We start from the raw sequence: 47339 nt of genomic DNA on the forward strand, positions 1-47339 counted from the left end.
AAATGTTATGTAGAAAGCCGGTTTATCATGGTAAACGCCAGACAAAATACTAAATCAAAGTCTAAAAATAAAAAAAAGTACAATCCTAATGATTCCCTGCTTTACCCACTACTTTATGCCCGAGGAACTGGCAAAATGCAATGGCTGACTACCTACGCTTGGTTTCAATGGCGAACTCAGTGGTATCTGGTTAAGTATCGAACACCGGATGCACTATTACGATTTTTCCCGTTTCTAATGAGCTACATGGCACACAAAGCATGGCCGGTTGACTTTGATCCTTTTAAGGATAAAGCACAAGAGTTTTCTCCACGGCAGAAGTTTGTCAATTCAGGTGAACGAAGAAAAAACACAAGCGTTGGAACTACAGCTGGTATTTTGATTGGACCAGGATTGGCAGCTTTGATGACGGGCTTTTTCAATTCAATTTTACCATCAGATATCTATCCATCACGGTGGACGGTCATTCTGATAGAAGCAGGTTTTGCTTTATTAACATACATCATTGTTTTGGGCATTCTGTGGCTCTTTTGGGGTAGACGCATTCGTAAATGGTGGCAACAGTACGTGCCACCCAAAGATGCAATCAATGAGATTACTTCACAGCCATCGATCACGGTGAAAATGCATATTCCAGTAAACGCCGGCGGCTGGTTTATTTTGGGTGATCGAATTTTTCTCTTTCTTGCAGGAGCGTTTGTACCTTGGTTAGTGTTTATTGCGCCATTTACGTTTAACTTCAAACCAGATAGCCTTGCTGATTTGCCGATGAACGGATTGGTCGTTGCGGGTGGAATTGCAATGGCAGTTTTTGCCCTTGCCATCCCCAGTGTTCCTGGTCAAACCTCTTTTAAAGAAATTCGACTTAAAGAATTGAATGGTAAACGACTGTAATCTCCCAACAATTGGAATAAGGAATGGTATTTATGGCAACAAAAGGAAAAACAAGCAAAAATAATGCAAAACAACAGTGGCTCTATCCGTTACGGATGGATCGTGATACGGCCAATTTTGAGTGGGCTTCACAGTATGCATGGTTGCGAGACGAGAAGGACTACTATTTAGTTAAATATCGTACACCTGCTTTTTGGTGTATGATTTTTCCTACGTTGATGAATCTGGTGCCGCACAAAATGTGGAAGGTTGATCGGGGTTTAATTGATAATACTCCTGAATTCAAACCGAGGTTCAAGAAACCAACTAAGGAACAAGAAGCTGCAAGCCGGTCTAGATTACGTCGTGCGGACAGTGCTGGAATTTTCACTTCTATCCTAGGATCGGGAGCCATTGGCGGGGTAATTCTCGGAATAATTTCCCTGTTTGTGCCATCTGATCAATATCCGTCTGGTGTAACGGAAGTTGGTATCGAATTGCTCGAAATTATAGTGTTGTATGCAATATTGATTGGTATTATCTATTTATTATTCCATAAACGGGTTGCTGCACTGTGGTCGGCGCATAAACGACTAAAAGCGGCTTTAAAGTTGATCACTGATGGTCCTAGTATTACGATGCGCATGCATATCTCATGGTTGCCGTCTGGATTGGGAAACCTATGCCAACACACGTTAGTAGCCCTCTTTGAACTAGCAATTCTGTATGTGTATTTAGTAGTACCAATTGTGGATCCATCTGGCGTCCATAACAGTTATGCAAAGACAGTATTCAACGGATTGGTCTCATGGGTATTCACACTGTTGTTTGTGGTTGTCTGTTCATTGAAGATTTTTCCAACTAATGCTCTGCCACAATGGGTAAAGACCCGGGGAAAAATTAACTGGCCGAGAAACCAAGGCGAATCAAAAAATTAATTTAATGTTACTAACGGAAGACTGATTAAGTCTTCTTTTTTAATGTTGTTTTACAATTCAAAACCTAGCCGACATAGTTTTCCGTTGTATAAAGATTGCTTAAGAACGTGCGAATGCACGTTAATTCTGTTTTACTTGAGTTAAAATTACACGCGAATCTATTATGGAAGTGTTGTAATGAAAATTGTAAATCGCTGGTGGCATCAGCGGTGGGCACCCTTATCTGTGCTTATTTTGATGAGCTTAATTATGATTGTTCCACAGCTGTTGACTGGCAGTACTATTGTTGGCAGTGATGGAATATTTCATTTTAATCGTATCTATGACGCTGCCAAACAAATTAGTAACTGGAATTTCAGTTATTTTCAAACAAACTATGGTTTTCAACAGAGTGGGCGAATTGTTAATGCAGTTTATGGCCCGTATTTTGCTTATCTAACAGGTTTTTTACTAGTAATTTTTCGTAGTTGGTACCATTTTCAATTAGTAACCACCTTCGCCGTTTACCTAATTGGTGGCTGGGGGATGTACCGACTGACTCGCATTGCCGGTGCTCACCGTGGTGCTGGATTAATTACCGCGTTAATCTTTATGAATGTCGGTTGGCTACCACGCTGGGGTTTTAATCAGAATATGAATGGAATCGGAGCTGCCTTGATGCCATATGTGATTGCTTGTGGCATTCAAATGGTCCATGATCAAGTTCGACCGATTCACATAGTCCAGCTAACGCTAATTATGTCAGTGTTGATTGAAACTCATGTTCTTAGTACTTTAATGGCCGTTATTTTACTAGTTCCGTTTTGGATAGTGGGTATGTGGCGTAGTGACCATCGGTTATTGATGATCAGGAACACAGCGATCGCAATTGGATTGACCTTACTTTTGACGGCAAATGTGTGGGGTGGCATGTTATCACTTTACGCCAATAATTCGTTGGCGTTACCACATTCATTTCAATTGGCACAAAATACACTGCACATTACTAAATTAATGGATCATCGTGATTCTATAAGTATCTATCTGATTATTATTTTTATTTGGCAGGTAGGCCTGCTTCTCTGGCATCGTCGTCAAGTTACACGTATTAACTGGATGATCAGCGGTCTTGGAATAATTTTTCTATGGCTGACTTCAAGGTTCTTTCCTTGGCAAACGGTAAACCATGCTATTCCAGTACTGTCACAGGTTCTTCAGTTTCCCGTTCGAATCACGATTGTTGCGTACCCGTTATTATTGTGTGGGTTAGCGCTGAGTCTGTCGTTACCAACGAAGTTACCACAAGGTAAAGACTTAATGTTGCCAATTATGATTTTGGCTGTATTAGCAGTTGCTGTACCGAATATTACCAATATTTCTCAACGTAGTGAACAGGTCCAACACCGTAAAGTCCTAAAGAACTTTGGTGGGCTACTATTGTTGGACAATTCTCCTAAAGTATTACGTAAAACACTTAATAGCAAACATCCAGGTGCACTGCTGGAACTGGCCGAAAAGCACAGCTCTGATTATTTGCCGATTAATGGAAAGCAGGGTGAGGGGCAACAAAATCCAGGCTCGATTTATAAACGTCAAATTTTGTTAGGACACCAATTCTTTTCATTTACAGTGCTTAGTCATGGTCGTCTTGAACTTCAATGGCACGCTGATAACAAGGGCTGGCAAATGACGCCTGTCGTGTCTTATCATGATTCGACACTTACCTTGAACGGCAAGAAACTAGCGAAATCAGAATATCGAAGGACGCATATCAACGTGCCAATTGTCTACGCTCATAAGGGAACCAACAAGCTGATTATTAGGTACGCAACACCAACCTGGGTCGGCGTTCTAATTGGGGCTTCACTTGCTAGCTGGTTTGGACTGGGCTGCTATGGACTTTATGAGTTTAGAAAAAGGTGTGGATTGAGGCGAATAGAACTTGAGCATTAATTGAATAATCAAACTAGTTACCTAACCACCATGTGCCAAAAAAACGACTAATTTATTAAGATAATTACGATAATATTAAATGTGTGGCATGACTTACCAAATCATTTTCCTTCAATCTAGAAACATGTTAAAGTACGTCTAATCAAAGGAATGGAGGATGAAATTTGCCAATCGTAATTATTAAACTAATGTGGGCCGTTGGTGCCTTATTCAGCTTTGTATTAAGCCTGGTTGGTTTTGTGCTTCCCATCATTCCAGGCATCCCGTTCGCGGTATTTACATTAATCTGCGTAGAAAAGTTATCACCACGGTTTCATAAGTGGTTATTAAATACTAAGTTAGTTCGTAAATTTAGAGTTAGATTTCCAAAACTGGCAAAAGTTTTGGTATAGAAAAGCTGAGATTGTTCTTGGCTTTTTTTTATGGAGTTTTAATTTGTGCTTTACCTAGAGTGGACTTTAAGGAGTATGATTGTAGAGCTGTGGGTTATGATAGGTTGAAACGTGCCAAAAAGAGCAGGCTCAGCGCATATAAGGGGTAAAATTCAACATTCCTAAAGCTCAGGAATATTAAATTTTACCCCTTATATACATGAGCCTATGCGCTCTTTTTGACACTCTATACATAAAATTCGACCACTTAGCCCAATGAGGTTTATTTGTTGTAGCACTTATGGTTTAATAAACCTTGCGAAAAAAATGTGGAGGAAATTATTTAATGATTATTAAAGCACTTGGGAAGTATAAGTTGCTGGTGACGGCAGCACTGCTGACAATGCTACTTCAAGTTGGAGCGGCCTTGTGGCAACCCAGTTATATGAAAAGTATCCTCAGTGTGATGGCTAATATGACGCTGTCGACCTCTGGAAAAATTGATCGAATCAGTAATTATGGTGTGGCACTGATTGGTGTCGCCATCATCGGATTGATTGGCTCAATTTTGAATACCATTACGGCGGCCAAAATTGCACAGTCCGTTTCGGCAGATTTGCGTGAAAACACATTTCGTAAGATTCAGACATTTGCCTATGCGGATATTGAAAAATTTAAATCCGAAAATTTAGTCGTTCGGATGACAAATGATATTAACCAGATTCAAATGCTTCTAATGATGACATTTCAGGTTTTAATCCGTGTGCCGTTGCTGTTTGTCGGCGCATTTATTTTGTCAATCATCACAATGCCAAAACTATGGTGGATTATTGTGGTGATGGTTGTTTTGATTGTTGTTGTCACCGGATTCGCAATGAAATCAATGGGACCCCATTTTGCAATGTTCCAGCGATTGATGGATCGTATTAATGGTATTACAAAGGATAATCTGCGTGGGTCACGGGTGGTTAAATCGTTCGTGCAAGAAGACAATGAAGCAAAGAAATTTGATAAGCAATCAGATGAACTTTTGCACCATAACCTTGCTGTTGGGTATACATTCTCAACGATGATTCCTGCATTCACAATCATTTCACAATTGGCCATTTTTGTGGCAATTATATTGGTGTCAACGTTCGTGACTAAGTCAGCGTCATATGCTCAGGATCAATTGGGCGGCATCATGTCGTTCATTCAGTACATGATGCAAATCATGTTTGCCATTATTATGGGTGGCATGATGTCGATGTTTGCTTCTCGTGGCTTCGTTTCAATGGGTCGGATTAAGGAAGTTCTTGATACTGAAGTGACCATGTCGTTTGATGATGTTCCTGACGAGGATTTGACTGGATCGGTTGAATTTGATCACGTAACCTTCTCATATCCGAATGACAAGAAACCAACCATTAACGATGTTAGTTTTGAAATTGAGCCAGGCGAAATGGTCGGGATCGTTGGAGCAACTGGTGCAGGTAAATCTACACTGGCTCAGCTCATTCCACGGCTATTTGACCCCACGTCTGGTTACGTTAAGGTTGGTGGTCAGGATTTGAAACATGTGTCGAAAGGGACACTGAAGAAGACAATTTCAATTGTTTTGCAAAAAGCAATTCTATTTTCTGGCACGATTGCCGGTAATTTGAAGCAGGGCAATCCCAATGCTACTACCGAAGATATGAATCGGGCCGCTCAAATTGCTCAAGCATCCGAATTTATTGATCGGCTACCAGAGGGATATGAAGCCCCAGTTGAAGAACGTGGTAATAACTTCTCAGGTGGTCAAAAGCAGCGAATGTCAATTACCCGCGGCGTTATCAAACGTCCTAAGGTGTTGATCTTGGACGATTCGACCTCGGCTCTGGACGCTCGATCGGAAAAACTGGTTCAAGATGCTTTTAATCGTGAACTAAAGGGCACTACAACCATTATCATTGCTCAGAAAATTTCATCGGTTGTTCATGCAGACAAAATTTTAGTGCTTGATCAGGGCCACCTAGTTGCTCAAGGGAAACATCAGGAACTTGTTGAGAATTCTGATGTATACCGGCAAATTTACGATACTCAAAAAGCAAAGGAGGATTAGTCGTGAACGATACAGCTCGTGCTATTAAGTTTTTTTACCTATATTTAAAGAAATACAAGCTGCAGTTTGCAGTGATTGCAGTCTTCATCTTTGCGGCTACCTACCTTCAAGTTGAAGCCCCCGTGGTGATGGGACATGCAATTACGCATTTGACCACCTACGTTGGCGACTTTTTTACGCACCAACACGCTCCTGAGGCAATCAAGGCTTTAAAGAAGATTGCAAATGGTGCAGTTACTGCTCAAGATACGTTGAAGGGGATTGCATCACAGATGAGTACGGCGACTGGCCATACGATTGCTTGGACGTCATTAACCGATACAAATGTACAACAGACGGTTCTCTCACACCTGCCAAAGGGAACAACAATTCACTCACTTCAGCAAATGGCGCAAATGCCAACTGATTGGACTAAGCTGACAAACGCCAACGTCCCAGCTAGCATTGCTTCATCATTGCCAAGCGGTACGACAATTAACAGTTTGCATCATATTGCAATGTCCTCACCGGCAAGTAAGGCCGATTTCTTTGGCTCAATGTGGACATTGTTTGCATTTTATATCATGACTGGTGTGGCTCAGTTGATTTACCAGCTTTTGTTTACCCGCATTGTGTCACATTCAACTAACCGGATGCGTAAAGGCTTATTCGGCAAACTTGAAAAATTAACAATTGCCTACTTTGATCGTCATGAAGACGGTGATATCCTAGCTCGCTTTACATCTGATTTGGACAACATTCAAAACACTTTAAACCAGGCTGCTGTTAACGTGACGACTAACATTGCATTATTTGTTGGGATCCTGATTATGATCTTCAATCAAAACGTCAGCATGGCACTGGTTACCGTTTCAACAACACCGGTTGCCGTACTATGTGCCGTGATTATTATCATTCAAGCTAAGCGCAACACCGATCGGCAACAAGCTGAAGTTGGTGATTTAAACGCCTATATGGATGAAAAGATCTCTGGTCAAAAGGCGATTATTGTCGAAGGCCAGCAAGAAGATGCGATTGCAGGATTTGTTACTCGTAATAAGAAGGTTCAAAAGTCGACCTTTGCATTTCAAGCGTGGTCAGGGATGATCTTCCCGTTGATGAATGGATTTTCACTACTGACCGTAGCGTTGGTGATTTTTTTAGGAACACGGATTGCCTTGAATGATAGCTCGTTATCAACGGCCGCTGCGCTAGGATTGGTTGTTACGTTTATCCAATATGCTCAGCAGTACTACAACCCAATCATGCAAATTTCATCATCGTTTGGTCAGTTACAGTTAGCAGTGACAGGTGCCACTAGGTTGAACATTATGTTTGATGAGCCCGAAGAAGTTAGACCTGAAAATGGAAAGAGCTTTAATGCGATTGACAAGGGAATTCAGATTGAACACGTCGATTTCGGCTACGAGCCTGATAAAACTATCTTGAAGGATGTTAATATTAACGTTGATAAGGGACAGATGGTGGCACTAGTTGGCCCCACTGGATCTGGAAAGACAACGATTATGAACTTGATGAACCGTTTCTACGATGTAGATAAGGGAGTTATCAAGTACGATGGAACAGATATCCGTCAGTTCGATTTGGATAGCCTACGCTCTAACGTTGGGATCGTGTTACAAGAATCAGTACTATTCTCTGGCACCATTGCGGATAACATTCGGTTTGGTAAGCCAGAAGCAAGTATGGACGATGTGATTACGGTGGCAAAGACTACCCACATCCATGACTTTATTGAAAGTCTACCAGACAAGTATGAAACATATGTAGACGATAATAATTCAGTTTTCTCGGTCGGACAGAAACAACAAATTTCGATTGCGAGAACAATTTTGACGGACCCCAAAGTCTTAATTTTGGATGAAGCCACGTCAAACGTGGATACCGTGACTGAACAACAAATTCAGTACGCAATGGAAGCAGCCATTGCGGGCAGAACGTCATTTGTCATCGCCCATAGGCTAAAAACAATTCTAAACGCCGACAAGATTGTCGTGCTGAAGGATGGCCAAGTAATTGAGGAAGGTACACATGATCAATTACTGGACGAAAATGGATTCTATGCGGAGCTTTATAGAAATCAGTTTGTGTTTGAATAGTAGAGTGTCAAAAAAGGCGCCTAGCTTCCAGAATATAAGTACAAAAACGCGAAACTCCTGAACTTGGAGTTCCGCGTTTTTGTACTTATATGGCAGGAAGTTGCCTTTTTTGACACGTTTCGGCCATAAAAACAAAAAACCTACCCCCACCGCTCAACCTTCAGCTTAAGTGCATCACGCACATTATCAGTCATTTCCCGTACTTCAACATCATCACCCAAAAATAACAGCCAATCCACAAACATCTGTATACCATCACTGTTATCACCAATATAGTCCTTGAAAATAGCATGCTGTTGGAACGGATCAGTGAACTGGAGTTGTTTTCCAGGTTGGTGAATTCTTTTGAAGCGTTCAATGGCCATAGGACCTAGTTCGAGAATAACGTTAGGTGTTGGTTGGTGTCTTTTCTCAATCTGATCGTGAATAATGATAGGATCATGTAATGGAGAATCTTGTATTTCTTGTACCCGATCTACCCTAAATGTGCGTTCATCATTACGAGTAAAGTCATAGCTACTCATGTACCAGTGAGAGTTGCTATTATAAAAATGCTCAACGTATATCTCATGCCATTCGGGGCCGTTAGCGTTACGCTTTTGATAATTAATTTTAAACGTTCTTTTCTTAACGGACTGACTGATCAAGTCACTCAGCATTGCTGGCGCTTGATCAGATAACTCGACAATACTTGGGTTATCTGGATTTGTATTGTCAAACCATAGTAGGTCTTGGAGGTTTAACAACTCATTCTGAAGATTATCAGGTACGATGGTCAATAACTTCTCAGTGATGGCCTGTCGATTTTTTAAATAGGGCAACTGTTGATTAGTGGTGGCCAAAAATGCGACGAAAAGAGCTTGAATTTCGGTGGGGGTGAACGTTACCGCGGGTAAAGTCTGATTTCTAAGTACGGAGTAGCCGCCATTATGACCTGGAGTTGAAGTAAGCGGTAATCCAAGTTCCTGGATTTCAGCAATATCACGAATTGCAGTACTACGGGAAATACTGAATTCCGTCATTAAATCTTGGAGAGTAAATTGCTCACGGTTGTTGATAAATCTAATTTCTGTAGTTACACGCAAAGTTTTTTTCATTTTTTTCTCCAAACGTGTCGTTTTTTGATACCTTTGGGTTTTATTATACCAACATCAAATCAGGAGGTCATTAAATATGGCAGAATATAAACTTGAAAATAAAGAAGCATTTACAGTGATTGGCTTTGGTACAACAGTCCAGTATGGCGAAGGCGATGATAAATTTGCTCACATTGCTAGACAAAAGTCGCAACTTTGGGAAGATGTTGCCAAGAAAGGACAGATTGGACAATTACAACAGTTAGCTACTGATCCACGAATGATGGCCATTAACGAAGCCGTTAACCAGGAAATGTGGTATTACGCAGGAGTTATTAGTGACGCAGAAGTACCTGAAGGAGCGCGAGCAATTAACTTCCCTGCTGGTCAATATTTGGTAGTCGCAGGACAGGCAGCCACTCCTGGCGAAATGTTTGGTCAGCTTGAAGGAAAAGTGTTTGGTCAAATTTTACCAAGCGTCAAGAATTTTGCCTACGTTGGTGGACCGAATGCCGCAGTTCGCAACACGGTTAGTGAAGATGGCGTTACCGGAGAAATGTGGGTTCCGGTGGTTTCTAAATAGCGATTGATTTAACAAGAGAGCGGAAAAGCCGCCTCTTGTTTTTTTGTTTTCATACCTGGTTGATAGTACAATGTATCTATTATTAAGCGGAAAATGTGAATAACATTCGATATTAGAGGAGAAACAACATGAAACACATCGTAACTGGTATTATTGCTCACGTTGATGCTGGCAAAACTACCTTGTCTGAAGCCATGCTGTACCGAGCCGGTGAATTGCGTAAGCTGGGGAGAGTGGATAATGGGGATGCATTTCTAGATACAGATGATCTTGAAAAAAAGCGAGGAATTACAATTTTCTCGCATCAAGCCAGTTTGCCATATCGTGATTTGAATTTAACATTGCTTGATACACCGGGACACGTTGATTTTGCCAGTCAAACTGAGCAGGTGTTAAGTGTGCTTGACTATGCCATTTTAGTTATCTCCGCTACCGATGGAATTCAAGGTTACACGCGAACCTTATGGCGGTTACTGGATCGCTACAATGTTCCAACGTTTATCTTCGTTAACAAAATGGACGGAAGTGGTGTTAACAAGGATCAAATTCTTAAGCAGATCAAAGAGACTTTCTCTGATGGCTGTGTTGAATTTAACGATGATGTAACTGATGATACATACGAAGAAATGGCAATGCAGGATGACAATGTATTGGAGGATTATCTAGATTCTGGCAGTCTAAGTGATGATACTATTCGTCAGCTAATTCGGGAGCGTAAGGTGTATCCATGTTATTTCGGGTCAGCACTCAAGTTAGAAGGCGTAGATCTGTTTCTTGACGGTTTGGAAAAATGGACGGTTGAACCTGAATTTCGGTCAGAATTCGGGGCCCGAGTTTTTAAAGTGTCGCATGATGAAAAAGGGGAAAGACTGACATGGGTGCGTGTTACCGGCGGGACGTTGCATAACAAAGCAGTTTTAGTAGATGAGCAAAAGGCAAACCAGCTAAGAGTTTATAACGGGTCAAAATTTAGTATTTCCCAGGAAATAAAGTCGGGTGAAGTGTGTGCAATTACCGGGTTGACAGGAACTTATCCGGGACAGGGACTAGGCAGTGAGTTGAACGCAGAAAAGCCATCTATGCAGCCTGTTCTAAATTACGCACTTGACCCTAAAAAATATGATATTCATGAATGTTTAAATGCACTTCGTCAGCTGGAAGATGAAGATCCGCAGTTGCACGTGACTTGGTCTAGTCATTTGCAGGAGATTAGAGTGCAAATTATGGGCGAGGTACAACTAGAAATATTACAACAGCTGATGCTTGAACGATTTAATCTAGATATCAGCTTTGGTGAAGGCAGTATCTTGTATAAGGAAACGATCACGCGAGCTGTGGAGGGTGTGGGACATTTTGAACCACTTCGCCACTATTCGGAGGTTCATTTATTAATGCAGCCAACAGCACCAGATAGTGGTGGGACATTTAATGCTGACTGTAGTGTAGATGTCTTGGGTAAAAATTGGCAGCATCAAATCATGACCAGCTTAAATGCTAAAGAGCATTTGGGCGTACTAATTGGCGCACCAATTACAGATATAAACATCACGTTAGTTGGTGGACAGGCAAGCATTGTTCATTCAGTCGGTGGCGATTTTCGGGAGGCTACTTGGCGAGCCGTGCGCCAGGGCCTAATGATGCTAAAACAACAAAATGCATGTGTGTTGCTGGAGCCCTGGTATCGATTTAGGTTGGAAATTGGGCAGGATCAGGTTGGTCGTGCAATGAACGATATTCAACGTATGAGTGGCACATTTGATGCACCATCAGCCAATGAATCTTCCGGCGACATGGCCGTTCTGACAGGAGTGGCACCAGTATCTGAAATGCAGGATTATGCCCAAGATGTTATCGGATATACACATGGACAAGGTCAATTAGATTGCGTGGTCGATGGTTATCGAGACTGTCATAATGCCGAAGAAATAATTGCTGCACGCGATTATGATCCAGTGGGTGATTTAGATAATACGCCGGGATCAGTCTTTTGCGCTCATGGAGCGGGGTATCCAGTTCAATGGGATGATGTTCCCACTACCGCTCATGTACCTTACATCTACTCACAAGAACAATTACAAGAGTTATCAAACTAATAAAAAGGAACCGGAGAAAATCAATTTTCAGGTTCCTTTAATTATTCATGAGTATTTTTTAAGTGTAAGTTGATTGTCAGAGAAATGATTGCTCATGAACCATATATTTGTTTAATTAAGCCTTTGGTTCGCCAGCTTCTCGGTGTCCTTGTGCATGAGCACGTGAACGAAGGTCAGCTTCAATTGATTCAAGCGAACGGTTACGAGTTTCAATAGTCTTTTTAGCAACGAACCAGATGGCAACGAAGCAAAGGATACCATAGATGATGAACAAGCGTGCAATCCCTTGACCTTCAGCGTTTGCAACGCCCTTAGGTGTGAAGGCAACCAGCAACATTGTAAATGATTCAGAAACACAGAAGTTAGCGAACCAGTTAACAACGGCACCAAATGAGTTACCTAAACCACGAATGTTAAGTGGGAAGGCTTCACCAATCATAACCCACATTACAGGGCCCCATGTAGCTGAGAAACATGCAATGTAAAGAGTTAAAGCGACAACGCAGACCCATGAACCAAGGTTACCATTACCAGCATGCAATAGAATCATTGCGGCTGACATGATGAATAGTGAAGCACCCATCCCAATGGCACCGTAAGTTAACATCTTTTTACGATCAATTTTATCCATAATTGCAACGGCAACCGCAGTCACAATCACGTTGAAAATCCCAATCACAATATGTGATTGAAGAGCGAAGTGGGTACTGAATCCAGCAGAAATAAAGATTGTTGGAGCATAGTACAACACAGTGTTACATCCCATGACTTGTTGGAAAATAGCTAATCCTAAGGCCATGATCAGAACTGGACGGGCCATTGGTCCAAACAGTTCTTTAAATCCACCAGAAGGGATAGAAGCTTGAACTTTAATATCATTTAATTCTTCTTCGACAAGTTTTGGATCATTACTGAATTGTTGAAGAACTTTCAAAGCACCGTCTTCGTCACCACGACGAACAAGGAAACGAGGTGATTCAGGTAAGAATAGACCACCTAACCAAAGTAGTGCAGCTGGTACGGCAGCTAAACAAAGCATCCAGCGCCAACCAACAGATTCAGGTAAGTTGAATAAACCTTGTGGTGATAGCCATTCATTACCAACGTAGGCTAAGAAGATACCAGTCATAACCATTAATTGGAACAATGAACCGATACCACCACGTCTGTTAGCAGGTGCAAGTTCAGCCAAGTAAGTTGGAATCAAAGCTGAAGCGGCACCAACGGCAACCCCCAAGACAACACGGAAGCTGACCAATAATGCGTAGTCTGGAGCAAGCCCAGAACCCATTGCACCAATGAAGAAGATAATCGCAGCTGTTAAAAGTAAACGACGACGACCAAACCTATCGGACATTGGCCCGATAATAGCGGCACCAAGGACGGCACCAATTAAAACTGAAGCAGTAATAAAACCATATTCAAATGATCCTGTGGCAATATTGAGCTCGTGCCCAATAAACAACATCGCACCTGAGATAACACCGGTATCATATCCGAAAAGCAATCCACCTAAAGCACCGAAGAAATAGATGAATCCTGTCGGCATGTGATGCTTGGTTCCTGCATTAGACATTAATAATTCCCCCTGTCAAAATAATGGCTAGTAATAATAAATAAAAAACAGACAAAAAATAGAAAACGTTTACAAGAAGTTAGTGTAGAACATTCAAGTTTGTTTGTAAAACAAACTAAGCCAATTTTTAGTAAAAAAAATTAGCGCTTTCATTTTTAAGAAAGCGCTAACGCTGATTTAATAGTATTTGTAATTGTTTTTAACATTTTCAAAAAATAGTAAAAAAATATGAAATTAGTTTCATTTTTTTACTTAGAATCAAGCGGTAATCAATAATGTTCGAAATTTTTGTGGTGATACACCAGCAAAGTTTTTAAAAATTCGCTGGAAATAATTAACGTTATTAATGCCGACCTTCATAGAGACTTGGGTGAGGGAAAGTTGAGGTTCGTTGATTAAAAGTCTTTGAGCTTCACCAACACGGCGTGACATTAAATATTTAATCGGTGTGATTTCCATATTTTCTTGAAATTGACGGTCGAGGTAGGTATGGCTAATTGATAGATTATCGCAAACATTGGCAATATTAATGCTGTCATGGAAGTTATTATCAATGTACGATTTTGCTCGTTGCACGATAAATGAGGTTGTTTTTTTGAGATGTTCATTAATTGTGATTTTGCGATTAAAGTATGGAAGAAAACTCTCAATAATTAAATTATTAGCCAGCTGGTGAGCAGCAAGGTCCTCTTTTTTAAGCAGATTAAATGCCAATGCTCCAATTTGTGTGATAACTGAAAAATCTTCGTCTGAAAAATGAGAGACTGGCGAAGCAATTGGGTCAATAATCATCGGCGTTTTGATACCGATACAAAGGGACGGTAAAATTGCTCCTTCAGAATGCAGCCTGCCCGCATTGATGACTACGACATCATTTTTGGTGACATTAAAATAGTTATCCTTGATAAAGTAGCGACCATGACCGTCCATGACAAGCGATATTTCAGTAATCCGGTCGTGCTTATGAATACCTCTAATATAGGTTTCATCATATGTCTCAACCTTCGAAATATAGGCGAGTGACAGATCATTGCCCGCATAATTTTTCCAATTACAAAAAAATTGTCTCATCTTGTCTTTTCTCCTGCATCGAATTTTAAAATTGAAAGTTTGCGATTCTGTTTTTAAAACGTTGCTTGAAGTACCGCCATTCCTAGTTGCAAATTATGAATAAGCGCTTTCATAATACAGTATATACTAATTATGCTTTAGAGACTAATAGACATTTAAAAGCGGACGTCCTGAATGTTTTACGTATTTTATATTTGGATGCGCAGAAATTATGCGAGGTGAGATTATGGCACTCTTAATTGGTTTGATTCCAGCTCTTTTTTGGGGAATTTATCCAGTGTGGTTAAAAAGACTAACTGGAGGTAATTTTCTAGAACAGGTTTTAGGAACCGGGACTGGAATTTTTCTATCATCAATAGTAATCGAATTAATATTTAGAATGCAGATTTCACCTCACGATTTCATCTTGTATTTTCTTTCTGGATTTTTGTGGAATATTGGACAAGTTGGTCAGTGCTGGAGTTTTATGAATCTGGGAGTAAGTGCAGTGATGCCGGTGACAACGGCTTTTCAAGTTATTGGCAATTCTCTTGTTGGAGCCTGGCTATTTGGGGAATGGCAGGGGTGGCAAGATAATTTAGTTGGCTTAGTGGGTTTGTTAGTGGTACTTGCGGGGGTGTTCATTTCCAACGGAATGGTCCAAATGAAGAAGAGTGATCTAGGCGTTTACGCAGTTTTATTACTTACTTCAGTTGGTTATTGGAGCTATTCTGGCTTTACACACTTTGTCACCTCGACTAATGGGTTGGCTGGCTTTTTCCCACAAGCGATGGGCATGTTTTGCGGTGGACTTGTTGCCTACATGGTTGGTGCCAAGCGTCTACCAGTTAGTGACCACTTTGGCTTAAGAAATATCACTGCTGGGATTGTGTTTGCTGTTGCTTCTTCAACGTATCTAGTTTCGTTACGCATGAATGGACTCGTTAGTGCATTTGTTTTAACACAGCTTAACGTGGTGATTGCCACAATCGTTGGCGCAATTGTTCTACACGAGAAAAGTGGTCGTCAATTGATTATTACGAGTATTGGTTTAGCAATTTTAATTGCAGGCGTGTTTATTATGGTGAGCGTATAAATTAATGGGACGGTACTGGTAACTGCCTTCGCACCGCAGTTGGCCTTTTGCTGGTGATCATCGTGTTTGGCTGGGGATGATCACATTACTGATTGTTTTCACATTTTCAATCAGTACACACATAACGTGCATTATCGGTAATTCTCCTGTCACAGACATGGCTAGGTTTGTGACACCTGACTTAAAGTAAAAAATAATTACACTCACTCACTTTGTAAGAAACAATTGCGCCGGTAGTGTACAAATGGGCGATGCGGTCTTCATAGACTGCGTCGCTTTTTTGTGTGTCACAAGCCTAAAGAGTACAATCGAGTTTATAACAACTAAAAGGACTGATTAGTTAATGAAGATTCAAGAAGGCTACATGCCATTTAAGGGATATAAAACCTATTACCGAATTGTTGGTGAAAAAAGTGATAAGGTGCCACTACTGTTAATTCATGGTGGTCCCGGTTCCTCTCACAACTACTTTGAGTTACTTGACGATTATGCGACAGATCGCCAGTTAATTATGTACGATCAAGTGGGCTGTGGTAAGTCATCACTGCCAAAAGATGAGTCTGTTTATGTCAAAGAAACATGGGCAGAAGAATTGATCGCACTGCGCAAGTATCTGCACCTTGATCAGGTTCATATGCTTGGTCAGTCATGGGGCGGAATGCTAGAAATGTTATACCTGACTCAGTACGATCAAACAGGTGTGAAGAGTGTCATGATTGATGGATCACCAGCTTCAATTAAATTATGGACGCAAGAACAGCATCGACTGATTTCTTACCTTAGTTACGAGGATCGTGAAGCTATTGCGGAAGCTGAACGAACCGGTAATTTCAGTGGTCCTAAGTATTTGGCAGCTAACGATCGTTATATGGAAAGGTATTGTTGGGATGACCCTGATGAGAATTCACCGGAACCGTTACGCCGAGAAACCAACGGTAAGCGGGCCAGCCTAATTGCTGAAGGACCAAATGAATTTACGGAAAATGGCACAATTAGTGACTATGATGTTACTGATGATTTACATAAAATTCATGTGCCAGTCCTTGTCACTAACGGCACTGATGATCTATGTACACCACTAATTGCTAAGTCTGTTTATGATCATATTCCCGGTGCTAAATGGCACTTGTTTGCTAATAGTCGGCACTTGGCATTACTGGATCAACATGACGAATTTATTAACATACTCGATAACTGGTTAAAAGAAAACGATTAATATGAATGGTGGAGGTTAGTAAGTACAAGCTAAATTCCACCATTTTTTGTTTCACGTGAAACACATTGATATAATGAATTTCAAAGCTAAAGGGGATGGATATGATGCCACAACGAAGTGATCTAAGTCGCCAAAGCTTAAAAGAGGCATTTGCACGACTACTGTTGGTAAAATCTATTGATCAAATTAATGTTCGTGAAATTGTCAATGAGGCACAAATAGCTCGTTCTACTTTTTACAGAAACTTTGACGACAAAGCTGATTTTTTAGAATGGCTTCAAAATGATTTGGTGGCGGAAACTTCCGGCAGATTTATTGGTCGGTGGAATCATGAACCTGATTTTACTGATTTTTATCAGTATGCTTCAAAAAATCGAAATTTCATGCGCGCTTTTTTGACTGATCAACGTTGGCCACAATTTGTTGACTCTCTACAAAATCAAGCATTAAAGCACTATCAAGAGCTGTTAAAAGGTGCCCAACATGAAGTGCCAGATAATTTTCTAGCCGCATTTTTAGTCGGTGGTCATGTTAACATGTTTCTTCAATGGTTAAAAAGTGAACATCCACTGGCACCAGCACAAATGGCTCAATACCATCGACGGCTTGGCGAAAATGGGGTCCTTCAATCACTACATTTATTTTCTAAATGAAACGGGACACTTTTGATAGTTAGTGTGCTGGATATCCCAAATGATAACTTGTAGAATTGAGACATAAATAAAGATGATACTTTAATTACAAGACAGATAAGGAGCGATATTATGGCATTTCTAGAAGTTAAGGGTGCAAAATTACATTATGAAACTGTTGGTCAAGGACCCGTATTGATTGTGATTCCGGGTGCCAACGGCACTGGCAACATTTTTGGTGGCATTGCTAAGTATTTACAAGATCGTTATACGGTGGTGATGTTTGATCGTCGCGGTTACGGCGATACAGTGATGACTGAAGACCTTCCTGCAGAAGCCACAGACTATAATAGTCGGTATCGCTTGAGCACAGATGCGAATGATGTCATCGCACTTGCTGATAAGTTTAGTCCTGACGAACCAGTTTTCATCATGGGTAGTAGTTCTGGATCAATTGTGGCTGCTGAGGCATTTACTAAGGCACCAGATAGGTTTGCTAAAGTTGCCATTCACGAGTGTCCAACAAGTACAGTGGTTGATCAAAAAGAAGCTCGTGCTAAGAATATTGATGCAGTTGAAAGTGCACTCAGTGGCGATTTTAATGGTGCTCGAGAAAAATTTGCAGCAGCGATGAACATTCAACCATTAGATGCTAAGATGATGGGAATGAGTGAAGATTCGCCTAAGCCTGATGAAAAACGATTGGCCGGGATGATGTACTGGTTTAAGTACGAAGTGCTCCAGTACACTGGTCAAGAAATCGATTGGGATGTTTTCAAGAATAACCGTGATAAGGTACTGTTGTTTAATGGAACTGACTCAGTTGGATCAACTCCACAGACTGTTAATAAAGCAATTAGTGAAATGTTGAATGTGCCAATTACTATTATTCCCGGTGGCCATTTAGGATACGCACAGAAGCCTGAAGGATTTGCTGAAACCCTAGCGGCTGCATTGGATCAAAGGTAATTAAAAAAACTGTTAAGCAGGTTGCGCTTAACAGTTTTTTTGTGACTAAATTAACAATAAATGCCATTAACCAATCGGTTATTTTACGAATTATCGCTATGGTGTATACTGATCAAATATTATAGATGTTACTAAAAGGAAGTTATTGTTTTGTCGCTATTATGGATGGTTGTTATTTTATTTATTGCTGGAATTGCGGCAGGTTTACTTGCTTCGATTGCCGGCTTAGCTTCACTAGTTTCTTATCCGGTACTGTTGGCGTTGGGTGTGCCACCTGTTAGTGCTAATACCACTAATACAGCTTCTTTGGTATTTACAGGAATTGGTGCCAGCATGTCATCTCTCAAGGAACTAAAAAGCAACAAGAAAACAATGTGGTCGGTAGCAGTTTATGCACTGGTTGGTTGTGTGCTAGGCAGTATTATTTTGGTTTACGCACCAGCTTCAACTTTTGAAAAAGTGGTGCCATTTCTGATCTTTGGTGCCGGTGTACTGATGCTTTACACTCAGTTTAAGGGCGAAAATAAAGATCGCGAGTCTAAACCTGACACACCACTCGTGAGAGGATTAAAGCTATTTGCCATTTTTCTAGTTGGTATTTATATTGGTTATTTTGGTGCTTCAGCGGGGATGATTTTGTTAGCCATTTTGACGGTGACGATTAATGAATCATTTGCCGTAACCAATGCAATTAAGAATTTTACGTCATTTCTTGCTAATGCATTATCGCTGTTAATATACGCGTTCACAACTAAAATTTATTGGTGGATGGTGGTACCAATGGGGATTGGCATGTTTATTGGTGGTTACGTTGGGCCAGTTGTAATTCGTCATGTGCCAGTGCGTCCATTGCGGATCATTATTGCGTTTGCGGCATTTGGTTTAGCAGGATATTTATTTTACACAGCATTTTATTAACAAAAAAGGAGTCGAGAAAAAATTTCCCGGCTCCTTTTCTACCAAAATTTGGGACTAACGATTACAATAATGGTGTTAGATTAATACCAATGAAACGGGGAGATATGAATAATGACAAAAGAATTAGCAAACTTTCCAAAAATTGCGTTAGGCACTTGGTCATGGGGAACTGGCGATATTGGCGGCGATCAAGTCTTTGGCAACCACCTAGGCGAGGCCGAACTTAAATCAGTTGTATCGACAGCAATGAAGGCCGGCTTAAATTTATGGGATACTGCATATGCTTACGGCCGTGGTTCATCTGAAACCATTCTTGGCAACTTGTTAAAGGATTATGACCGCAAAGATTATTTATTATCAACTAAGTTCACTCCGGTAAGAGCAGTGGACTTTGATTACAAGCCTGAGGCAATGCTCGACAGCAGTCTAGATCGTTTACACACGGACTATATTGATATGTATTGGATTCACAATTCAGACGATGTTGAACGATGGACACCGGAAATGATTCCATTGCTGAAGAGTGGCAAGATCAAGCACGTCGGCGTTTCAAACCATAGCCTGGCACAAATTAAACGTGCTAATGAGATTTTGGGTAAGGAAGGCTTCAGAGTATCTGCTGTCCAAAATCACTACAGTTTGCTATTCCGCGACTCGGAAGAAACAGGGGTGCTAGATTACTGCAAGCAAAACGATATTGCGTTCTTCCCATACATGATTTTGGAGCAGGGTGCTTTGACCGGCAAATACAATACAAAGCATCCATTACCTAAGGGTAGCCGCCGTGCTGCAACGTATGATCCAATCTTGCCAAAACTGGAGCAATTAACGGATACAATGACAGAAATTGGTAAAAAGTATGACAATGCAACTGTTTCAGATATTGCAACGGCGTGGGCAATTAACAAGGGCTCACTACCAATTATTGGAGTAACAAAACCAGATTACATTGCGGGTAATGTCCATGCAATGAATATTCAGTTAAGTGATGACGAGATTAAAGAACTTGAACAATTAGCTGATGCTACGGGTATTAACGCCAAAGCTTCGTGGGAGAAACCAATCAAGTAGAGTGAAAAAGAAGACGGTTTGACCTGTCTCAAATAAGCAACCAATCACCGAATCATCCGAACTATGGATGGTTTGGTGATTGGTTGCTTATTTGATGTAGGTCAGTCTTCTTTTTCACGTTTCGGCAAAAAAATATAGAAAGCGATACAAAAAAAGATTTAAAAAATGCAAAAAGTTTGGGAATCAGTTGTTTATTTGATGTAGGTCAGTCTTCTTTTTCACGTTTCGGCAAAAAAATAGAAAGTGTGGAAAAAGTTATGAAAGGTAAGATGGCTTGGTGATTGGTCGTTTGTTTGACATAGCCCAGCCCCACATTTAAAAAATGGAAAGTGTAGAAAAAAGCCAACAAATAGCGCATTATAAAAATTAACATTGCAAAATAATCTAAGCGAAGCAAGTAGGTAAAAATAAATGAGAATTGAAGTCAGCAATAATCCATGGCAACAGGCCGCGGCACTTTCTATTCGCCTGAAAGTTTTTGTGCAGGAACGTGGTTTGAATAAACAAGATGAATTTGATGGTGGCGACACGGAACAAACAGTTTACGCAGTTGCCTGGCAAGATGAGCGAACACCAGTTGCAACGGTCCGTTTTCAACAAGTTGATGAACAAACGATGCGCCCTGGACGAGTGGCAACCTTGCCAGAATACCGGGGACAAGGGACTGCGCAACGTGCGTTATTGGCAACTGAAAAATATGGTCAATCATTTGGAATGATTCATTCTGTAATTCATAGCGAACTGACAGCACAGGGGTTTTATGAGCGGTGTGGCTATCAAGTTAGTTCAACACCATTTATTGAAGACGGTGTTGAGTGTATAGAACTAACAAAAAAGATCGACAAAGTCTAAGCCTTGTCGATCTTTTTCCTATGTTTAAAAATTACCTTCTAGTATGTCTAACGAATGTTGCATAATGCAAAATGCAAGCTAATAATACAAAGAAAATGATGACGAAACTAGCGTACCTCATCCAGAAATTGGTGGTGAGAATTGGAAATAGTGCTTGAATGCCCATTGTTGCTAAAGCCATAACAGCGATCATACAAAAGAGTAAAATATAGCGTTTCAAAGTTTCATCATCCTTTCGTTTTTTAGTTGTTAACTTAGTACCCAGTGCTCGAGCCGTATCGCGTTTGGCATCAGGTAATTTTCCGTGTAAATTCCAGGTGCCCGGTAATACTAGTTCTTTAACTTTGTGTAATCCAGCCGCCGTCATTGCCTTATCAATCATGGTTAAAGTCGCGTCAGTTTGGTGGGTGAAAGTGTTGTCCCATGGGCTAGCGAAGCAACTAGTGACGCTGACGTAATGTTTGTCCTTGTATTTCCCGGGCAATGTATCACCTTTATGTGTCATTTTCACCATGCGATGACGAAAATAATCAAAGAACTGTTTGAATTGGCCAGCTACTGTACCAAAATAAGTTGGTGTACCAAGTACCCACACATCTGCTGCAGCTAGTTTAGATTCTAGCTCATCCATCACTGGATTAATTTGATGCGGTTGATCCGGCACAATTCGGTAGTCGTTTAGGTTAATGAACTCGCATTCGGCATCTTTAGCACCGTCAAGAATATCCTTAACCAGGGTAGCAGTCATGCCATTAGCATCCTGGCCGCCATACAAAGCAACGATTTTCATTTGATCACCTCAGAGTCTAGAGTAGCTAAAATTTTGCTTACTGTAAATACGAACAAACAGAATTTCAAAGCAAGAGTGATAAAAAGGTATTTTGCTCCAATAATATAAGGCGTCCAAGACTAAAATTCTGAATTCGGAATTTTAGTCTTGGACGCCTTATGTGGACAGTCACTTATTAAGCTAGACTGAAGTACTAAATTAGTAGTAGCTTTGGTTGATAACAAGATTATTGTCTAAAGCCCTCTTGGCACTTAATTATGAATGTTTTCTTTTTAGCACTAATACTCCGGCTAAACTAATTCCGAGTATGCAGAAGCCGGCGAAGATGATCGCACGATTTGTTGTTTGGTCACCAGTTTGTGGCAAGGTTCCAGTGACTTGGCTATTTGAGGTAAGATCATTTGCGTTAGTTGGTGAGTTACTGGTTGAAGGTAGTGTAGTTGGTTGAATGTCACCCCTACCGTCACTACCAGTTATGGTAGTTTCGTCTTGCTCAATTGGGTCTGGTTGTGTCATATTTGTATTCATTTCTGTATCAGTCTCTGTTTGGGATTCTTCAGTCGGTGGAGTAACCTCACTCTCACCGCCAGTTTCTTCCTCTGGAGTAACGCCGGTACCACTACTTTCATTACCTACAACGACGTATACGGTGACATTTTGTTGATCGCCAGTCCACTCTAAATCACTCGGTTGAGTGAAGCCCTTCAAATCGTTTCCTTCTGCATAACGATATCCGTTTGGAATTAATCCACCAAGATATGTGCCGGTGCCGTAATTAGTTAGATCCAGTACGTCACCAAGCGCACCACGCAAACTATCGGTTGTTACCGTTTTGCCAGTATCAACGTTGATTAATGTGACCATAATCGGTGCGGCAGCTTTCTGTGCCCATACATAGGTCGTAGCAGGCTCAACAGAATTTTCGTACATTGTCATCAAATCATTTGCTGTGTAATATGCACCAGTTGGTGAATTAACGGTGCCGTTACCAATGTCTTGCCAATAGGCTGCCACGTTTTGATAGCGAGTGCCTGGAATTAATGTGTCACTCCCAGGAGCGTCCATCAGATTTGCGGAGGGGTTCAGGTAAGTGCGTTCACCCAGAGTGATTTGCCACAAACTATTTGTTTGACCAAACATGTCTTCAACATAAGTTACTTTTCCCATGTCCCAATTACTGATGTCCAATGTTTGTAGATTATTCATTCCTTTAAATAGATTAGTCATATCGGTAACTCTACCAGTATCCCATTTATTAACTGGTAAATAGGTTAGGCTAGCCGCATTCTCAAACATTGACGTCATTGTATCAACACCACCGGTATCCCAGTTGTCAAAGTTAATTGAGGATAAACTCGTTGTGTCTGCGAACATTCTGGCAGTATCTTCAAATTTGCCGGTGTCCCAAGTTCCTACGTCAAGAGAGGTGAGACCACTAGCACCATCAAACATCGATAGCACATTGTCCACTTTACCAGTATCCCAATTACTGAGATCTAAAGAAGTTAAGCTACTAGCTTCTTTAAACATATAGGACATATTATCAACTTTACTCGTATTCCAATTGCTCAAATCAAGGGCTGTTAAATTACTGGCTCTCTCAAACATCATTGACATGTTGTCAACTTTGCTAGTGTTCCAGTCACTAACATCAAGATTACTAGCAGCGATGCCGGCGAATGTGGCTGACATGTCTTCTACTTTGCTGGTATCCCAAGTACTGACATCGAGGAACGTTAGCTCAGTAGTAGCAGCAAAAGTAGCAAATAAGCTCTCGACTTTACCAGTGTCCCAGTCACTTAGATCAAGAGATGTTAAACTGCTAGCACCATTAAACATTGCCGTCATATCGTCAATTTTACCGGTGTCCCAAGAACTAGGATCCAGTTCCTTTAGATTAGTGGTTTGAGCGAACATAAATCGGGTGCTTTCTACTTTGCCGGTATCCCAGCTAGAGACGTCTAAGAATGTTAGGCTGGAAGCGCCGTAAAACATTTCATTCATTGCTTCCACCTTATCAACTTCCCAGTTGCTAACGTCCAAGGAGTTTAAGCTAGTGGTGTCCTTAAACATCAAACTCATGTCTTCAACTTTTGCGACGTCCCAGTTGCTGACGTCAAGTGTGGTTAGACTACTGTCACCATTAAACATACCACGCATGTCATCAACGTTGCTGGTATCCCAACCACTCACATCGAGATCAGTTAATGAACTAGCTGTGTTAAACATTCCAGTCATTAATTCTACACTGGCAGTGTACCAACTGGTCACATCAATGCCGGTTAACTTACGATTTTCTGAGAACATATACGACATGTTTTCGACGTTTTCAATTGCCCATGAACTAACTGCCAGAGATACTAAATTGTGGTTACCACTGAACATGTAGCTCATATCGTCCACTGCTTCAGTATTGAGGTTTTCTAAATTCATTTCTGTAGCAACGTGTAACCCCGAAAATAAATAACTAGAATCACGGTTAGCATTTACGCCTTCGTCGACGGTAACTGCTGTGATATTGCCTGCATATTCTGACCAATTACCCTTGCCAGCTTCCAAAGTTCCTTCGTGAATGGTTAGTGTTCCTTCGTTGAGTTCCCATTTGGCTGTACCAAATTGACCACTAACTATGTTATCTTCACTGTCTGCGGTTATAGATGCTGGGGAGGCTGATACTGAAGTTGCAGACGCTGATGATGTTGCAGCAGGGGATGCTGAGTTAACTGTTGCTGTTGAAACCGCCATGGCTGGTGTAGTGGATAAACTTGAGTTCGTGGATGCTGAAGTTGCAGAAGAAACAGATGAAGAAGTTGATAATTGCGAACTATCATTAGATGCCATGCTGTCAGTTGAAATTTCAGTCGAACTGTTAGCGCTTGAAGCATCTGTAGCGGCGATATCTGCAGTACTAGATGTATCCGATGAACTGGTTATTGCACTGCTAGCAATTACCTGAGAAGTCTGTGGTGGATCAGTAGCCGTTACAGTAGCCGCGTTAGTATTTGAAGCCGAGTCGGCACTAACATCTGTGGTAGTTAGACCAATCAACATAAACGATGTAAGTGCGATCGCACTTATCAGCCATTTTTTGCCGGCCTTATAGGACTTGTAATGGACGTTGGTTTCGCTGGACATTTTCATAGTGAGCTCCTCCTTTGGTTCGTTGCAAGCATTAAATAAAAACTATCGTTACTATTAGGTTTCATTTTTAAAATAACACAACGAAAATGAAACCGCAAACAATTATATGCACACAATAAAAAGTCAGTTCATCTAGACGTGAACTGACTTTTGCCGTTGATTATGTGCTTAGTAATGAGTTTACGAATTTAATTGGAACAGAGCAAAGGTTTTTGATTACCAGTAGAATACTGCTTATAACTAAGGCACAAACGCAGTATAGCATGGTAGGGCGGTTAAACTCTTAAATTCATTAAAAGATAATAGTTGTTTCAATGTATTGCAATTTATGAAAAATATTATGCTTGAGCGTCAAAAAAATTGTCTGCATGATCAAAAACATATTTAGCTAGTTTGGCCCGTTCGGGGACGGCCAAGTTAAAATGTGCGGTAATTCCGTCAACAATCAGCTGGTTGGCTTGGGTTTTATCAAGAATTCTCCACATGGTACCGGTAGCATGCACTGGGATAATCGCAGACAGTCCCACGTAAAATTTGTCGCCGTTGATCCATAAATCAGCGTGGTTATCAGAGCTATCATCATGAGATAACTCGCGATATACTGATTCATGATTAATTCTGTTAATAATTTTAAGTGACATTGCGTGTTCAAATGCTGATAACTCAATACCGTACCCCATGATTGCTTGTTCAGGTTTCATTTAATCGATCCTTTACGTTTTATTCTTTATTGTAACGCAGGATTTATTGATTTTTAGTGGGCTTTTTGACAAAGAAACTTAAAACAAGGCTAATGATACAAAAGACGGTCATTAGCATAAATGCAGCTCGATACCCACTGAGATCGGCTAAAATTTTTAGGTGCGCAAATTTGGCTGTTTTGCCCATGACTACGAGGTTTTGATTTGGCATTTGTGAGGCGGTCACGATGGCCATGACTGAGATCATCAAAGCGGAACCGATTGATGAAAATATCTGACGAACCATGTTGTTAACGGCAGTTCCGTGTGGAATTAGATCCTGGGTGAGTGAGTTCATACCAATTGTGGTGATTGGCATCAAAACCATTGCCACGCCGATCATGCTAATGGCGTAAATAATGACAATTGAAAGTAATGATGTGCCAGTTTTTAGTACACAAAATGGTAATGTGCCAATAGTAATGCAGATCATTCCATAGATAGCCAGACCGTGACCACCGATTTTATCGACTATTTTACCGGTGATAGGGTTCAGAACTGCAAGTAGAATCGCACCCGGTAGAATCATTAAACCAGATTCAAGGGCTGATTGACCACGGACAATTTGCAAATACATTGGCAATACAAGTTCTGCGCTGGTCAAGATCATCATGGCAATTGATCCTAGAAATACTGAAATTGTAAATTGATTGAATTTAAAAACATTCAGATTTAAAAATGGGACTGCTAATTTAAACTGATGAATACCAAATAAAATTACAAAGATGATACCGACGATCAGTGAAATGAGTACTGTCGCAGATTTCCATCCATCGGTACCAGCAATTGAAAAACCATATAATAATGGTCCGAACCCTAAACAAGACATAGCAAATGAGGCGATGTCTAATCGTTGTGCAGTTGTTTGAATTAACGGCCTCATGTAGAAGAGACTCAAAATAATAATAATGATGATAAATGGAATCATGATTCCAAAAATATCGCGCCATGAACCGGCGCCAATCACCCAACCAGCGTACACTGGTCCGAACGCTGGTCCGGCACCGACAGCAATTCCCATTAAACCAATCGCCGATCCACGCTCATTGATCGGGAAAATAGTAAATAGAATTGTTTGTAATAGAGGCATTGCAATGCCCGCACCGATGGCTTGAATTATTCGTGCAAATAGTAACACGCCAAAATTAGGTGCAATCCAGCACAGAATGGTACCGATGCCAAAGATTGTCATGGTGGATATCCAAAGCCATTTGGTATTAAACCTAGTTGAAGCCCAGGCAGACACAGGGATGACAATCCCATTAACAAGTAAAAATCCAGTTGTCAGCCACTGAATGGTTGAAGCATTGACGTTAAAAGTGGTCATTAATCTTGGCAAAGCAGTCGCAAGTACTGTTTGGTTTAAAACAATCAAGAAAGTACCAATTATCAGAATCGTAACTATTAACCCACGGTTGTATGACCTTCCGTTTATATCCTTATTCATTTTATCCCTCCTAGTAAACGAGATTATCATCTCAGACTGAGAGAATAATGTCAAATATAGTGATACAAAAGTCGTAGCCTGTGTTATACTATTTGCATGGAATTTATTTGGTGGGGGTTATTTTATGAATGAAAAAATTGATAATTTCACGGATTGGGTCGGATTAACGAAACAAATTTTTAAGTCTGATGGCATTACTGTTGGCACTGCAGATATCGTGAAAGCAACCGGTGTTCCAGTGAGTCAGCTACGCTACTGGGTGGAGCAAGGGTACGTTAGAACCGTTCCTGAACCTAATCAACGAAGTCGTAAGTTTAGCTATCGGGCAGTTTTCCGGGTCCGGGCCATCAAATATTTTCTTGATAGTGGCTATACCCTAGCTTATGCAACTAAGCAAGTCAGTTACTTTAATCGGATTGATCGTCAGTTGGAACAGGTCATTTTTGATAAAATGACGGATGCCAACGTTAACGCAGACGGTGATATGGAAATTTCACTTGGCGAAATTAATGACGGTGCCGATATTTTGATGTTGGTTGTAACAGACCGGGGGGCCAAATTTTGGACGATTCCAAAGTAAAATATAAGAGAGATTGGAAGCGGAAATATGTCAACTGATATCAACGGCAAAAAATATTCGCGCAACTTACTAGTTGCAGTTTTGCTGATCGGAATTTTTTGTGCGGTGCTCAATCAGACACTGTTGTTCACGGCACAACCGACATTGATGAAAGTGTTTCACATTGGTGCCACTCAGGTTCAGTGGCTGTCGACAATTTACCCACTGGTGATCGGGGTGCTAATGCCCATTACCGCATGGATGGCTGATAATATTAATACCAAAACGCTAATGATGTCGGCGTACGGTATTTTTTTATTAGGAACTTTATTTTGTACTTTTGCTGGTCAATTTTCTTTCTTGCTAATTGGTCGAATTATTCAAGCTTTGGGTGGTGGGATGATTCAAGGCATTACGATGACTATTTTGTTTAATGTTTACAATTCTCATGAACGGGGAATGATTACGACACTGATGGGGATTGCCTTTGGGCTGGCACCAGCAATTGGGCCGACACTTTCCGGCTGGTTAATTCAGATTAGTTCATGGCGATTAGTGTTCGGAATTTTAATTCCATTTGAAATTTTAATTTTGATTTTGGGTGCGTTTGTATTGAGACCAGTGATTCCATCACGACCGGCTCACCTAGATTGGTTTTCAGTTGTTTTATCGACGATTGGGTTCACGTCTTTGCTATACGGCCTGTCGATTGCTGGGGATGCTGGGTGGTTACAACCTAAAGTTCTCACCTTTAGTTTAGCTGGTCTAGCAATTGTGATCATCTTTTGTATGCGCCAAACTAAAATTAAAAGTCCCATTCTTAATTTGAAACCATTCAAGACCTTTCAATATACTTTGAACTTGAGTGTTTACGCCATTTGTCAGATGGTGATGACGGGTGTTCAATTCTTGTTACCGATGTATTTACAAGATATTCATTTGCTAACACCGATGCAATCAGGGATGACTTTAATCGCTGGTGCGTTAGCGATGGGCATTATGAGTTCTGTATCTGGAAGCTTGATGAATGCGGGATTATCTAAATCAGGCATTGTGTTTGGTGGATTAATTATTGGTGGAAGTATTTTATCCTTCGCTACTATCAGCACCACAACACCAATCTGGTTGATTGCACTTATCTATACGATCATGAATATTGGTTTAGCACTCGTTTCGATGCCTGCACAAACATTAGCGATTGATGCCCTACCGGATAGTTTAATCAGTCACGGTAATGCCGCAATGAGTATGGTCCGTCAAATCGCTACTTCTTTAGGATTGTCGATCATTGTTAGTGTGTTGCAGACAGTCATCAATCAACAAGCAGGACATTCATTGACGGATCAATTGGTTGGATATCATGCAGCATTTACTGTTGCTGGCGTGTTAGGACTAATTATTTTTGTGGTTTCCTTCAAAGTAAAGTCGGTCCAACCATCAGATTAGTTAGCTTTAAAATAAAACAGTGAGAAAAAAGGTGCTTTGCCCACAGACCGTTAGGCTCCCAAGAATGAAATCCTGAATTTGGATTTTTTTCTTGGGAGCCATTTTATGTTTCACATGAAACATTTATTTAGGGGTGAACTTGATACCACTTAACTTGAAATTAATACCACTTATTGGAGTTGCCCCCTTTTTAATGACTAAATGTACTATGCTTTAATCAATCAAATAGGAGGATAAGAATATGGCACAGTTAACCATTAAAAACTTAGCAAAGACATTCAAAGATAAAATGGCGGTCAATAATCTTAGTATGAACATTGACGCCGGTGAATTCGTTGCATTTCTTGGACCAAATGGTGCTGGGAAATCAACAACGGTGGGAATGTTGACAGGACTAACTCAACCAACTAGCGGAGAAATTATCATCGATGGTTTGAAACCTAGTTCAACCAAGTATCGGCAAAATATGGGTGTTGTGTTTCAGTACGGTGTATTGGATGATGCCTTATCTGTAAGTGATAATCTGAAACTACGTGCCAAGATGTATGTTAATACGGATTCACGATGGTTGCAGCGGCTCATCGAAGATTTTGGACTATCAAGTATTATCAATCAAAAATACGGTAGCTTATCAGGTGGGCAGCGACGAAGAGTAGATATTGCTAGGGCACTAATTAACCAACCACACATTTTAATTTTGGATGAGCCATCAACTGGCTTGGACATTCAGACTAGGGAAGTTATTTGGCAAACAATTCATCAAATTCGACATGAACTGAAAATGACGGTCATTCTAACAACTCATTATTTGGAAGAGGCGGAGACGGCTGATTTCGTGTATATAATTGATCATGGTTCAATTATTGCAGCGGACACAGTAGCCAATTTAAAACACCAATATGCCAATTATGAAATCAATATTAAGACTGACAATGGTGACCAATTGATACAACAGTTACAAGCTGATGGGTATGTTGTTGAAAATAACACTTCATCTGGTGAACTTAGTTTGGCGGTCAATGATGCACAAGAATCAATTGATGTGTTAGTGAAATATCGTCGATTAATTGAGCAATTTGATTGTCATGAGGGTGATATGAATACCATTTTCCTTGCACTGACTGGAAAGGAGATTAGGTAGTATGATTGCATTTGTAAAGAGAGATCTTAAGTTATTTTTCAGTAGTGCTAGTACCATGTTCTTTTCATTACTTGGCGCATTAATTGCGTTTGTTTTGTACCTAGTGTTTTTGAAGTCAACAATGACCAGTAGTATTCCGTTCGACTCTAAATCGGTACTACTTGATCCATGGGTAATTGGTGGCACGCTTGCTGTAACGGCGGTGACCACTACCATGAGTGCCTTGAGCCAGATGATTAAGGACCGAGAAACCGGAACATTGGCCGACTTTTTGATGACCAAAATGGATTACTGGCAATTACAAATTTCATATTTGATCAGTGCAGTGATTATCGGCTTCTTAATGCAGGTAATTATGGCTTTGATCATGTTTGGATATTTTGCATTAACAGACGGTATCAGTATCCCATGGAATTTAGCCCCTGAATTCCTTTATATAGCAGCTATCAGTAGTGTTGTTTGGACGACTTTTAGCTTGCTTTGCCTCAGCTTTGTAAAGAGAGTTGATACCTTGGGTAAACTAGGCACGATCATTGGCACGGCTGCCGGATTTTTTGCAGGAGTCTATTTTCCGATCAGCTCGATGCCGAGTGCGGCTCAAACGTTGATTAAGTTAACACCGGCGCCATATAACGCAGCACTGTATCGTGAATTACTGATGAAATCAACGATTAATAATAAATTTACTGGTGTGCTATCAACTCAAAAACTAGGATTTGAAAAGGCGATGGGGATTAAAATAAGCGTGAATTCCGTCCTAAGTCAAATTCAACTTAATTTGGTCATGTTAGGATTTATGGTGTTATTTTTGATAATTTCCCTAGCGTTAATGCGCCAAAGCCGCAGAAGTATTATGGTGAGAATATAGAAGTAATGATAATTACTTAACTGCATAATCGATGAGAAATTCCTAAAAAGTGAACTCGGAATACCAGTATCAACAAAAAATCCAACACAATTGTGTTGGATTTTTATATTAAGTGTTTCACACACTCGTCTAGAATAGTTAGAAATTGTAATCAGCCATTCGAAACCGATACACTAACATTACGATAGTCTCCATTAAATAAGGCGTTAACCGCAGCCCGTGCAAATGTTGTTCTATTGATTGGAAATTCAGCGGGCTTGATTTTTAGATAATCCGGTGTATGAGTAATAATTCCTGTTTCAGGACCATTTTGAATTAGTCCTGGTCGAAAAATTGTAAACTCAAAACCGGATTGTTTATACCAATCAAGCTTGTTAATCTGATCTTGAGTGTAATCTGGATGCCTAGTACGAACTGTCGATAAATATGGTGCGTTGCCTGATAGGTATTCCCCATAGATTCCACCTGCTGAAATGTCAACGATATGCTTAATTGGTGTATTGGTATCTTTGATCGCTTTGATTAACAGTTGGGTGTATGGACCAGTTTCGAGGCCACCGATTGAATTATAAATGTAATCGACATTTTTGAGAGCGTGAACGTAATCCTCATAAGCTGAGCCATCTCCTGTAATTACTTCATGATTTTGACGTTGTGATTGAGGTAATCGTTGGAGATTACGAGCAAATAATTTTAATTCATATTGACTAAATTCTGTTTCCATTAATTTGATAAATGCCTGAGCGGTGGGTGATGTCGCTCCTAATATTAATACTGTACTCATCAATAAAATCCTTCTTTCATAAGTGATCATACTCATCAAGAAAGTTCTCCATAAAGTCAATCTGATTGTGAATTAGCTTTTCTTTTTGCTTCAAAGTTTGTAGGTGTTGTGACACAATCACTTTGCGTTCCTTGACAGTGCCAGTTTTACTAGTAGAAACCAGGTCGGTAAGTTTACGAATATCTTTCAAAGGCATGCCTGAATCCACAAATACTTTCAAATTTTTCAACCAGATGATGTTATTTTCACTGAATTCACGATACCGGTTAGCAGTTCTGTGTAAATCAGGAATTAATCCGAGCTCGTCATAGTAATGAATTTGTGAAACAGTCATATTGACGATTGTTGCAACTTGTTTGGTGGTATAGAACATGACTTAGTAACCCCTTCTTGATTAAGCATGATGCATTATAAACTATGAAGTTAACTTTATAGCAAGTATTATATTTTTACTAATTAAAAAGAGAGTGAAGAAAAGGCGTTTTGTTCCCAGAACATAAGCCTCCTAAGACTAAAATCCTGAATTTTGGATTTTGTCCTAAGGAGGCTTATGTGGCCGGGAGCAGCCGTTTGCTGCACGCTTAGACTAGATAAATTAAAAAATTAAATTAGTGTCTTTAGTGCTGTTTATAGATTTAATAGGTATTTTTGTCCCAGCCTCGCTTCGTGTAAAACATTTATTCATCAACTTCAACAAAATGAGTGCCAGATAAAGGTGCACCGAACTCCATTAACGGCCCAGCTTCTTTAATTGTCCCAAGGTCCACTGGGGAATATCTCATCTTCACGAATAAATTTTGACATGTTTGTTTACTGTCGTCATCATCACCTGCAAAAAAGAGAACTCTTCTTCCTGATTCATTTGTTCCAGTCATATATCTAGCAAACAAAGTATTAAAGGCCTTGATAACGTGTGCTCCAGGAGCCAGATGTTCAACTAATTCGCTGCCACGTAATTGTGCTAGTTGTGTTGGTATTTCGTTGGTTGCATCAATTAAAATTTGATTCGACCAGTCTGTGTTTTGAGATAGCACGTCCTCTAATGCTGGCCTGAGCACAGCAAGTAAAACGATATTTTGTTGTTCAGCTTCGGCGATGGTTCCTGCTTTTGCACTGGGACCGAGTTCCTTAATCACGTTCTTCAATGAATCAGGCCCATGATGGTTACTCATAATTACCTTATTACCAGCCTGAATAAACTGCTTGGCCAACTTTCTACCAATATTTCCGCTGCCTAGTATGCCAATTGTTGCCAAATTGATCACTTTCCTTTGTTTTTCAGGAATATTATCACTTTAAACACTGGTATTCAATTTAAACGTGCAACCGATAGTAAATTTATTGCTTAGTTAATGTTCCACGTGGAACACTCAGATTAAAGAATTAATTTTCTATTTTCTCCGGCTTTCCAGTGAAATATCCTTGAATAATATAACATGGATATTCTTTTATAACGATGTCATAGTCGTTTTGAGTTTCAAGGCCTTCAATTGTTAAAATCTTATTTTTTTCTTGTGCTAGATTATACCAATAATCTAATTTAGAGGTGACTTTATTAATATCAGTAAATGGCCGAAAATTTTGGAAAGCAAACTTGTATTGGTCTATGTAAGGATTTAAACGCATTACAAGTGACGGACTATTTTCACCGGTGCCGACATCATCAATACAGACCAATGATCCTTGACCATGAAATTTTTTAGCGGCGTCATATAGTTGATCCGCTGTCACGTTTGGAACTCCTCGTTCTGTTAGTTCTGTAAAAATTTTAATGTTAGTTTTTTCTTGTACACGTGCCACCATTTCAATATATTCGGAATTGATAAACTGGTCTGGTTCTAGATTGAATGAAAGTAGCTGAATAGTGTCTGGAACGGACTCAATAGTTTCATTCAATAAACGTTCCAATTGAGTACTGGTAATTTTATGAAAATCATCTGGGAGCTGCCAGATGCCATCTTTAAGTTCTCGTGTGAATAGCTCATATCCGACTGGTCCTCGATCCAGCTTGTTGACGTGAAACATAGGTTGACCAAAAAATGTGTGCTTCATTCAAAATCATCTTCTTTGCAAAAAAAATAAAACGACCCAAGCATGTCTTTCTCATGCGTGGGTCGTGTGCTCGCATTAAGTGAGCCTGAGCAGATTGTTATAAAATTTGATAATGTGTCATACAATTCATGGGGTACATCAGTCATAGTACAATGTATTTTTGATAAAAACAATATCCTGCCAAAAAAATCCCTATCAATTTTTTTGATTTTTTTAAATCTGCTATAGAGTTCAATAGTGTTCGGAGTGTTACTTGTTTAATTTGATTATTTTATGCTAGTTTAAGCACGCAAGCACCCTTGATATCACCTTTTTTGACAAATCTCAGTGCTTCATCCGCTTTTTCAAAAGCATATGGGGTTGTTTCCGGCTTAATATTTAATCTATCGGCAAGTGTTAGAAATTCTTCACCATCTCTTCTGGTGTTACTTTCAACACTGGTTAAATTCTTTTCGTGAAAAATATTATCTTGGTAATTTAAGGCCGTAATATCACTTAAATGAATTCCAGCTAATGCTAAAGTACCACCTTTTTCAAGGTCAGCCAGTTCATTTGGCACCATATCGCCAACTGGGGCAAACATGATGGACGAGTCTAATTTTACTGGTGAAGCATCATATGCGCCATTCGCAGATGTGGCCCCCAGCTGTAGACCAAATTGTTGGGCATCTTCACCGCGCGTAAATACATGGACTTCAATGCCTTGGTCAATCGCAATTTGGGCAGTAATATGGGCCGAGCCACCAAATCCGTACAATCCCAAACGACCACCAGCGGGAATATTGGCACGTTCAAATGCACGATAACCAATGATGCCGGCACACAGTAACGGTGCGGCAGTCACGGAGTCAAACTGGGCTGGAATACGGTATGCAAATCCTTCAGGTACCGTCACGTATTCAGCATAGCCGCCGTCATGATCCCAGCCTGTGTATTTGGAATTAGGACACAGATTTTCACGACCGGAACGACAGTAGCGACACACACCACAGGTCCAACGTAGCCATGGAATCCCAATTCTTTCACCGATTTTGAAACGGTTTGTTTCGGGACCGTTCGCTACTACTTCACCAACAATTTCGTGTCCGGGAGTAACGTGTTCTTGATGGACCGGCAGATCTCCCTCTGTTACGTGTAGGTCAGTATGGCAAATGCCACATGCTAATACGCGAACCAAAGTTTCACCACGTTGGGGTGTTGGAACTGGTTTTTTGACAAATTCTAGTGGTGAATGATCACCATCAATTGGGCCCGGTGTGGTAACTTGCCAAGCTCTCATTTCAGTTGGTAAATTTGATATTGATTCATATTGTTCAGCCATCATAATCTCTCCTCAATTAATCAAATGAACTGATGCTCTTATTAATATTCTAGTCTAGATTTTGAAATAAGTGCATTTTTTAGATCAATTGTTGACTTAGATCACGCTCTAAGTTTTATACTATCATTAATTAATAGTATAGGAGTGATACCATGACAGAATTACAGATACCAAAGATTAAGTTTAACGATGGGTTAGAGATTCCACAAGTTGGCTTAGGCGTTTTTCAAATGGATGATTTTGAAGAAACTAAGCAAAGCGTTCTGAACGCGCTGAAGGTTGGCTATCGTCATATTGATACTGCTAGTTTTTACGATAATGAAGAGGCAGTTGGTGCAGCATTGGCAGAAACAGATGTTCCACGTGAACAAATATTCGTTACTACCAAGCTATGGAGCAATGTTCGTGGCTATGACAATGTGAAGGCACAATTTAAGACATCTCTAAAAAAATTAGGTCTTGATTACTTGGATCTGTATCTGATTCACTGGCCAGCTCCGGGTTACGAAGAAGTCTGGCGTGCATTTGAGGATTTACACGACGAAGGCTTGATCAAGTCAATCGGCGTTTCCAATTTTACCGATGCTCAACTAGATAATTTACTGAAAGGAGCTCGTATTACACCAGTCATTGACCAGATTGAAACTCATCCTTACTTGCAACAAGATAACATGCATCAATACTTAGCTGATCATAATATTGTGCACGAGGCATGGAGTCCACTTGGTGGAGGTTCCAACAATGTTTTGAGCAACGATAAAGTGAATGAAATTGCCGAAAAGTATGGTAAATCTGCGGCACAGGTAGTGTTACGTTGGCATTTGCAACGCGGTGAGGTGATCATTCCTAAGTCAACACATCTTGAGCAAATTGAACAAAATATTGATTTATTCGACTTTGCTTTAACTGACGACGATATGGCAACTATTAAAACTTTAAACAAGAATTTGCGTGTCGGGCCAGTGCCGGATGACCCAGCATGGTTAAAGGAATCAATGAAGTTTGGTAATCAGGCCGAACAAGCAGCATTACACGATAACTAATCGAATATAATTAAAGTGGGAGACTGATTATTTTCGGTCTCTTTTTTGATTGACAATCAGCAAAATGCCTGTTATCTTATTTAAGACAAGTTAATATTAAAGTAACAAGACTTTTATAAAGGATTAGGGTAAACAATATGAAATACTCACACAAGTTAAGTGATGCCGTTCATGTGCTGGCATATATTGAAATTTATAAGAATGATGATCTTTCCAGTGCCGCAATTGCACGAAGCGTGGAAGCTAACCCAAGTATGATTCGACGACTCATGTCGAGTCTAGTCAAGGCAGGACTGCTTAATAGCCACCCAGGTGCCGTAGCGCCAGAATTAGCGCGTCCGCTTAATCAAATTACACTATTAGATGTGTATAAGGCGATTGACGATGATCGCAATTTCTTGCATGTGGATCCAAAGACAAACCCCAACTGCATTGTTGGTGGCAACATTCAAGAAACGCTCAACGGAGTGTATGATCGAATCCAAGAACAGGCGGAAGCTAGTATGGACAAAGTGACGCTGGATGAGATCGTGCAGGAGATATTGAGTAGAAACAGCAAATAGAGTGGTGAAAAAATCGGGTAGATCCCAGATTGTAAGATGATAATGGCGATATCCCCGGGTTTGGGATATTGTCATTATTAGCTTACAAGGCAGGGATCTGATTTTTTCACCACGTTTCAGCCCACCCAACCAAGAAAGGACCAAAAAAATGCAATACACCATCACCGGAGCAACCGGCCACCTAGGCAGCATCGTAGTGCAAAACTTAATTAAGATGGTCGGTGCAGACTCACTTCGAGCCGCAGTTCACACACAAAAGAAAGCTACCAAGTTAACGAATCAGGGTGTTGAGGTTGTGAAAGCAGACTACCTCAACGTTGAGACATTGGTTGCAGCATTTAAAAATACCGATGTCTTGGTCTATATTCCAAGCAAAACGTATAGTATGCTGCAGCGAATTACCGAGTTTGAAAATACGCTAAGTGCGATGAAACAAGCACACGTGAACCGAATTATATTTGTGAGCTTTTATGCTGATCAGGAAAACAATCCGTTTACGATGTCAGCCTATTATGGTTATGTGCCTCGTCGGCTAGCATCATCAGGGATGAAGTATGCCGTGATGAAGAATTCTTTGTATGCTGATCCATTGATACCATACTTACCAGAGTTAATTGAACGTGGAAACTTAATTTATCCAGTTGGCGATCAGGCGATGTCGTTTATATCCCAGGATGATAGCGCTGAAGCAATTGCCAATTTAGCGATTAAATCTGAATTACGTGATAAGGGCCAGCTTTATACGGTCACACAGTCCGAAAGCTATCAAATGGTGCGTCTTGGCGAAATTATGATCTCAGTCACTGGCAAACATATCGGTTATGCCCCTGTTACAAGTAAAGAATTCGGCCAGATTTATGCGGCTGAAGGTGATGGGGATGAACTAGCATCGATGTATCGGGCCGGTGCTATGGGCTTATTTGATGTGGTGACGGCCGATTTTAAGCAAATTACTGGTCATGATCCAGAGTCAATGGAATCATTTTTGAAAAGAAAATACTAATTTAGTTCTTTAGTTTAAATATGCACCAAACGGTGATCATATAGGACCCACAAGACTAAAATTTGGATTTTAGCCTTGTGGGTCTTATGTTTTATGAGCAAATTGTTTTTGCACTCTTTTTTAAGTAAAAACATAAATCAAAGGCAATGTCACTAAACACAGTAGTGTAGAAATACCAAACAATGGAATCGCCTGTTTCGTATCCGAATGATATTGTACGGAAAATAAGACAACTAAACTAGCGGTGGGACAAGCTGCCATTAGAACAGTAGTTAGTGCACCGGTACTGGAAACTGAGAATAGTCGTAATAAAATGATCATGATAACCGGGAACAGCACATTGCGTAGTAAAATTGATAACCACAGATTGCCTCCCAAGTACTGATGATTGAGCCGAACTGATGCCAGATTAGCGCCGACCACAAACATTGCTAAGGGGGTATTTAAGTAGCTAATATCAGTTAAAAATTGGTTAATTGGACTAGGTAATTGTATGTTATTCATGAAAATAACCAGTCCAACAACCACGGCCCATATATTTGGATTTTTAACTAGTGAAATTAGTGATTCACGTCGATCATTTGCGTGATGAAACATACTGACACCATGGGTCCAATTAAAGATATTGTAAATTGCCAGTGAAATGGATGCATAAAAAACACCCGTTGATCCAAGCAAAGATTGCACTAACGGAATACCCATGAATCCAGCATTTGAATAAATACTGGCAAAAGCTAGTACCTTAGCGGTTTTACCAGAAGATGTGTGACTGAATATCAGCCAAGAAACGATAATTTCAATCACATAGAAGATAATTAACGAAAAACCGATTAGTCCTAACTCGGTCAAGTAGGATGGTGAGAACTTCATCTCGAATGATTTAATAATCAAACACGGAGAAACAACGTATAGCAGGATGTTTGTTAAATCTGAGGATGTTAAAGCACTTAAAGATCCTTGCCTTTTGATTAGAATACCTGTAATGATTAATGCGGCCATAATGCCGATTTGAATTAGTAAAATTGAAATATTCATAAAAGATTACCTCTCAATAATGACTGACAAGTCAGTGATTATAAAATAGCTGACTTGTCAGCTAATAATTACTATTCTATGTGCTATAATCATTTTGTCAAGCAACGAGGAGGATAAATTATGGATTATCAGTATTTCACTAGTAAATATATTGCGGGGCTGTATCGTGAATCAAAACTGGAAATTAATTCTCAATTTGAACAGTTCGGTGTTGGCTCAACTGAGGGAGATATTTTACTTTTCGTGAATGATAATCCAGAAATTAGCCAGCGAGATGTTGCAAAGATGATGGTGCTCGATTCAGGGATTGTGACACGTCATTTGAGAAAATTGGAACAAAAGGGATTGTTGCAGCAAGTTGTTGATGATCAAGATGCACGAAGACACAAAATTTCGTTAACTTCGGACGGAGAAAGAATAGTAAATTCATTACAAAAGATTCTCTCTAATTGGTGGCAAAAACTATTCAAAAACGCTGACGTGAGCGATCCAGTTCAAATTGAATCTGATTTTGAAAAGCTATATCAGGTAATTATTGATCGAAAAAAAGATTAGCTGACTAAAAAAATCCAAAATAAATGAAATTGAATCAGGCATCTCGATGTCCGATTCAATTTTTTTAATTATTACTTGCCTTGAAGTACACTTTAAGGTTTAAAGTGTGGTTATTAGGTTTATAAGGGTAACACGGAGGTGTTAATTTTGGACAAAACATTGGCAATTTATTATTCAAGAACTGGCACTACCCGACGGATTGCCGAGCAGGTTGCTAGTAATACAAATGCTGATATTTATGAGATAACCTTGGCAGAGGCATTGCCAAATGATATGTATGCGGTAGCCGAGTTAGCAACTAATCAGTATGAAACCAATCATTTACCAGCGCTGAACAAATTACCGGTGATCGATCATTACGATACTATTTTGATTGGCGGGCCGGTATGGAGTGGTAAATTGGCGACACCAATTGCTAGTTTATTGCAATCTGTTGATTTTAGTAATAAAAATGTGGCTGCATTTTGTACCTCAACAGGTAGTTATGCCGAATATGATTCAAGTTTCAGACAATACTGTCAAACAGGAAATTTATTTCCCGGGTTATATTTAGGCAATTCAGTTAACGAAACTAGAATTAATCAGTGGGTTAGTCAAATTTAAGGAGATATCAATTATGAACGTTTTAATTATGGCCGCAAATGGCCGCATTGCAAGGATTGTGGAACATCGTATTTTAACCGAAAACCAATTTAGTGATATTAATCTGACACTATTTTTGCGCAATTCTAGTCGAGTAACTGGTTTGCCAAACAGCATGCGAGTAACGGTTGTTGAGGGTGACATTGACAATGCAGGTGATGTCGACAAAGCCATGGAGAATCAAAATTTAGTTTTTGTGGCCGTCGTTGACCATGATAAAGATAATGCGATGACAAACAATGTGATCCAGGCAATGAACAATCATGGAGTTAGTCGAGTGCTGTTCACTAATATTTTAGGTATTTACAATGAGGTTCCTGGCGAGTTTGGTCGTTGGAATCACGAATTTGTAAAGGATGGGTTGCCAGCTGCTATCAATTCTGATAAATTGTTGTCAGAATCAGGCCTAGACTATACTACGTTAAGATTACCGTGGTTGAATGATCGAGATGAAGTTAAGTATGAAATTACGCATCGTCACGACCAATATAATGGCGTGTCTGGATCACGTCAGAGCGTAGCCGACCTTATATTAAGCATTATCAAAGATAATAAATTGGGCAGTCGGGATAGCCTGGGACTTGCCGATCCAGCCACTCAAGGCCAAGATCAACCTGTTTATTAACAACGATTGTAAATGGAGGAATACCTATGAACATTAAAGAGGCTAGTGAAAAGACTGGGGTATCATCAGCTGCTATTCGATACTACGAAAAGGAAGGGTTGATTCCTGCAATTGATCGTAGTGACAATGGTAACCGCGAAATTGACGAACGGATTATTCGCCGAATTACTTTTGCACGTCAAATGCGCGCCGCAGGCATGAGCATTGAAAATCTACGTCGTTACATTCAGTTATTCGACTCCAATGAAGATAATACAAGAGAACAGATGGATTTGTTACGTGAACAAATGACACAAATGGAAGAAAAACGCGATGATATTCAAGCAGCGATTGATCATTTGCATTACAAGCTAGATCACTACGACGATCATATGCAGTCTGCAGAGGATGAATTGCGAGAACTTGAGCGTAAACATGATAATCAAAAATAGAAAAAGAGATTGATGAATTTTTCATCAGTCTCTTTTTTGATAGATTGTTACTTGCTAATTCGATTGTAGTTTTCATCATAGAATTTGCCGGCACGGATGTCATCTGGCATTCCGTTGTATGGCTCTTCATTGATTACTTCATCGTTATTTTGACCAGCGTCACCAATGTAGGTCATAGTGGCAAATTCAGGCACCACCATCTTTGGATAGGTTTCATACTTTTCGCGAGATTCTTCCATCAGGTCAATGTGCTCATTTTGGAAGGTCACAGTGATTTCCGGATGTTCTTGAACCCACTTAGGAAAGAAGATTGTCCCATTTAATTTATGTTCGTTAGGAACAAAGTCTAACGCCACATCAGTACCAGTAGGTTCAGTCCAAGCTACCTTGTAAATACCAGGTACAAGCATCACAATGTTAGCTTCCTGATCCTTGACCCAACGTCCTGAGACCATGCCACCATGAATGCGATAGTCAACAGTATGGTCGTTCTTGGCGTACCATTCATATTCCCAACCGTTATCGTAAGTGTAAATAAAGTGTGTTCCTAAAAAGTCATCCAATGTTTTGAATTTTTTATCTAAGTTGTTTAATTCTGCCATTTAAAAGCCCTCCATTCTAGTGTAATTTAAAACATGTAATTAATTACATGTTTTAAATTACTTTTTTATTGTATACTGGAGTAAATCGATTGTCAAGGAGGCTGAATTAGTGGCACAGAAAAATACACTTCAATTCATTATTTTGGGATTGCTAAGTCAAGAATCAATGACAGGTTATGAACTTACTCAGTCGTTTGCTCATGAGATTGGTGAGTTTTGGCAAGCTAAGCATAGTCAAATATATCCGTTGCTTAATAAGATGGAAGACCAGCAATTGATCAGCCATGTTGATGAGGTCACGGGCACGAAATTGGCGAAAAAGAGGTACTCAATAACTCAGCAAGGGGACGATGTACTTCAGGAATGGATTGCAGAACCGACGGATTTTATTTCGTCTTCCAAAGATGAATTTATTTTAAAGTTGTATTTCATTAAGGATAAAAACGATAAACGGCTAACCAGTATGTTCAATGAACAAATTCGGTTACATAAGGAGTGGCTACAGCATTTAAAGAGTCGTAATGAAGATCTATTTAATAAGCGCTCTCAGCAAAATGCTCAGTTTGGCCACTATTTAATCCTGAATCACGCAATTGATCGTGAGCAAAATTATGTTCAATGGTTAGAGACACAATTTAATAATTTATAGCAATTTTAAAACGAGTAGAATCCTGTAAAATTGGAATTTTACTCGTTTTGATAGTTATTCAGTAAAAAAATAAAATTTTTTAAAAAAATGCTTGCCTTGAAGTTACTTCAACCCTGTAAACTACATTTCGTTGTTAATTCGAATGAACAAAAACTATATGGGTTTTAAGGAGTAAGACATGACAAACAAAAAAACAAAATTTGATTGGATTTTATTAGTGATCCTTTTCAGTTACTTTATGATTTTGCTAGATAATTCAATTATTTTTACTGGTACCGTTAAAATTGCGGCTGATTTACATCTTAATCAGCATTTACTTTCATGGGTTAGTAGCGCCTATTCATTAACATTTGGGGGCTTCTTACTCGTAGGTGGTCGAGCAGGCGATATTTTTGGTCGTCGCAGAATTTTTCAAATAGGCTTAGTAATTTTTGGCCTGGGATCTTTGTTGGTTGGACTGTCTCAGAACGCACCAATGATTATCGGCGCACGCGCGTTTCAAGGAATTGGTTCAGCAATTTTGGCTCCTACTACTTTGGCGATTTTAGTGGACACTTACGAAGGTAATGAACGAACTAAAGCAATTGCTTATTACGGTGCCATGGCTGGTATTGGTGCGAGCGTTAGTCTAGTAATTGGTGGTGTGTTTGCCAGTTTGCTGACTTGGCGGGTTGGGTTCTTTATTAACGTCCCAATCAGTATTTGGATGCTGTATTTATCATTTAAGTACTTAAATGTTAAGAGCGGTAAACCGGGGAAACTTGATTGGCTGGGGACAATTACCTCGTTGATTGGAATGAGTGCATTAGTTTACAGCATCGTGGGAGAGGTTTGTCGACTTGCTGCTTTAGTGATTGCGGTGATTTTTTTGGCTTTATTTATTCGACAAGAAAGTAAAACCGTTGCGCCAATTATGCCATTGAGACTATTTGCCGACCGTGAACGAGTAGGCGCATATGTTGGTCGTTTTCTGTATTTAGGAGCGATGCTTGGCTTCTGGTTTATTACGCCTCAATTAATGCAGAACCAACTTGGCTTTTCGGCACTAATGGCTGGTGTTGCATTCTTTCCTCTGACGGTGGTTAACTTTATTGTGGCACTTCAGGTTGCCAAACTAACCACTAAGTTGGGTAATGGCGGAATGTTAGTTATTGGAACAACACTGACGTTAGTGGGGATGCTGGGAATCAGTTTCTTTACGCCGCAAACGGGTTATTGGCTGGGTATTGCGTTACCCATGGCAATTATCGGAATTGGACAAGGATTATCTCTAAGTCCGTTTACGGCAGCCGGAGTGGCACATACTAAAATTGAAGACTCTGGTGCCGCCTCAGGAGTTGTTAACGTCATGCACCAGATTGGCGGATCAGTGGGCTTATCCATACTAGTGTCAGTTCAAGGAATGTTTCATAGCTCAATAGATGGTTTTCAACACGCAATTTTGATTGGATCATTGCTGTTATTACTGGCATTGATAAGTTCAATTTTTCTAATTTTACCGGGTGAAAGAAGCACTAAATAAAGTTATTGGTTAATGTTATTTGCAACGAATACTTTTTTGTTAAAAAAATATGATTGTACGAACTGAACTGATAGACTATTGTGCTTTGTTTCAATCTAGTAATTACATCAAAAAGGCGAGAGTTTCACGTGAAACTCCCGCCTTCATACTTTTAATTACCAATTAAATCTGAATCTGCCTTAGGTGCATAAACTCCATCTGATGATACCCACCAAAAGTATGTGCCATCAGGTGTTGAAAACATCCACAAATCGTCTCCAGATTGAGATGGGGTCAGTTGATTTACGGTGTAACCAGCTGCAGAACCACCGTAAGTGGTATTGAAATAGTCCGTCATTTTTGACCGCGCCTGGGATTCAGAAATTCCGGTACTTGAGGATGAACTAGAACTACTTGAACTTGTAGCTGAGGACGAACTGCTTGATGCCAAAGAAGCTACAGATGAAACTTTACTAGATGAACTAGACGAATCAGAAGAGTCAGATGAATCATTCTCAGTTGCAACAGTATTATTAGCCTTTACAGTTGTCCGATTGAGCGTTTTATTCCATGCAGACTTGGTGAAATTTTCGTTAACGTATTTGACGATTCTATTAAGTGAAGTTTTGTCGACTTGCTTTCCTTTAGCGTTATAAAAGTTGACGATTTCACCGCTAGCTCCAGTAATCATGTAATACGGTGTAACACCTTCGTCACGACCGTCATTGTTTTGAAAATAGTATTTAATGTTTCCCTTGCTATCCGTTACCATGTTTAATGTGTAATTGTGATTTAAATTTGGTTTAATATTCTTCCATGACTTATCTGTTACTTCATTTGCTGCATAGTTTAGAACGGCAGCTGCAGCAATAGTATTGTTAGAAGCAAAGTCCTTTTTGGTAATGGTGTGATGATTTAATTTTTGTGAAGAGGATGATGCACTAGCTGAAGAATTAGATTTGCTAGAGTTAGTATTGTTACAGCCGGTAAGTAGCATTGCTGTTGCCACTACACCAGCCGTAATTATTTTCGTTTTCAAGAATAAATCCCCCCAAACGATCTATCAAGATTGTTACCGCTACGAATTAACCATAGCATACGTGTAAACAGTTTCAAGAAAAAATATTGTTAATATAGAAAACTTTATAGAATTATTAGCATAAGATGTTGAGACCGGATACAAAAATAGGTAAAATTAAAGATGAAATATAACTGGAGTTACGTATCAGGAGGATAATGAAAAATGAATATTAAACGGATCACCGGGGCAGCCGTTGCTAGTGCAATTTTATTTGCGCCATTTATTGGTGAAACAGTATCTGTGTCTGCCAATAGTTTCTACACTAACCAAACCAATGCTCAGCGTGCTGACATCACTAACTGGGTGGCAAATACGCCTAGCCAGATCAGTAGCAATATCAGTTCACAACACATTAACGTTAACGATTTGAATGGCGATACATACGTCATTCAATGGGGTGACACGCTGTCAGAAATTTCTGCTGCAACTGGTATTTCAATTGCTAAATTGGCTTATGACAATAATATCAGCAACGTTAATCTGATTTATGCCGGCGACACACTGATCTTGAACCGTGACGGCTATGTACCAACCAACTGGACTTATAGTGGTGATGGTACTCAGGTGGCAAGCACCTCGGTCACAATTAATAACTTTACTGATAATAGTGATCATTCGGTAAATATCAATGTTTCACCAATTGAACAAGATAACGGTGGAGCAAGTTCGAGTTCTAGTGACAGCAATAGCTTTACCGCAAAACCATCAGGCTCATCCGATAAAACATCATCAAGCGATGACACTGATTCAAGCACTACTGCCAAATCATCATCAACCCTTGATGACGATGAATTTTCTGATGCAGTAAGTTCTAAATTGGCTGACAAGCTTGGCTTAGATGATTCATCTAAGTTAGAAGTTGACTTCAGTTCATCATCTGACGATGAAGACACTAATGGTGACACGAATTCTGACGACTCTGATACACAAACTCTTTATGATAGTGATCAAACAATTACTATGAGTAGTGACAAGATGACCACCAAGAATGCTAACAAGTTGGCTAAAAAGATTTACAAGCAACTTAAGGAAGACGACAAACTGAGTGATATCAATAGTGCTGACGAAATCGATCTGACAATCACAGCTGACGGAAGCGACTTTAGCTTTAATGCAACATTATCGACTGAATCATCTGACGATAGTTCCTCATCAGATTCTGAAGATACTGAATCCAGTGATGATCAAGACTCACAAGATTCACAGACTGATGATCAAGATCAAAACTCAACTTCTGATGAAGACAGTAACAGTAGTGTAACGACCAATTCTGATCAAAATACTGACTCTACTGATTCTGACTACTAATTAGTAGAAAGGAACTATTGAACTAATGAAAAAATGGATAATTGGAATTATCGTTGTAATCATTGCGGTGGTTGGTGGTGGGTATTGGTATATGAGCACTGCCGTTGCTAAGAAGGTTCCTGGCAACACATACCTTTACCAAAGCGTTTCGAAAGACAAGACACTGTATGTGACGTTCGCACAGAGTGGGGATGAGGCTGTCGTTAACCAAAATAAGGATACGGCACTTGATGCTTCGAAGAGCCAAACGGATTTTGACAATGCATATAAGACGCAGTCAAAGGATGCAACGTGGACATATAAGGCAAAGGGGAGCAAGCTAACACTGGCCAAGGATGAAAACGGCAAAGTATCGCAGTGGCAATATAACAGTATTCTGGCAACAAGTAGCAAGTTCACATCACACAGTTTCACCTACCAAATCGCTAATGCGGGGCAGGGAACTGTGAAGGATAAGACGGTATTTGAGAAAGTAAATTAGAGTGAAAGTTAAAGCGGGTAGATGCCAGAATGTAAGCCCAAATTAGCTTTAACATTCAAACTTCAAAAAAAGGGGTTCTTCGTCAAGAAGTACTGATAGAAAA

45 protein-coding genes are annotated in these 47339 nt (G+C 40.0%); 30 read left to right on the top strand and 15 right to left on the bottom strand.

The window, feature by feature from the left end; all coding sequences use genetic code 11:
• The 6 genes from FD16_RS08045 to FD16_RS08070 form a co-directional block, all read left to right on the top strand.
• On the top strand, positions 1-894 hold an 894-nt coding region (locus tag FD16_RS08045; protein WP_235804811.1), incomplete at its 5' end, for a flippase-like domain-containing protein.
• Between the two features lie 32 nt (positions 895-926).
• Positions 927-1811 carry a hypothetical protein gene (locus tag FD16_RS08050; RefSeq protein ID WP_010621082.1) on the top strand — a complete coding sequence of 295 codons (885 nt, stop codon included), beginning with the start codon at positions 927-929 and terminating at the stop codon, positions 1809-1811.
• Between the two features lie 177 nt (positions 1812-1988).
• Entirely contained in the window at positions 1989-3743 is a 1755-nt protein-coding gene (locus tag FD16_RS08055) for a glycosyltransferase family protein (protein ID WP_010621083.1), read from the top strand.
• A 164-nt stretch (positions 3744-3907) separates the two neighbouring features.
• On the top strand, positions 3908-4135 hold the full coding sequence (locus FD16_RS08060; protein ID WP_010621084.1) for a DUF454 family protein: 228 nt from the start codon (positions 3908-3910) through the stop codon (positions 4133-4135).
• A gap of 325 nt (positions 4136-4460) precedes the next feature.
• Entirely contained in the window at positions 4461-6197 is a 1737-nt protein-coding gene (locus tag FD16_RS08065) for an ABC transporter ATP-binding protein (protein WP_010621085.1), read from the top strand.
• Positions 6198-6199: 2 nt separating this feature from the next.
• Positions 6200-8296 (top strand): ABC transporter ATP-binding protein, encoded by a 2097-nt coding sequence (locus tag FD16_RS08070; protein ID WP_010621086.1) that lies wholly within the window; start codon positions 6200-6202, stop codon positions 8294-8296.
• Positions 8297-8436: 140 nt separating this feature from the next.
• Here the strand turns inward: FD16_RS08070 and FD16_RS08075 are convergent, their stop codons facing one another.
• Positions 8437-9393, bottom strand: coding sequence for a helix-turn-helix transcriptional regulator (locus FD16_RS08075; protein WP_010621087.1), 957 nt, complete (start codon positions 9391-9393; stop codon positions 8437-8439).
• Between the two features lie 76 nt (positions 9394-9469).
• On the opposite strand from FD16_RS08075, the gene FD16_RS08080 reads away from it, so the two are divergent.
• Together FD16_RS08080 and FD16_RS08085 are read left to right on the top strand one after the other, a co-directional pair.
• Complete coding sequence (locus tag FD16_RS08080; protein WP_010621088.1) at positions 9470-9955, top strand: GyrI-like domain-containing protein; 486 nt, start codon at positions 9470-9472, stop codon at positions 9953-9955.
• A gap of 128 nt (positions 9956-10083) precedes the next feature.
• Positions 10084-12048, top strand: coding sequence for a GTP-binding protein (locus FD16_RS08085; protein ID WP_010621089.1), 1965 nt, complete (start codon positions 10084-10086; stop codon positions 12046-12048).
• Between the two features lie 115 nt (positions 12049-12163).
• Here the strand turns inward: FD16_RS08085 and FD16_RS08090 are convergent, their stop codons facing one another.
• Together FD16_RS08090 and FD16_RS08095 are read right to left on the bottom strand one after the other, a co-directional pair.
• A complete protein-coding gene (locus tag FD16_RS08090; RefSeq protein ID WP_010621090.1) occupies positions 12164-13624 on the bottom strand; it encodes a sugar porter family MFS transporter in 1461 nt (486 codons plus the stop codon).
• A gap of 258 nt (positions 13625-13882) precedes the next feature.
• Positions 13883-14695 (bottom strand): AraC family transcriptional regulator, encoded by an 813-nt coding sequence (locus FD16_RS08095; RefSeq protein WP_010621091.1) that lies wholly within the window; start codon positions 14693-14695, stop codon positions 13883-13885.
• 226 nt (positions 14696-14921) lie between these two features.
• Here FD16_RS08095 and FD16_RS08100 point away from each other — a divergent pair, with 226 nt between their 5' ends.
• From FD16_RS08100 to FD16_RS08130, 7 genes are all read left to right on the top strand, one after another.
• Complete coding sequence (locus FD16_RS08100; protein ID WP_029508283.1) at positions 14922-15770, top strand: GRP family sugar transporter; 849 nt, start codon at positions 14922-14924, stop codon at positions 15768-15770.
• A 343-nt stretch (positions 15771-16113) separates the two neighbouring features.
• Positions 16114-16986: a proline iminopeptidase gene (pepI, locus tag FD16_RS08105; protein ID WP_010621093.1), complete on the top strand. Its 873-nt coding sequence runs from the start codon at positions 16114-16116 to the stop codon at positions 16984-16986.
• 101 nt (positions 16987-17087) lie between these two features.
• Positions 17088-17639 carry a TetR/AcrR family transcriptional regulator C-terminal domain-containing protein gene (locus FD16_RS08110; protein WP_162097669.1) on the top strand — a complete coding sequence of 184 codons (552 nt, stop codon included), beginning with the start codon at positions 17088-17090 and terminating at the stop codon, positions 17637-17639.
• Between the two features lie 111 nt (positions 17640-17750).
• Entirely contained in the window at positions 17751-18587 is an 837-nt protein-coding gene (locus FD16_RS08115) for an alpha/beta fold hydrolase (protein ID WP_010621095.1), read from the top strand.
• A 165-nt stretch (positions 18588-18752) separates the two neighbouring features.
• Positions 18753-19505: a sulfite exporter TauE/SafE family protein gene (locus FD16_RS08120; RefSeq protein ID WP_191978690.1), complete on the top strand. Its 753-nt coding sequence runs from the start codon at positions 18753-18755 to the stop codon at positions 19503-19505.
• Positions 19506-19616: 111 nt separating this feature from the next.
• Positions 19617-20576, top strand: coding sequence for an aldo/keto reductase (locus FD16_RS08125; RefSeq protein ID WP_010621097.1), 960 nt, complete (start codon positions 19617-19619; stop codon positions 20574-20576).
• 411 nt (positions 20577-20987) lie between these two features.
• Positions 20988-21428, top strand: coding sequence for a GNAT family N-acetyltransferase (locus FD16_RS08130; protein ID WP_010621098.1), 441 nt, complete (start codon positions 20988-20990; stop codon positions 21426-21428).
• 31 nt (positions 21429-21459) lie between these two features.
• On the opposite strand, the gene FD16_RS08135 is transcribed toward FD16_RS08130, so the two are convergent.
• The 4 genes from FD16_RS08135 to FD16_RS08150 form a co-directional block, all read right to left on the bottom strand.
• Positions 21460-22218: a flavodoxin family protein gene (locus FD16_RS08135; protein WP_010621099.1), complete on the bottom strand. Its 759-nt coding sequence runs from the start codon at positions 22216-22218 to the stop codon at positions 21460-21462.
• Between the two features lie 255 nt (positions 22219-22473).
• Positions 22474-25359, bottom strand: a complete 2886-nt coding sequence (locus FD16_RS12910; protein ID WP_010621100.1) for a BspA family leucine-rich repeat surface protein — start codon at positions 25357-25359, stop codon at positions 22474-22476.
• A gap of 338 nt (positions 25360-25697) precedes the next feature.
• On the bottom strand, positions 25698-26060 hold the full coding sequence (locus FD16_RS08145; RefSeq protein ID WP_010621101.1) for a hypothetical protein: 363 nt from the start codon (positions 26058-26060) through the stop codon (positions 25698-25700).
• A 43-nt stretch (positions 26061-26103) separates the two neighbouring features.
• A complete protein-coding gene (locus FD16_RS08150; RefSeq protein ID WP_010621102.1) occupies positions 26104-27546 on the bottom strand; it encodes an MDR family MFS transporter in 1443 nt (480 codons plus the stop codon).
• Positions 27547-27670: 124 nt separating this feature from the next.
• Between FD16_RS08150 and FD16_RS08155 the strand changes: the two genes are divergently transcribed.
• The 4 genes from FD16_RS08155 (at position 27671) to FD16_RS08170 (ending at position 31560) form a co-directional block, all read left to right on the top strand.
• Positions 27671-28126, top strand: coding sequence for a MerR family transcriptional regulator (locus tag FD16_RS08155; RefSeq protein WP_010621103.1), 456 nt, complete (start codon positions 27671-27673; stop codon positions 28124-28126).
• 27 nt (positions 28127-28153) lie between these two features.
• Positions 28154-29551 (top strand): DHA2 family efflux MFS transporter permease subunit, encoded by a 1398-nt coding sequence (locus tag FD16_RS08160; protein ID WP_010621104.1) that lies wholly within the window; start codon positions 28154-28156, stop codon positions 29549-29551.
• Positions 29552-29792: 241 nt separating this feature from the next.
• Positions 29793-30692: an ABC transporter ATP-binding protein gene (locus FD16_RS08165; RefSeq protein ID WP_010621105.1), complete on the top strand. Its 900-nt coding sequence runs from the start codon at positions 29793-29795 to the stop codon at positions 30690-30692.
• A gap of 1 nt (position 30693) precedes the next feature.
• Positions 30694-31560: an ABC transporter permease gene (locus FD16_RS08170; protein ID WP_010621106.1), complete on the top strand. Its 867-nt coding sequence runs from the start codon at positions 30694-30696 to the stop codon at positions 31558-31560.
• A gap of 151 nt (positions 31561-31711) precedes the next feature.
• Here FD16_RS08170 and FD16_RS08175 read toward each other — a convergent pair whose 3' ends face one another.
• The 5 genes from FD16_RS08175 to FD16_RS08195 all read right to left on the bottom strand — a co-directional run bounded on the left by FD16_RS08175 (position 31712) and on the right by FD16_RS08195 (position 35717).
• A complete protein-coding gene (locus FD16_RS08175) occupies positions 31712-32344 on the bottom strand; it encodes an NAD(P)H-binding protein (RefSeq protein ID WP_029508285.1) in 633 nt (210 codons plus the stop codon).
• A 16-nt stretch (positions 32345-32360) separates the two neighbouring features.
• Positions 32361-32717 (bottom strand): MerR family transcriptional regulator, encoded by a 357-nt coding sequence (locus tag FD16_RS08180; protein WP_010621108.1) that lies wholly within the window; start codon positions 32715-32717, stop codon positions 32361-32363.
• Between the two features lie 304 nt (positions 32718-33021).
• Entirely contained in the window at positions 33022-33600 is a 579-nt protein-coding gene (locus tag FD16_RS08185) for an NADPH-dependent F420 reductase (RefSeq protein WP_010621109.1), read from the bottom strand.
• Positions 33601-33727: 127 nt separating this feature from the next.
• Positions 33728-34396, bottom strand: coding sequence for an EAL domain-containing protein (locus tag FD16_RS08190; RefSeq protein ID WP_010621110.1), 669 nt, complete (start codon positions 34394-34396; stop codon positions 33728-33730).
• A 271-nt stretch (positions 34397-34667) separates the two neighbouring features.
• Positions 34668-35717 (bottom strand): zinc-dependent alcohol dehydrogenase family protein, encoded by a 1050-nt coding sequence (locus FD16_RS08195; RefSeq protein WP_010621111.1) that lies wholly within the window; start codon positions 35715-35717, stop codon positions 34668-34670.
• A gap of 152 nt (positions 35718-35869) precedes the next feature.
• Between FD16_RS08195 and FD16_RS08200 the strand changes: the two genes are divergently transcribed.
• From FD16_RS08200 to FD16_RS08210, 3 genes are all read left to right on the top strand, one after another.
• Positions 35870-36760, top strand: coding sequence for an aldo/keto reductase (locus FD16_RS08200; RefSeq protein WP_010621112.1), 891 nt, complete (start codon positions 35870-35872; stop codon positions 36758-36760).
• Positions 36761-36897: 137 nt separating this feature from the next.
• Complete coding sequence (locus FD16_RS08205; RefSeq protein ID WP_010621113.1) at positions 36898-37323, top strand: Rrf2 family transcriptional regulator; 426 nt, start codon at positions 36898-36900, stop codon at positions 37321-37323.
• A 148-nt stretch (positions 37324-37471) separates the two neighbouring features.
• Entirely contained in the window at positions 37472-38326 is an 855-nt protein-coding gene (locus FD16_RS08210; RefSeq protein WP_010621114.1) for an NmrA family NAD(P)-binding protein, read from the top strand.
• Between the two features lie 120 nt (positions 38327-38446).
• Here the strand turns inward: FD16_RS08210 and FD16_RS08215 are convergent, their stop codons facing one another.
• A complete protein-coding gene (locus FD16_RS08215) occupies positions 38447-39361 on the bottom strand; it encodes an AEC family transporter (protein ID WP_010621115.1) in 915 nt (304 codons plus the stop codon).
• A 120-nt stretch (positions 39362-39481) separates the two neighbouring features.
• Here FD16_RS08215 and FD16_RS08220 point away from each other — a divergent pair, with 120 nt between their 5' ends.
• The 4 genes from FD16_RS08220 (at position 39482) to FD16_RS08235 (ending at position 41614) form a co-directional block, all read left to right on the top strand.
• The gene (locus tag FD16_RS08220) at positions 39482-39916 is read left to right on the top strand and encodes a MarR family winged helix-turn-helix transcriptional regulator (protein WP_010621116.1); all 435 of its coding nucleotides are present in this window, start codon (positions 39482-39484) and stop codon (positions 39914-39916) included.
• A gap of 147 nt (positions 39917-40063) precedes the next feature.
• On the top strand, positions 40064-40519 hold the full coding sequence (locus FD16_RS08225) for a flavodoxin (RefSeq protein WP_010621117.1): 456 nt from the start codon (positions 40064-40066) through the stop codon (positions 40517-40519).
• Positions 40520-40532: 13 nt separating this feature from the next.
• Positions 40533-41183, top strand: coding sequence for an NAD(P)H-binding protein (locus FD16_RS08230; protein ID WP_010621118.1), 651 nt, complete (start codon positions 40533-40535; stop codon positions 41181-41183).
• Between the two features lie 26 nt (positions 41184-41209).
• Entirely contained in the window at positions 41210-41614 is a 405-nt protein-coding gene (locus FD16_RS08235) for a MerR family transcriptional regulator (protein ID WP_010621119.1), read from the top strand.
• Positions 41615-41661: 47 nt separating this feature from the next.
• Here FD16_RS08235 and FD16_RS08240 read toward each other — a convergent pair whose 3' ends face one another.
• On the bottom strand, positions 41662-42216 hold the full coding sequence (locus FD16_RS08240) for a phenolic acid decarboxylase (RefSeq protein ID WP_010621120.1): 555 nt from the start codon (positions 42214-42216) through the stop codon (positions 41662-41664).
• A gap of 109 nt (positions 42217-42325) precedes the next feature.
• Here FD16_RS08240 and FD16_RS08245 point away from each other — a divergent pair, with 109 nt between their 5' ends.
• Positions 42326-42865, top strand: a complete 540-nt coding sequence (locus FD16_RS08245) for a PadR family transcriptional regulator (RefSeq protein ID WP_010621121.1) — start codon at positions 42326-42328, stop codon at positions 42863-42865.
• A gap of 178 nt (positions 42866-43043) precedes the next feature.
• Positions 43044-44387 carry an MFS transporter gene (locus FD16_RS08250; RefSeq protein ID WP_010621122.1) on the top strand — a complete coding sequence of 448 codons (1344 nt, stop codon included), beginning with the start codon at positions 43044-43046 and terminating at the stop codon, positions 44385-44387.
• Positions 44388-44538: 151 nt separating this feature from the next.
• Here FD16_RS08250 and FD16_RS13080 read toward each other — a convergent pair whose 3' ends face one another.
• Positions 44539-45405: a hypothetical protein gene (locus FD16_RS13080; protein WP_010621123.1), complete on the bottom strand. Its 867-nt coding sequence runs from the start codon at positions 45403-45405 to the stop codon at positions 44539-44541.
• A gap of 204 nt (positions 45406-45609) precedes the next feature.
• On the opposite strand from FD16_RS13080, the gene FD16_RS08260 reads away from it, so the two are divergent.
• The gene (locus FD16_RS08260) at positions 45610-46755 is read left to right on the top strand and encodes a LysM peptidoglycan-binding domain-containing protein (protein ID WP_010621124.1); all 1146 of its coding nucleotides are present in this window, start codon (positions 45610-45612) and stop codon (positions 46753-46755) included.
• A gap of 25 nt (positions 46756-46780) precedes the next feature.
• On the top strand, positions 46781-47236 hold the full coding sequence (locus FD16_RS08265; RefSeq protein ID WP_010621125.1) for a hypothetical protein: 456 nt from the start codon (positions 46781-46783) through the stop codon (positions 47234-47236).
• The last annotated feature ends 103 nt before the right edge of the window (positions 47237-47339 follow it).

This window comes from Paucilactobacillus suebicus DSM 5007 = KCTC 3549 (genome assembly GCF_001434475.1).
Taxonomy (GTDB): domain Bacteria; phylum Bacillota; class Bacilli; order Lactobacillales; family Lactobacillaceae; genus Paucilactobacillus; species Paucilactobacillus suebicus.

Coding starts and splice junctions, on each gene's coding strand:
- FD16_RS08155 (WP_010621103.1), top strand. CDS start 27,671: ATGAATGAAAAAATTGATAATTTCACGGATTGGGTCGGATTAACGAAA.
- FD16_RS08210 (WP_010621114.1), top strand. CDS start 37,472: ATGCAATACACCATCACCGGAGCAACCGGCCACCTAGGCAGCATCGTA.
- FD16_RS08230 (WP_010621118.1), top strand. CDS start 40,533: ATGAACGTTTTAATTATGGCCGCAAATGGCCGCATTGCAAGGATTGTG.
- FD16_RS08165 (WP_010621105.1), top strand. CDS start 29,793: ATGGCACAGTTAACCATTAAAAACTTAGCAAAGACATTCAAAGATAAA.
- FD16_RS08080 (WP_010621088.1), top strand. CDS start 9,470: ATGGCAGAATATAAACTTGAAAATAAAGAAGCATTTACAGTGATTGGC.
- FD16_RS08120 (WP_191978690.1), top strand. CDS start 18,753: ATGGTTGTTATTTTATTTATTGCTGGAATTGCGGCAGGTTTACTTGCT.
- FD16_RS08090 (WP_010621090.1), bottom strand. CDS start 13,624: ATGTCTAATGCAGGAACCAAGCATCACATGCCGACAGGATTCATCTAT.
- FD16_RS08130 (WP_010621098.1), top strand. CDS start 20,988: ATGAGAATTGAAGTCAGCAATAATCCATGGCAACAGGCCGCGGCACTT.
- FD16_RS08100 (WP_029508283.1), top strand. CDS start 14,922: ATGGCACTCTTAATTGGTTTGATTCCAGCTCTTTTTTGGGGAATTTAT.
- FD16_RS08095 (WP_010621091.1), bottom strand. CDS start 14,695: ATGAGACAATTTTTTTGTAATTGGAAAAATTATGCGGGCAATGATCTG.
- FD16_RS08050 (WP_010621082.1), top strand. CDS start 927: ATGGCAACAAAAGGAAAAACAAGCAAAAATAATGCAAAACAACAGTGG.
- FD16_RS08260 (WP_010621124.1), top strand. CDS start 45,610: ATGAATATTAAACGGATCACCGGGGCAGCCGTTGCTAGTGCAATTTTA.
- FD16_RS08195 (WP_010621111.1), bottom strand. CDS start 35,717: ATGGCTGAACAATATGAATCAATATCAAATTTACCAACTGAAATGAGA.
- FD16_RS08240 (WP_010621120.1), bottom strand. CDS start 42,216: ATGGCAGAATTAAACAACTTAGATAAAAAATTCAAAACATTGGATGAC.
- FD16_RS08125 (WP_010621097.1), top strand. CDS start 19,617: ATGACAAAAGAATTAGCAAACTTTCCAAAAATTGCGTTAGGCACTTGG.
- FD16_RS08175 (WP_029508285.1), bottom strand. CDS start 32,344: ATGAGTACAGTATTAATATTAGGAGCGACATCACCCACCGCTCAGGCA.
- FD16_RS08115 (WP_010621095.1), top strand. CDS start 17,751: ATGGCATTTCTAGAAGTTAAGGGTGCAAAATTACATTATGAAACTGTT.
- FD16_RS08145 (WP_010621101.1), bottom strand. CDS start 26,060: ATGAAACCTGAACAAGCAATCATGGGGTACGGTATTGAGTTATCAGCA.
- FD16_RS08065 (WP_010621085.1), top strand. CDS start 4,461: ATGATTATTAAAGCACTTGGGAAGTATAAGTTGCTGGTGACGGCAGCA.
- FD16_RS08055 (WP_010621083.1), top strand. CDS start 1,989: ATGAAAATTGTAAATCGCTGGTGGCATCAGCGGTGGGCACCCTTATCT.
- pepI (WP_010621093.1), top strand. CDS start 16,114: ATGAAGATTCAAGAAGGCTACATGCCATTTAAGGGATATAAAACCTAT.
- FD16_RS08160 (WP_010621104.1), top strand. CDS start 28,154: ATGTCAACTGATATCAACGGCAAAAAATATTCGCGCAACTTACTAGTT.
- FD16_RS08190 (WP_010621110.1), bottom strand. CDS start 34,396: ATGAAGCACACATTTTTTGGTCAACCTATGTTTCACGTCAACAAGCTG.
- FD16_RS08205 (WP_010621113.1), top strand. CDS start 36,898: ATGAAATACTCACACAAGTTAAGTGATGCCGTTCATGTGCTGGCATAT.
- FD16_RS08235 (WP_010621119.1), top strand. CDS start 41,210: ATGAACATTAAAGAGGCTAGTGAAAAGACTGGGGTATCATCAGCTGCT.
- FD16_RS08135 (WP_010621099.1), bottom strand. CDS start 22,218: ATGAAAATCGTTGCTTTGTATGGCGGCCAGGATGCTAATGGCATGACT.
- FD16_RS08170 (WP_010621106.1), top strand. CDS start 30,694: ATGATTGCATTTGTAAAGAGAGATCTTAAGTTATTTTTCAGTAGTGCT.
- FD16_RS08150 (WP_010621102.1), bottom strand. CDS start 27,546: ATGAATAAGGATATAAACGGAAGGTCATACAACCGTGGGTTAATAGTT.
- FD16_RS08085 (WP_010621089.1), top strand. CDS start 10,084: ATGAAACACATCGTAACTGGTATTATTGCTCACGTTGATGCTGGCAAA.
- FD16_RS08265 (WP_010621125.1), top strand. CDS start 46,781: ATGAAAAAATGGATAATTGGAATTATCGTTGTAATCATTGCGGTGGTT.
- FD16_RS08220 (WP_010621116.1), top strand. CDS start 39,482: ATGGATTATCAGTATTTCACTAGTAAATATATTGCGGGGCTGTATCGT.
- FD16_RS08110 (WP_162097669.1), top strand. CDS start 17,088: ATGATGCCACAACGAAGTGATCTAAGTCGCCAAAGCTTAAAAGAGGCA.
- FD16_RS08250 (WP_010621122.1), top strand. CDS start 43,044: ATGACAAACAAAAAAACAAAATTTGATTGGATTTTATTAGTGATCCTT.
- FD16_RS12910 (WP_010621100.1), bottom strand. CDS start 25,359: ATGAAAATGTCCAGCGAAACCAACGTCCATTACAAGTCCTATAAGGCC.
- FD16_RS08075 (WP_010621087.1), bottom strand. CDS start 9,393: ATGAAAAAAACTTTGCGTGTAACTACAGAAATTAGATTTATCAACAAC.
- FD16_RS08200 (WP_010621112.1), top strand. CDS start 35,870: ATGACAGAATTACAGATACCAAAGATTAAGTTTAACGATGGGTTAGAG.
- FD16_RS08215 (WP_010621115.1), bottom strand. CDS start 39,361: ATGAATATTTCAATTTTACTAATTCAAATCGGCATTATGGCCGCATTA.
- FD16_RS08180 (WP_010621108.1), bottom strand. CDS start 32,717: ATGTTCTATACCACCAAACAAGTTGCAACAATCGTCAATATGACTGTT.